The sequence below is a fragment of the Corynebacterium sp. 13CS0277 genome (assembly GCF_002994655.1).
In the GTDB taxonomy this organism is placed as follows: domain Bacteria; phylum Actinomycetota; class Actinomycetes; order Mycobacteriales; family Mycobacteriaceae; genus Corynebacterium.
Genome location: NZ_PPDL01000012.1, coordinates 57,672 through 98,768, shown reverse-complemented (window position 1 = coordinate 98,768; position 41,097 = coordinate 57,672). Strand labels below are relative to the sequence as shown.

The window sequence follows — 41,097 nt, the reverse complement described above, 5'->3', positions numbered from 1 at the left end:
CGACTTCTAGCTTCGGTGAGCTTGTGCCCGTTGGGTGGGCAGTGCGCTTACCGGAGCTACACACCACGCTAATGGGGTATTCTTAGCAATTACACGACGGGGGCGAGAAGCTGGCCCACAAGCTTCCGCGCGACCGCGCGGATGCGGTCTGAGTGCGCGAGGTAGTCCGCCATGATGTGCTCGCGGTCAACGTCGTCGTTGTCGGCGAGGAAGTCGTGGACGATGCGGGGTGTGACCTCAGGGTGGAATTGTACGCCCGTGATCCGCCCGCGGCGCAGTACCTGCGGGTAGTCAGGGGTGGTGCCAGGTACCCCGCTTGGTGTCCACGCGCCGTCGGGGGCGGGCCCGCTGACGGCGGTCACGGTGAACCCGGGTGGGATGACGCTCACCGCGTCACCGTGATCCTCGAAGACGACGAGCGTGTCAGTACCAGTGGCAGAGTCGGAAGTGTCCTGGGTGTCCTGGGTGTTCTCGTCGGTATGTGCGGTGTCGACCTCGAGGCTGCCGCGCAGCATCCGCACCCCGTATTCGGGCCCCGCGCTGGCCGGGCAGGCGACCGCGCCCCCGAGGGTGGCGGCGATGAGCTGCATCCCGAGGCACACGCCCACAAGGGGCACGTCGTGGGTGGCGCAGGCACGGATGATGTCTTTCGTTGCGGGGATCCAGGGCCAGCGTTCCTCCGAGTAGGCGTTCTCCCTCCCGCCGAGGACGACGACCGCGAGCCGCTCCCCGGCACCGGGGGCGGTGATGGTGCGGCCCAGGTCCTCTAGTGCGGCGATACCACCCGCCTCCCAGGCGGCGATGACCCGGGTGGTGGCACCGGCGGCGTGGGCCTCATCGGCGAGAGTACCGGGCGGGATATCTGCTTCGTGTTGGATGAAGACAAGCTCGCGCATGCCCGCCATCCTACGGCCGACCGCACCGCACTCGCCCTGCGGTGGGGTGGTGTGAAGTGATGGCGTGCGGTGGTGCTACCCCTGCTCCGGGGGTGGTTTTGGGGCGTGTGAGTATGGCTTGCCCTGTGCGGTAGGGTGGGGGCGTGACTGATAACGCTAGCGCTAACCACCAGCCCGTTCTGGTCGTCGACTTCGGCGCCCAGTACGCGCAGCTGATTGCCCGCCGCGTCCGCGAGGCAAAAATGTATTCCGAGGTCATCCCCCACACCATGACGGTGGAGGAGATTCGGGCGAAGAACCCGGCGGCCCTGGTGCTGTCGGGCGGCCCGTCGTCCGTGTACGCGGATGGGGCCCCGAAGCTGGACCCGGCGGTCCTGGAGCTTGGCGTGCCGGTCTTCGGTATTTGCTACGGCTTCCAGGCGATGACGCACGCTCTCGGCGGTGAGGTCGCGAACACGGGTAACCGCGAGTACGGCCGCACCGACATGCATGTTGATGGTGGTGTGCTGCACCGCGACCTGGAGGACACGCACACGGTGTGGATGTCCCACGGTGATGCGGTGCACCGCGCCCCCGAGGGCTTTATTGTGACCGCTCATTCGGAGGGCGCCCCGGTGGCGGCGTTCGAGTGCCAGGACAAGCGTATGGCGGGCGTGCAGTACCACCCGGAGGTGCTGCACTCGCCGCACGGCCAGGAGGTGCTGGTCCGTTTCCTTACGGAGATCGCCGGCCTGGAGCAGAATTGGACCCCGGCGAACATTGCCGAGGAGCTCATCGCCGCGGTGCGGGAGCAGGTCGGCCCCGAGGGGCGCGCGATCTGTGGCCTGTCGGGTGGCGTGGATTCCGCGGTGGCGGCCGCTCTCGTGCAGCGCGCCATCGGCGACCGTTTGACCTGTGTGTTCGTGGACCATGGTCTGCTGCGTGCCGGGGAGCGGGAGCAGGTGCAGAACGACTTCGTGGCGGCGACCGGCGCGAAGCTCGTCACCGTGGACGAGCGGGAGGCGTTCCTCGCGAAGCTGGCCGGCGTGACTGAGCCGGAGGCGAAGCGCAAGGCGATCGGTGCGGAGTTCATTCGTTCCTTCGAGCGCGCCGTCGCCGGCGTGCTGGAGGACGCCCCGGAAGGCGCGAGCGTGGACTTCCTCGTCCAGGGCACCCTGTACCCGGATGTAGTGGAGTCCGGCGGCGGTAGCGGTACCGCCAACATTAAGTCCCACCACAATGTCGGCGGCCTGCCCGACGACGTCGAGTTCGAGCTCGTGGAGCCGCTGCGCCTGCTGTTCAAGGACGAGGTGCGTGCCGTGGGCCGGGAGCTGGGCCTGCCGGAGGAGATCGTCAACCGCCAGCCGTTCCCGGGCCCGGGCCTGGGTATCCGCATCATCGGTGAGGTCACTGAGGAGCGCCTGGAGACCCTGCGTGCTGCGGATCTGATTGCCCGCACGGAGCTCACCGCCGCTGGTCTCGACGAGGAGATCTGGCAGTGCCCCGTCGTGCTGTTGGCGGACGTGCGGTCCGTGGGCGTGCAGGGTGATGGCCGTACCTACGGCCACCCGATTGTGCTGCGCCCGGTGTCCAGTGAGGACGCGATGACTGCGGACTGGACGCGGATTCCTTACGACGTGCTGGAGAAGATCTCCACCCGCATTACCAACGAGGTGCCGGATGTGAACCGCGTGGTGCTGGACTGCACCTCGAAGCCGCCGGGAACCATCGAGTGGGAGTAACCCTCCTCGGGGCGTAAGCCCCGTGGATGTCCTCCCCGCCCCACGCAGCCCCGCCAGGATGACAAATCTCCGTGGCGGGTGCGTGGGGGATACGACCACGTGCGCCCCGCACACACCGAGACTGAGTGTGTACGGGGCGCACGTGGTTTTTTGGCTCTTCACGCTTCGGGCGGGGTGGCCGCGCGCCGCGTGGCCGCCGTGCTAGGTGCGGCTGCCCGTGGCGGTGGGCTCTGCGGTGGCTGCCGTGGAGCTGTTCGGCGGGGTGGTGGTGGAGGTGGTGGCGCTGATCGGGCGGCCGTGAGCGTCCACGGTGACGGTCACCGTGACGGTCTCTTTCGCGTCAGCGGGTGCGAGGTCCTGCGGCAGCGGCTGCAGGCGGGTGAATTCCTCCCGGGTGGAGTCGGTGGCGACCATGGTGTCGAACTCCAACTGGCCGGCAGTGAAATCGATCCGCACGGTCAGCGGCGCGCCGCTAGCTTCGGCGTTGAAGAAGCGGTCCTCGCACTGCACTCGACGTGCGGTGCCGGTGGCGCCGGCGGTGGTGTCGGTACCCGTCCCGGCAGCTGCGGCGTCCTCGCCGTTCGCGGCGTCGCCCTGCTCCGCATCAGCGGTGCCAGTGGGCTGCGGGGCGCAGGTGATGATGGTGGGCACGTCCGCCGGGACGACGATCGTCAGCAGGCCGCTGCGCATCGTGATCGGCAGGGTGGTCGCGTGGTCGAGGGGCTCCAGGTCCGCCATGTTGACCTCCAGGGTGCCGGCATCGAAGGTGATGCCCTGTCCCAGGCGCGCCCCGTTGAGGCTGTCGAGGTCGATGGTGTGGTTGCCGGTGGTGATCATCGGATCCCAGCGCAGGCTGCCGTCACCGGTCTGCGGGGCGGCGTAGCTGCTCACCCGGTTGGCGACGCTGGGGTCCGGGTGCTGTTCCAACCAGAGGGCGGCGGCGATGCTGCCGACCGCCAGCAGGGCGACAGTGAGGGCAGTGATGAGCGCCTGCTTGAAGCGCGCGTAGCACACCCAGGTGATAGCCCCGCCGGCCAGCGTCACTCCAATGCCGACGACGAGTGCCACGGACCAGCTGGCGAGATCGTGCCCGGAGACGTCGCGGAGTCCGCCGGCGACGATGAGGGTGGCGATGACTGCCACCCCGAGGGCGACGAGGAAGCTGAACCAGCCGAACACTTTGAGGATGAGGGCGGCCCCGTTGCGGGGCTCGACCTCGGCGAACCATTCTCCGTTTGCCTCCTGCGGGGCGGTCAGCTGCGGGAAGCTGTATTCGGCGGTCTCCTCCATCGTGGGCTGGGCGGTAGTACCAGCCGCAGCACCCGCCACCGTAGCGTCAGCACCCGCCGCAGCGTCAGCACCAGCGGCCATGCCGGCAGCGCCGGCCGTGCGGTCACCGGCGTTCGCAGCGGTCGCAGCGGTCGCCGTGCCGGCACCGGTGCCGGTGGCGTGCTGCGCGTCCCACAGTGTGGGCGGGAACAGGGCCTGCATCGTGACCGGCACCGCCGGGTGCAGCAGGTAGAGAATCCACCAGGCGCACAGCAGGAGCAGCAGCCCACCGAAGGAGCCGAACATCAGCACACTGCCGGAGGCGACGGTGAACGCGCCGCCGAAGAGCATCCACAGGCCCGTGATGATGCTGAGCAGGATGCCTGTGGACTTGTCGGTGGCTTCCGCCTCCGTCTGCGGGGTGCGGGTGAGCATCTCGAAGGGGCTGTGGTTCGTGCCCCAGCGCGGCATGATGAGCCACGCCAGCAGGTAGCCGAGGATGCCCGTGCCGGAGAACGCCACGATGGCGAAGAGGATGCGGATGAGGGTGGGGTCGATGTAGTAGCGCACACCGATGCCTTCACACACGCCGGCGATCTTGGTGCCGGTGTGGGGGCTGCGGGGGATGCGGCGGGGCAGGGTGCGCCACTTGTGTGTCAGTGAGGGCACGCTGGCGGGCAGTGCCCGCAGGGTCGCCGTCGTCGGCACCGGCGGGATGGTGCCCCCGGTGGCGTCTGCGGCCGCGCTGTCGGAAAGCTCGGCCTCAGGGGTTGTGCCCGTGGTGGACGCTGTGGTCGTTGCGTCAGCATCCGCAGGCTGTGCGTCCGCCGCGTGCGGCTCTGGGGAGGGATGGGCCGGGGATTCCGCGCCCGCAGCATCAGTCGGGCGGGGCGTGCCGGAGGGGTCAGTGGTGCTCATGGTTCCTAGTGTGCGCGCCCGGGGTGCGGGTGCACATCGGGGTTTGCCCTGATTGTTGAAAAATCAGGGTGAATCTCGGGGTGCTGTGGCTGGCTTCCATCCGGCGGTGCGGGGCAGGATGGGGCCATGACTGTTTCACGCCCCGCGGAGGACACCCCCGCCCGCCCCGCGCCTGCGGCACCTGCGGCCCGCCCGGCTGCGGACCTGCACTCCGGCGCGCCCGGCGCTGCCCCTGGGGGCGTGTACGCCCAGGCCTACGCCCACTACCTGCCGGCCGGCGGGGACTATCCCCTCGTGTCGGCACCAGGGGCGCCGGTGCACCCCTATCCGCGCTTCGTGCGCCCCCGGGGCGGCCGGGCGGTGGCTGGCGTGGCCGCAGGGCTGAGCGCCCAGTTCCGGTTGAATGTGGCGCTGGTGCGGGTGGCGTTCCTGCTGCTGTCAGTGCTGGGTGGCATCGGCGTCGCGATCTACGCGCTGCTGTGGGTGGCGACCCCGTCGGCGGCCGGCCAGGCCCCGGAGTACCCGTTCCCCTCAGTGGGCGGCAGCAGCAGAGGGGCGGCAGCACCGCCCGGCGATCTGGCGGCGGGGGCGACGCACCGCTCCCGCGGCTGGGCGCTCGTGGCGTTCCTCGCGGGCCTGCTCAGCGTGATGACGTTGTCGTCGGCGTCGGGTTTGGTGGCCAGCATGTTTTTCCCCTTCCTCGTGGTGGGGGTGGGTGCGATGCTGGCGTGGCAGTCCTACGACCGGGGCCTGGCGGCGGGCAATAAGAAAACCTCGGCGCTGTTCATGTCGGGCGGCGCGATGCTCGTCGTCATTGGCATCATCATCGTGGTCGTCAACTGGGAGCACCAGCAGGCGCTGGTGTCGTCGATCCTGGCGGTGGTCATCACCTTGATGGGCGTCATTGGTTTGGGCCTGCCGTTGTGGCTGCGGCTGTGGGATAGCCTCCTGCAGGAGCGGCTGGTGCGCGCCCAGGAGAAGCAGCGCGCGGAGATCGCCGCCCGCCTGCACGATTCGGTGCTGCAGACCTTGGCGTTGATTCAACAGCGGGCGCAGGATCCGGCGGCGGTGGCGCGGTTGGCGCGCGGCCAGGAGCGGCAGCTGCGGGCCTGGCTGTTTGATGCCCCCGCGCAGGCGGATAGTTTGTTCGTGTCCTTGGCGGATGCGGCCGGCGACGTGGAGGACCTCTATGGCATCCGGGTGACGGTGGTGACGGTGGGGGATGACGTGCCCCCGCAACCCCTCGTGGAGGCACTCACGGGGGCGACCCGGGAAAGCTTGGTCAATGTGGCCAAGCATGCGGGTGTGGACTCGGCGGACCTGTATGTGGAGAACTTCGACGGGCAGGTGGACATTTTCATCCGCGACCGGGGTCGCGGTTTCGATCCGGAGGCGGTGCCGGCGGACCGGCAGGGGGTGGCGAGTTCTATTCGGGCCCGCGTGGAGGCTGCGGGCGGCACGACGCGGATTACCTCCAGCCCGGGGCGCGGCACCGAGATCGCACTGTCCTGCCCGCTGCCGCAGGCCACCGGCGACTCCGCCCCGGCCGTGGGCTAGAGCGCAGGACACGCCGCCGCCCGGGCCCCGGGTGCACCTTCTGTGCGGGTGTGTTGCCTGCCCCGGGGTGGACAGGCGGTGGCATGATCGGACGCATGACCCGTGTGATGATTGTTGACGACCACTCCATGTTCCGTGCGGGGGTGCGTGCGGAGCTGGGGAAATTCGCCGACCAGATTGAGGTGGTCGCTGAGGCGGGCACCGTCGCGGAGGCGGTCGCCGGTATTGCTGCGGCGCGCCCTGAGGTGGTGCTGCTCGACGTGCACATGCCCGATGGGGGTGGGCTGCAGGTGCTCACGCAGGCGCTCGCGGACCCGGAGATCGCCGCCCGCACGCGCTTCCTCGCGCTGAGCGTGTCCGATGCCGCCCAGGATGTCATCGCCATCATTCGCGCCGGGGCGCGTGGTTATGTGACGAAGACGATCGCGAGTGAGGAGCTCGTGGATGCGGTGCGGCGCGTCGCCGAGGGGGATGCGGTGTTCTCCCCGCGGTTGGCGGGGTTTGTGCTTGATGCGTTTTCCCGCCCGGATGCGAGCGTGCCGCAGGCCGCCCCCGCCGACACTCCCGCCGCGGAGACAGAGGGTGGGGCGTCGCCGGACGTGTTGACTCGTCGGGAGCGGGAGGTGCTGCGGCTGTTGGCGCGGGGGTACACCTACAAGGAGATCGCTGCCGAGTTGTTTATTTCGATCAAGACGGTGGAGACGCACGCGTCCAACATTTTGCGGAAGACGCAGACGTCGAACCGCTATGCCTTGAGCCGCTGGGCGGCGGATCACCACCTGGATTAGTGCCACCTTGATGAGCGGGGGCGCGTGGCAGCCGCGGCTGCTGCGCGCGGGAGGACGCACACGACAGACGCGCGAACGCGCGTGACGCACGTGAGGGCGCCTGCGGTCGAGGTGCTTGCGCGATGGTCGGGAGGATCGCGGGTGGGGGAGGAACCCCGGGGTGACCGCGGGAGCGCGGGGATGGGGGTGCCGTCAGTGGTGCCGTCGGCGGTGCAGGAGTCCCGGCACGCAGTGATGTGTGGCTGGTGTGGCGTGTGGGGCGAAAAGGGGGTGTGGGCTGCACTCTTGCTCGGGGTGGGGGAAGGGGTTAGTATCGGCAGGTGAGTTAAGGAACGTGTGTTCGAGCGCGTTCGATGGGCGTTCCCGGGTTGGAGGCTAGGGTGTCGAACGTGATTGCGTTGGAGAAAAAAGCTGCCCTTGCTCGCCTGCAAGCCCAGGTGCGCAGCGCCGGTGGCGACCTGTTGCGTGCGAGCGCGCTGCCTGGCGGGCTGGACGCTCCGGTTTCTGCAGCTGACGCGCTGTGTGGGGGCGGCGATGGGTCTCGCCCCGGCGGCTTGACCGTCATCGCCGGTGGCGATGGTGGGGCTGCGAGTGACCCGTCCGTCGGTGGAGCTGGCGTTTCTGCTGGCTCGAACATCGTGCGAGACGGCGGCGGTTCCCGCAATGGGGACAGTGGCCTATCGAACACCCCTGGAGGGGATTCTGTTCGACTCCCCGCGCCGCCTGCCGCGGAGGCCGTGCTGCCGGTGGCGGGCCGCCTGGGGGAGCTGCTGCCCGGGGGCGGTTTTCCGCGCCGTGCGATCAGCGAGGTGGATCCGTGCTGCGGGATCATCGCCGACCTTGTGGCGGGCGCGACGGCTGCGGGGCAGTTCGTCGCCATCGTCGGCTGGCCGGATCTCCTGCTGGCCGAGGTGGCCGACCGGGGGGATCTCTCCCGGGTGGTGGTCGTCCCCGACCCGGGGGCGGACCCCCTCCACGCGATTGGGGTGCTCGCCGAGGGCGTCGACCTGGTGGTGTTCCACAGTGCCCGGGACTGGCAGATCAGCCCCACCCGCGTCCGCCCGCTGCTGGCCCGGCTGCGGGGCGGTACCGCCGCCGTGCTGATGAGTGGCGCGCACGCGCCCTCCCCGGCGCTGCGACTGCGGGCCCGCACCGCGGGCGTGGCGGGCCTGCGGCAGGGGGCCGGTCGTATCCGGGGCCTCGACGTGGAGGTGCAGGTCGTGACGAAGAACCGGCCGGCCGTCCGCGAGGTGCTTCGCCTCGGCGCGGGCACCCCGGCCACAGCAGTAGCGCGCACGCAGTCGCGCGAGCCCACGGGGCTGGCCAGCGTGCCCGCACCCGTGGCCGCCACGGCGGGGTAGCCCGGAGCAGGCCCTGGGCGCGGGCGCGGCGCACCCAGGGCAACGAGATGACAACACGACACACAGGAGAAGGAGGAGAAAAGACGATGGCGGTCGTGTGCCTGTGGTTTCCTGATTGGCCGGCGCACGCGGCCCGGCTCGTCATCGATGACGCAGAGGCAGTCGCCGCCGTCGGCGCGCCGCGAGGACTCGTCCAGGTTATCGACGAGTTCACGCCCGTCGCCATCATCGCCAACCATGAGGTGATGGTGCTCAGCCAGGCGGCCCGCCAGGCCGGGGTGCGGCGCGGCATGCGGGAACGCCATGCGAAAAGCGTCTGCCCGGAGTTGGTGCTGTGCGCCTGCGATGAGCACCGGGATGCCCGCATCTTCGAACCCGTCATTGCCGGCCTGGATGAGGTGGTAGCCGGCGTGGAGGTGGTGCGCCCCGGGCTTGTCGTCATGGCGTGGGATCCGGTGGTGAAGTTCTATGGCGGCACCACCGCCGCCATGGAGCAGCTGCTCACCGCGGCCAGCATGGCCGGGGTGGATACGTGCATCGGGGTGGCGGACGAGGTGCCGACGGCGATTCTGGCGGCGCGGCGCAGTGTGGTGGTGCCCCCGGGGCGCAGCCGGGAGTTCCTGGCCACGGTGCCCCTGTCGGCGCTTGTCGCCGAGGAGTCCTTCGGCGCGGACGTGGAGACCGTGCGCACGCTGCTCGACAGTGGGGTGACCACGCTTGGGGAGTTGGCGGATCTACCGCCGCGCTCCGTGACGACGCGCTTCGGTGCCGCGGGCAGCCGCCTCGTGGAGATCGCGACCGCCCGCGATGAGCGCACCGTCGCCCCAGCGTTGCCCGTCCCGGAGCGGGTGGTGCGCGTCATCCCCGCCGAGCCGTTTTCCCGTGTCGACGAGGCGGCCTTCTGCGCCCGCAGCGTGGGCCGGAAGTTGGCGGCCGCGCTCGCGCAGCGGGGCGTGGTGTGCCAGCGCTTGGCCATCGCCGTGGAGTTCAGTGATCCTTCCTCCGGGGAGGTGCAGTGGCTGCGCCGCACCTGGCACACCCGCATGGCGGTGGATGAGCGCATGATTGCCGAGCGCGTCCGCTGGCAGCTCAGCGGCTGGCTGACTGGCGGCGGCCGGGGCCTGGTGACCGCCGTGGAAGTCGATCCCATCGAGTGCGTGGTCGCCCCCGATGGGGTGTTGTGGGATGCGGGGCGCGCGAAGGAGGAACACCTCCGCGAGGTTGCCGTCCGCTTGCAGGCCCAGCTGGGTGCGGGCGCTGTGCTGCAGCCCAGTGTGCAGGGCGGCCACAGCCCCGTCGATCGGCTGGAGCTGGTGCCCTTCGGCGACGGGCTGCGTGCCCCGGAGGAGGACACGCGCCAGTGGCCGGGCCGGCTGCCCGGGCCGCACCCCGCGAAGCGGGGCGGTGGGCCTTCCCATCCGGGTGCCCCGGTGCGATTACTCGCCGCCGATGGTGCGGGCATTGTCGTGACCCGCGAGGTGGTGTTGAGCCATCGTCCGGCCCGGCTGGTGTGGGGCCAGCAAAGCTTCACTGTGACGGGCTGGTCTGCGGTGTGGCCAGTCGCGGACGCGTGGTGGGATCGGAGCCGCTTAGCTGCGCGGCAGCCGGTGGCAGACATGCAGGCAGCAGCGTCAGGAGACGCGGCATCCACCCCTGCCGCGCCACGCAGTTACGTCGTGGAGCATGCCGCCGATGCGGGGTCCATCGGCACCCCCGCCCTGCCGGGGGCTCTGGGGGCTGCGGCCCACAGTGTGGCGATGGGGGAGGCGGTGGGGGAGAGGTGCGCGCGCATGCAGCTGGCTGCGGAGGACTCCCGCGGTCAGTGCCATGCCTGGTTGTTGGTGTGGTGGCGCGGCGGTTGGCACGTCGAGGCTACGTACGACTGAGTGTGAGGACGTGCGACCCACGTGCCGGTGCCGCCGGGGTGGGGTGCGCTCCCGGGTGGGGTGTGTGCCCGGCTAGTTGGCGCTGGCGTCCTGGGTGATGTCGATGACGAGGCGGGTGGGGTTGTTCAGCACCTGCACCGAGTAGGGGCGCTGTTGCCCGCTCAGGCCGATGATGAATTGGGTGCGGCCTTCGAAGGTGCCGCCGGTGGTGACCTGCTGGACGATGGGGCCGTCGGCGGTCACGGTGTCGAGCCGGGGGTCGTCGATGCCGGCCTCGAAGGGGTAGGTGGTGCCGTCGATGCCGACGTCGAGGAAGGAGTCGCCCTCGGTCGGCAGCGGCAGCCCGGAGGCCTGCTGCGCGGGGGCGGCGGTGTAGTCGATGAACCAGCCGGGGGTGCCCTGCCCGGAGAAGTCGAACACGACACGATCGAAGCCTTGGTGGCTGCCCACCCGCACGCCGGTGACGACGAGATAATTGGGGGCGGTGGGGCGCAGCGTTTTCATGTCGATGTTGGCGTCCCCCAGCGGGGTAATCCCGCTGTCCGTCGACGGGCGTGTCGTGGCCTCAGAGGCGGTGGCTGACAGCGGCCCCGACTGTGCGAGGGCCTTCGGCGCGGTGGAGGTGGTGGCGACGGTGTCGTTGCTTGCGGCGCAGGCCGCCACCCCTGCGAGCAAACCCCCGATCGCCAGGGCGGTGCCGGCGGCTTTCCAGGCGCTGCCGCGGCTCGCGGCCCCGACGGTGGCCCCCGTGGTGGCGGAGGTGGTGCGGGTGCTGCGGCTGGTGGGGTCTGCGTCGCGTGTCATGCTTACCAACCTAGTTGCATGTGTGACTGGTGGGGGCACTGTGATCACGCGATCCGCTGATTGGTTGTCACATTGTTATGCAATGTTCGAAGCGGGCCGCACAATCGAACGGTCAGTCGCGTCGGCGTGTGAATGGCATGCCGCAGGAGCTGGACGTCAAGCATCACGCCATCACGAGTGCGCACCATCGCAAACATCGGGTGGCGCGCACGTGGGCTGGCTAGACTGGTCGCATGTCTGCTCCGAGCTTGTCCTCCGCCGCCCCGACCTCCCCGCGCTGTTCGACGCAGCTGCTGGAGGATCTTCCCGGCACGGCGAAAACCGGCACGGTGTACGTCGTCCTCGAGTACCACTACGGCTGGGGCCACGACGTGCTTGACGACGACGTGTTCGGCCCGGAGCTCGCGGCCGCGATGCGGGGCCACCTGAAGAAGTACGGTGCGAGCCTGCAGCTCGTGCGCAAGCCGGGCCGCGCCGGCCAGGATCGCCCGCAACGCACCCTGTATGTGGTGCACACCGGCAACGGGGTGACGGCCCCGTGGGCGCGCCGCCTGGAGGTCACCGGCCCCAGTGACGTGCTGGAGATTGACTTGGCGACCCCGGAATCCGTCGGCGGGGAGCCGGTGGAGCACCCCCTGTTGCTCGTGTGTACGCACGGCAAGCGGGACATGTGCTGTGCGCTGCGCGGCCGCCCGTTGGCCGCGAGCCTGCAGGCGACGTTCCCGGGCGATGAGGTGTGGGAGTCCTCCCACACCAAGGGGCACCGTTTTGCCCCGAGCGTCATCCTGTTGCCGTGGGGCTACTCCTTTGGCCGCCTGGATGCGGCCGCCGCGAAAGCGATGCTGCAGCAGGCGGCCCGCGGCCGGATGGTGGTCGACGGCAACCGCGGCCGCGGTTGTTTCGATGCGCCCGGCCAGGTCGCGGAGCTGGCCGTCGCGGCCGCGCTGTTGGATGCGGGCGAGGACCTGGCGATGGGTGCGTTGCACGTGACGGAGGAGTCCAGCGCTGACGAGGAGCTGCAGGCCCGCCTCGTGGCGGACCTCGTTGCCGCCTCCCCGGAGGGGTATGACGAGGCCCGGCTGCTCGCGCGCACCGTCATCCACCCGGATGGCCGCGTGTGGGAGGTGCTGCTGGCCCAGGATTCCTCTGCGCCTGTGATGGCCAGCTGTGGTGCGGCCGCGAAGCCGCAGACAACCTACCGGGCGGTGTTCCTCCGCGCGGCGGAGTAGGGGCGATATCGGCCGCGGGCGGCCCGGCCCCGCCCCGGCTCATCGTGGGGCCGGATGTCGTGGTGCGGGGCGCGTGTGCTGGGGGCGTGCGTGGGGTCTGGAGTCCTTCCCGTGATGGCTGTCTTGACCGCCTCGCAAAGCATGCGCCTGGTGCGATCTGAGGGGGTTGCTTGCGGCTGTGTGTGGGGTGTCTGCGGGGTGCGAGTGGGGCTGTTGTTTGGGGCTGAGGGCATCTCGGAAGCGTTGCGGGAAGGTCTCGATTCTGTAACGTTTCGCGCCCGCAGGTGCCTCGTGTGGGGGTGAGTGGATGAACCCTTTTGGGGGTGATGGACTGAACGCAGCAAGGCTTAAGGAAATATTTAACTTGGCCTTATATGCAGGCGTTTCGCGCGCTCAATGATGTGACCTATGACGTCCTGACCAGCAGCGATGGTGTGTGTTGTTGTTCACAAGGATGGCTTAATTTTGCTTAAGGTACTAGCCTCTTGGGGGCCGGTGTGGTCCATATGGTCCGCCTCAGCACGTGTGAAGCCTGCAGGAATGTTCCCGAGAAGTGGGTGCCTGAGAATTGTTCAGTGTGCCGACGTTTTTCTGACAGTTCTGCTTCGACTTCACTGTGTGGTCGTCGTGTCAACATCTGCGCCACCAGCCGTGGTTCCCCCTCGTGGATTCGCAGCCCCGAGGGTCCCTCTCCTGGTGCGTGACTGACTGTGTGACGACGCGGCCGAAGGGTGTTCTCCGCGCGGTGTTCGCATCACCGCCCGCCGAGGACATCCCTTCCCCGGGGAGCATGTCGCTCCTGGCCGTGTGGCTGACACCGTGGCACCACACCGGCTCCCCGCTCCCCTCCGTGCGGCATATCGCAGTGCCTGACCCGGGGGTGCGCGGGGAGACTTCCCGTGGCTTGGGGTCCCCCGTGTTCTTTGTTCACGCGTGGGGGCTCACGCAGCCTGCCGTGCTTTTTTCTTTCACTTCGACGGTTTCACGCATCATGACTCTTCACCGAACCAGACCAACTTCTGGTCACCCCATCTCCGGTCACTCGCCTGGCGGCAGTGACGATCACGGCGCCGCCACGACTGCGGCGACGTCCTCCCTGCGGGCCACCTACCGCCACCCCGCCACCGGCTGGGCTGCCGTGTGGCTGGGAGTACTCGTCGCCTGTGGGCTGTGGCGACTGACCACCACCGCAAGCCTGTCCCCGGGGTGGGCGCAGGCCACCGGCGGCATGGCTGCCGCCGCCACAGTCTTCGCCCTGCTGTGGGTGACGGCCCGCGCGCCGCGCCCCCAGCACGATCAGACGCAGTCGACGCGCTCGCCGCGCCCCTGGGCGCGGGTCGCCGCGAACCTGGCACCGACTGTGCTGCTCATGTCGGTGTTCCCGCTCATCGCCAGCACGTTCGCCGTCACCACCATTGGGGTCGGCCCGCAGGCCACGCCGACGCTGCTCGTGGTGCTGGCGGTCAGTGTGTCCGTCCCGTGGGCGTGCGGCATCGTCGCCGCCCCCTTCTACCCGGCGTTGGCGCAGGTCTCCCGCAGCAACCCCGAGGTGTTCGCCGCCGCGTTCTTCCGCACCTGGCCGGTGCTCGCAGTGTGGGCGCTGGTGCCGGTGGCGGTGTTCACCACCGCCGCCACCCTCCTGCAGGGCTGGGGCGCGGAAGCGGCCCTGTTCTTCGCGCTGGGCCTGGGGTCGAATGTGCTGCTCGCGCAGGCGCTGGTGGCGATCCAGGAGCTGCGCTTCGCCGGCACCCAGGTCGCCGCCTGGGCGGGCTACGCCGCGGCCCTCTACGCCGCCCCGCAGCTGTGGTGGCTGGCCCCACTGGCCGGCGCGGTCGTGTGCGTGCTGCGCCTGCGCGGCCAGGTATCCAACCTCTCCCGCCCGGAGCCCGTCGACCGGGCCCTGGTGCTCAGCGCGATGCGGGACGGCGCATGGTCGTCCTCGGTGCTGTGGATCGACAAGTTCCTGCTCATCGCCATCTTCGGCGTGGGCGTCGACGTGTACACCGTCTACGTGGCGCTCATCCCCATGGTGGTGGCGCAGTCGCTGTACTTCGGCCGCCTCTACGACAGCTTCAACGCCTACCAGCAGCGCCTGCAGCGCCTCGTGGCCACGACCCCGGCCGCGGGCCTGCCCGCCCGCCTGGGGGCGATGTGCCGCCGCATCGAGTACGTGGTGCTGGGGCCGGTGGCCCTGGCGGTGGTGTGCGCCATCGCCATCGTGGGCCTGGGGCCCAGCCTCGGACTGGGGCTCACGGGCGCGTTGGCGTTCGTGGTGCTGGCCCCCGTCGGGTTCCTTGCGGTGAGCCTCTCGGCATTCCAGCTCACTCAGCTGGGCGGCGCCCGGCAGGCGCGCCTCATCTACGCCGCCCACGTGGCCGCCACGGTGGTTGCGTGCGTGTTCCTGCCGTTCGCGGCGGCGTACCTGGTCCTCATCGTCGTCGATGGGGTGCTGGCGACGTGGACGCTGTCGCTCATCCGTCGGCGGGTGCGTGCCGCCGCGTTCGACATGTTCTGGAAGGAGGCGGTGGCATGGTAATCCGCACCGTCATGGGGAAGTCCTGGCGCGCCCGCCGCGCCCGGGCCGTGGATACGAAAACCCGCGAGACCACAGGAATGTTCACCACCGGGGCCACCCGCACCGCGCCCGCCGCGGCCGACGACACCACCCCGCAGGGTGCACCTGACGCCGCCGCAGTCGCCGCGGGCGACACCGCCCAGGAGGCGGCGCTCGCGGACGCCCCCGCACCTGCTGTCGCGGCGGCGGAGCTCAGTGCCGCGGCCGCGGCGAAGCAGGCACGCGCCACTGCGGCCCGCGTCGCCGAGGAGGGGGCGCAGCCGCCTGCCGGTGGGGCGGCGTACATCCGCCTGCCGGGGGACACCACGCCCCTGGTCAGCGTGGATGTCGCCATCGTCATGGAGTCCACCTACCCGTTCCTCAAGGGCGGGGTCAGCGCCGTGGTGCACGACATCGTCACTCACAACCCGGGGTTGAGCTTCGGCATCATCCACATCGCCTGGGATTCGGACGCGCCCTCGGAGGACTTGTACGACATGCCGCCGAACGTGCGCTGGGTGGACGTGCAGTACCTCTCCCTGGAGGAAAACCGCGCCGAGTTCATCGAGGCGGTCACCAACCCGCCCGCCGGCGTGGAGCACGTCACCGCGGCCGAACTCGTCGCCGCGCTGAAGGCCTGCGGTGAGGGCAACCCGGAGCCCCTGTGGACGATCTACCACGAGGCCGCCAACCCCTTGAGCGCCCACAAGACGGTGTGGCCGGTGCTCGCGACCCGCGAGTTCATGGACACCACGCTGAGTTTCGCGGCGGACGCGCAGGCGAACTCCCGCATCGGCGCCGACGCCGTCGGCGTGGAGGAAGCCGCGACGAGCTTCGACGACGACGTCACCGTGGGCGAATTGTTCTGGGCGGTGCGCGACCTGTTCTCCTTGGCGTACTCCCTGTGCCACCGCACCTACCCCACGGCGAGTGTGTACCACGCCCACACCACCGGCTACGCCAGCTTCGTCTCCGCGGCGGCCGCGCAGCAGAACCGCGGGTCCTTCCTCCTCACGGAGCACAACCTCTACGTCCGCGACACCGTCAACACCCTCATCGATCGCCGCATGGACCTGCCGGTGACGCTGCGCAGCCCGGAGGAGCTGGCGCGCACCACCATTGAGCGGCTGTGGATCAAGTGGTGGACCGACATGGGGGCGTTCCTGTACCCCTCGGCCGACCACATCACCTACCTGTACCCGGCCGCCATTGAGGAAGCCAAGGCCCTGGGCGGGGACCCCTCCAAGTCGGAGGTGCTGCCCAACGGCATGGTGTGGGAGGACTTCGCCTTCGGCCGCACCCGCCGGGAGTCCGTCGTCGAAGAGATCGCCGCCGGCCGCCACACGACCTGGCGTTTCGCCTGCATCGCCCGGGTGGTTCCCATCAAGGGCATCCTGGAGCTCATCAACGTCGCCCAGGAGCTGAAAAACCGCGGCATCACCAACTTCACCATCGATGTGCTGGGGCCGAAGGATCACGTGCCCGACTACTACGAGAAGTGCGTGGAGCACGTGAAGAAACTCCACCTGGAGGACACGGTGTTCCTGCGGGGCACGGTGAAAGTGCGGGAAGTCTTGCACGAGTACGACGGCCTGGTGCTGGCGTCCTTCAACGAGGGGCAACCGGTGGTGGTGCTGGAGTCGATGGCGTGCGGCCTGCCGGTCGTCGGCACCGACGTCGGCGGCATGGACCAGGTGGTGCGCGATCCTCTCTACGACGAGGACGGCACCGCGGTCGACAGCTGCGGGGTGCTCGTCACCCCGGGCGACATCACGGGCCTGGCGGACGGCCTGCAGGCACTCATGGACGATCCGGAGACCTACGTGCGCTGGCACCGCAACGCGCTGACCCGGCTGAAGTCGACGTTCCTCATGCCGACGGTGATGCGCCGCTACGACGCCATCTACCGCCGTTTGGGCGCCGGCACCCAGCACTCGGGCGGCGCGCCCACGCCCGCAGGCACCGCCGACCTGGGCCGCGGCGCCGACGACATCACCGGCGCAGCCCCCGCCGCCCCCACCCCGGCGGCCACCGCACAGCCTGCCGCGGCGAAGGGCGCGGGCGCTGGGGGCGCTGCAACCACCCCGGCAGGTGGGGGCGCTGCCACCACCCCGACAGGTGGGGGCGCACCCACCTCCCCGGAGGAGGAAGCCAACGCCGACGTGCTCGCCAAACACTCCGGGGTGGTGCGCGCCCTGCTCGGGGCCCGCACCCCCAGCACACCTCGCTCATGCGGCGCCTCGTCGGCGGCGGCTACCACCACCCCGGCACGCCCGCCGATGGCGGCGATGCCCGCGACACCGGGGCCGCCCCATGATGGGCAGCGGCGCGCAGGACGCGACCCTCGTCGACACCCGCAGCGGCGGCGGCACCCGCCGCCGCTTCCCCCGCCTGGCATGGATGCGCTACGGGGACCCCATCACCCCCAGCCAGCTGCGCAGCGCCCGCGGAAAATTCCGCGCCGCCATCCTCCAGCCCTGGGAAGTGGAGGCCGCCACCCAACTGAAACAAGCCGACCCCGACTGCGTGGTCCTGGCCTACCAGTGCGCCTCCTCCGTGCGGGACTACGAACCGGGCCCGGTGTACTCCAGCATGCTCAACCCCCAACTGGCGGAAGAGCTCGGCACCTTCGCCACCCGCGGCGGCCGCCGCGTGGAGTGGGACGGCTACCCCGGCCACTACCAGCAGGACGTCACCAACCCCGTGTACCGGGCGGCCGCCAGCACCGGCGCCCTGGCGCGGGTCATGGGCACCTCCTTCGACGGCATCTACGCCGACAACGATGTGTTCGACGACTACTACCAGCTGCAGCTGCCACTGGACCAGATCGCCGACGCCGGCGACCTGCGCCACGGGCTCACGGAACTCCTCCACGACCTTGGGCCCCGGCTGGCTGCACAAAGAAAAATCCTCGTGCCGAACATCGCCGAATCCCGCCGCCTGCGCGGCCGCTGGGAAGAACACTCCCACTACGGTGGCGGGGTGGAAGAATGCTGGCTCGCCTGGGGCACCAACCCGGACGAAAGGCTCGGGCCGGAGGACATCAAAGCCCAAGCCCGCCAACTGCGGGCCCCCGGCCTGTCCATCATGCGCACCCCCGGTACCGGGGATGCGGAAGACCCCTACGTGCAGCTCGCATTGGCGGCGGCGTGGGTGTTCGCCCCGTCCAGCGATGTGGCGGTCACCGCCACCGCCCACGACGGCTACTCCGTGATCCCCACCCACCCGGCCGCGGACATTGACCTCGGGCCGGCGCGGGGGCCGCTGCGGCACAGCGGCAACGGAGTGTTCACCCGCCGCCTGCAGCACGGCTACGCCGCCATCAACGTCGGCACGGAGCAAGCCTCCGTCGGCCCCCGGGATGCGCGCCGAGTGCTGGCCCCCTTCACCGGCTACCTGTGGGGCGCGCCCTGCTGGTAGAGCACACGCACCCACCCAACGAGGCCACAAAGGCCCCTTGGGTGGGGTGCGTGGTGATTTTTCCGGCGCCGCTGAGAGCACCAGTGGTCGTCAGGATCCTTTACGCGGGTGCGGCGGTGGAGGTGGGGGCCGTGGTCGGGGCCTGCTGAAACTCCTCCGGCACCGGTGCGGTGGAGCCGGTGGCGATGAGATACCAGCCGATGCCCATCATGACCGCCAGCATTCCGGTGAGAACTGCCCGGGCAACACGGGTGGCCCGCAAGGGGGAGTTCTCCCTGGCCTGCCAGATGCTCACCCCCGCCAGGAGGGCGGGGCCGAGTGCGGCGTAGTAGAAGCCGAGGAAGAACACCACGATGCTGGCTGCCGCCAAGGCCCACAGCAACACGTCGAGCGGCGTCTGGCGGGCCCGCGGGGCAGGCGCCCCGGCGGTGGCCCCGGTGGCTTCTGCTGCGGGGGTGGTGTGTGTCGCGTCGGTCGGGTGCTGGGCGCGGCGCTTGCTTCGGCGGCTCATGGTGGCGGCGGGTCTTTCTGAGGTGTCAGGCGTAGATGCAGTGCGGGCAGCGTGTGCTGTGCGCACAGCGGCGTGGGGTCGGGGTCTTGGCTGTTGATGGTACAAGTACACCCCACCGGTGCCGGGGCACGGGTGGGGTGAACAAGGAGAAGGCAGGGCACTCGCCCGGGTGTGGCGTGTGCCGGCCGGGCGTGGTGCCGTTAGCGGCGCAGGATCTTCTTCGACAGCCAGTTGCCGAACAGCTGGGCAATCTGCACGATGACGATGATGACCGCGGTGGCCACCCAGGTGACGTTCCAGTCGAAGGCCTGGTAGCCGTAGGTGATCGCAAAGTTGCCGAGGCCGCCGCCGCCGACGTAGCCGGCCATCGCCGACATGTCGACCACCGCAATGAACGCGAAGGTGTAGCCCAGCACCAGCGGGCCCAGGGTCTCCGGGATGATGACGGTGCGGATGATCTGCCACGGGGAGGCACCCATCGCGCGGGCCGCCTCAATGACACCGGGGTCGAGGGAGACGAGGTTTTGCTCCACGATGCGGGAAATACCGAAGGAGGCGGCGACGATCATGACGAACATGGCGGCGTTCGTGCCGATCGTGGTGCCCACCACCCCGCGAGTGACCGGGCCTAGGGCCGCCAGCAAAATAATGAAGGGGATGGGGCGCACCAGGTTCACGATGATGTTGAGCCCGGTGTAGACCACCTTGTTGCGCAGGATGCCCTGGTCGCGGGTGGTGTACAGCAGCATGCCGAGCGCCAGGCCGATGATGCCGGCGATGATCATCGTGCCGACCACCATGTACAGGGTGGTGGCGATCGCCTCCGTCAGCTTCGGGGTGAGCCGATCCCAGTTGGCGGCGAGGATTGTCGTCGTGGTCATCGGAGGATCTCCTCGCAGTCGGTGGTGGTCTGCAGCTGCTCGTAGAAGCGCTGCACTGCCTCAGGGTTACCGGTCAAACGGACCGTGACTTTGCCAAACGAGTGGCGCTGCAGGGTGGTGATACCGCCGTGCACAATCGCAATGCGGGCCCCGCCTTCCCGGGCGGCGGCCGCCGCGGCGAAGAAGCCCGATTCTTCCGTGAGGTTGACGGTGAACAGGCGGCCATCCTTCGCCAGGAGATCATCGGCCTCCACCACGTCGGGGGTGTTGCGCAGGCTGGTGGCCACGAAGCGGGCGGCGACGTCCGTCTGCGGGTTGGAGAACACCTCGAAGACGCTGCCGTGCTCGACGATGCGGCCGTTTTCCATCACGGCCACCGTGTCGGCGATGGCGCGCACCACATCCATCTCGTGGGTGATGACCACGATCGTGATGCCGAGTTCCTTGTTGACTTTGCGCAGCAGCTTGAGCACGTCCTGGGTGGTATCCGGGTCCAGGGCGCTGGTCGCCTCGTCGGCCAGCAGCAGGCTCGGGTTGGTGGCCAGGGCGCGGGCGATGCCGACGCGCTGCTTCTGCCCGCCGGAGAGCTGCTCCGGGTAGTTGTTGCCCTTGTCGCCGAGGCCGACGAACTCCAACAGTTCCTGCACGCGACGCTCACGCTCCGCTTTCGGCACGCCCGCGAGCTGCAGGGGGTAGGCCACGTTGCCGGCCGCCGTGCGGGAGCTCAACAGGTTGAACTGCTGGAAGATCATGCCGATGCCGCGGCGCAGGGAGCGCAGCTGCTTTTCCGGCATGCCGACAACGTTGCGTCCGTCGACGAGCAGCTCCCCGGAGGTCGGGGTGTCGAGGCCGTTGATCATGCGCACCAGCGTGGATTTGCCGGCGCCGGAGTAGCCGATGATGCCGATGACTTCACCGGGCTCCACCGTGAGCGACACGTCTGTGAGTGCCTCGGTGCGGTGCTTGCCGTTGGTGAAGACTTTGCCAAGGTTGCGGAACTCCACGCGGGTGCCGCGGGGGGCATCCGGGGTGTGGGGGGAAGCGGTGCTAGTCACGGGAGTTGACTCGTTCCAATCAGGAAAAACACAGGAAAAACAATCGAAGTGGCGGGGCGTGCCTGCTCAGGGAGCGCCCGGGGATACGGGCCTGTTGAGCGCACGCGCCCCACGCAGCTGACACGGGATACCGCAAGAGGACCAAGCAGGAGGACCAAGCAGTGGGTGCGCGGGGCGGGGCGAGAAAAAACAACAAAGGGGGATTGTGTCACGCAGGCGTAGCCCGGGGCGAGACGACGGAGAAGAGATGGAGAGATAGAGATGGAGAGATACGTAAAGAAGAGAAGAAGAAGTGACGTGAGAAGAGAACGCTAGGGAAGAAGAGAAAGGGAAGAAAAGAAGGAAGAAGAGGGCACGAGTGCGCTCACGCGCCGCGCGGTGGCCCGGCGGTCTGCGGGCCGGGGAGGTGCGCGGCGCGTGGGGCGATTACTTGGCGTTGCGCTCGTTGTCTTCCAGCTTGCGCAGGATCTCCTTGAGTTCCTCCACGGGGCGGTCGACCGGCTTGGAGGTGCCGTTGGTGTCCTCCGCCTGGGCGTCCTTGACGTCCTGGGACTGGTAGACCTCGATGAACTTCTTCACGGCCGGGCTGTCCTCGTCGCCCTCCTTGACGGCGATGACGTTGATGTACGGCTCGGCGGCGGCGTTGTTGGGGTCGTCCTTGTAGGTGGCGGCAGCCGGGTCGATGCCGGCGCGGCCGAGGAAGTTGTTGTTGATGATGGCGGGCTTGCCCTCGCCGTAGGCGACGGTGGTCTGCTCCGCGGCGAGCGGGTTGACCTTGACCTTGGAGGCTGCTTCGTCAATGTCGGCCGGGGTGGGCGTCAGGGTGGTGGTGTCCTTGAGGGTGACAAGCCCGGCACCTTCGAGCACCTTGAGGGCACGGCCCTGGTTGGAGGGGTCGTTGGGAATCACGACGGTCTCGCCCTCGATGCCGTCGAGGGAATCGTGGCCCTTCCAGTACAGGGAGAGCGGCACAATGTAGGTGGACGCCACCGGTACCAGCTTGGCGTCCTCGCCCACGTTGTAGCCGGCGAGGAACTTCAGGTGCTGGAAGGCGTTCGCGTCGATCGTGCCCTCGGACAGGGCCTTGTTCGGGGTGGTGTAATCGGAGAACGGCACAACCTCCAGGTCGAGGCCGGCGGCCTTCGCGTTGTCCTCGATGGTGTCCCAAGCCTTGGAGCCAGCCTCGGTGGTGCCGACGCGCAGCGACAGCTTCTCGGAACCGTCAGCGTTGGTGCTGCCGGAATCGTTCGCGCAGGCGGCGAGGGAGAAAGAAAGGGCGCCAGCCAGGGCGAGGGAGGAAAGCTTACGAATGTTCATGGGTTTTAAGTTCTTTCAATGTGTGCAGTGAGGGCGCGTGGGGTGATGCTGGAAAGCGTGTGCCTGGCCCGGGGTGGGGGTTCCACCACAGTGAGAGAGTAGACAGAGCTTTCTAGTTCGGTTGGTGACTCTAGCACCGCCACCGCCAATCTGTACAGCTCTGTCTAAACCGCTTGGTTCATTTCCTGTCATTCATGCAGGAAGCACCACGTTTTTCTGGCGTCACAATTGCGGCCGCAAGGGCGTGTTGCGGGCTCAGGTGGGGGCGCATTGCGGGTCCACGGATCGTGTGCGGAGGAGTGTCTTGGGGGCGTGGTCGCGGGGTGCGAGTGTTGGGTTGGAATGTCGCTACTTTCGTCATGGCCCATGCGTGCCGAGGGGCGGGGCATATGGTGCTAGCTGGGCGAAGGTGAACGTTCGCCGCTGTATTCGATGCTTGCGCTAGGATGTTCGACATGGAGTTCGTGGGCACGCCGATCGGTGTGAATGGGCGCGGGTTGACCTGGGGAGAGATTAACAGCCTCCTCGAGGGGCGCCCGGTTCGCCCCTTGACGCCGGTGGGTACCGCTGAGGAGCAGCGAAAAAACGCCGCATCCAGTGGGGATTCTGCACCTGCAGGCGCTACCGGGGATGTAGGGGCGCGGGCTGGTGGCGTGGGCGCGCCGACGACGCCCTTTGCCGAGCTGCATGCGCGCAGTAGCTACAGCTTCCTCGAAGGGGCGTCCAGTCCGGAGGATTTTATCGAACAGGCGAAGCAGCTTGGTCTCGAGGCGATTGCCCTCATCGACAGGGACGGGTTCTATGGTGCCGCGCGCACCGCGGAAGCCGCCGCCGAGGCCGGGGTGCGCACCGTCTATGGGGTGGAGCTCAGCCTGGGGCAGGCGCGGGACGCCACCCTCACGCTGCTGTGCCGCGGAGTCGAAGGCTATCGCCGTCTGTCCCACATCGTCACCGACGCCCACATGGCCGGCGGTGAGAAAGGCGTGGTGCGGTATCCCTCGCTGCGCCGCATCGCGCAGGAGGCCGGTGGGCATCTCATCGCGGTGGCCACCGCCGACTGGGTCAGCCCGGTGGAAGAGACCATCTGGCGCGGCACCCGCGCGCAGGACAGCGATGCTGTGGATGCGGACTCCTCGGCACCGGCTGCGCCGCCGACGCTCGTCGACGTCTCCGTCGGTGAGGCCCTCTACGAGGGGCACCTGCCCGCGGCCGCTGCCGCGGCCGCCCCGGAGGTGGATGTGCCGGCGGCGGCCTGGGGCAGTGGGGTGGAAGCACTCGTGGACTGCTTCGGCGCCGAGCACGTAGTGGTGGAGCTTCCCGCACGGCTTGTGCCCAGCGATGCCGACGCGCAGGAGGATCTGCGCGCACTCGCCGAGCGCTGGGGCCTGCGCACCATCATCAGTGGCCAGCCGGCGGCGGCGACGCGTGAGGACCTGCGCTTGGCGGCGGCGAAAGCCGCGCTCGCGCAGAGGGAATCCATCGAGGTGGCCTACGGCGACATCCACCCCATGGGGGCGACCTGGTTGGTCGGCGGCGATACCCTGCTGGCGCGCTACCCTGACTGTGCGGACGCGATCGCGGGCACGGTGGAGTTGGCGCGCGACTGCGCCTTCGAGCTGCGCCTGTTGGCACCCAACCTGCCGCTGTTCGACACCCCCGAAGGCTTCGACGAGTACACCTGGCTCGAGCACCTCACCTACGAGCGCATGCAGGAGCGCTACGCCTCCCGCACCCAGGATGTGCAGGCTGCGGCGCGCGCCCAGATCGCGCACGAGCTCAGCGTCATCCGCACCCTCGACTTCCCGGGCTACTTCCTCATCGTGTGCGACCTGGTGGACTTCTGCCGGGAGCACAACATCCTCTGCCAGGGGCGGGGCAGTGCAGCGAACTCGGCAGTGTGCTTCTCCCTGGGGATCACCAATGTGGAGCCCATCTCGAACGGGCTGCTGTTTGAGCGATTCCTTTCTGCGGATCGTGACGGCCCACCCGACATCGACATCGATATTGAGTCCGGCCGGCGCGAAGAAGTCATCCAGTACATGTACCGACGCTATGGGCGCGACAACGCCGCCCAGGTCGCCAACGTCATGACGTACCGGTGGAAGGGGGCTGTGCGGGACGCGGCGCGGGCGCTCGGCTTCGACCAGGGTGCCTGCGATGCGTTCACCTCCGGCCGTGCGGAACCCCCGGAGCAGGTGCGGCAGTTGGCGGATGATTTCCTTGACCAGCCCCGCCACTTAGGCATTCACTCCGGCGGCATGGTGATCTGCGATCGCCCGATTGCCGATGTCGTGCCCTGCGAGTGGGCGCGGAAGAAGGACCGCTCGGTGGTGCAGTGGGATAAGGACGACTGCGCCTGGGGCGGGCTGGTGAAGTTCGACCTGTTGGGCCTCGGCATGCTGGAGGCGTTGCACCACACCCTTGACCTCATTGAGGAGCACCGGGGCATCACCATCAACCTGTGGGAGTTGGACTGCGCGGACCCGGCAGTCTACGAGATGCTGTCCCGCGCCGACGCGGTCGGCGTGTTCCAGGTGGAGTCTCGCGCGCAGATGGCGACGCTGCCGCGGCTGAAACCACGGGTGTTTTTCGATCTCGTCGTCGAGGTCGCGCTCATCCGCCCGGGCCCCATCCAAGGCGGCAGCGTGCACCCCTATATTCGCCGCCGCAACGGCCTGGAGCCGGTGACCTACGACCACCCCTGCCTGGAGCCGGCCTTAGAGAAAACCCTCGGCATCCCGCTGTTTCAGGAGCAGCTCATGCAGATCGCGAAGGACGCGGCAGGGTTTAGCGGCGCGGAAGCCGACAGCCTCCGCCGCGCGATGGGGTCGAAACGCTCGCCCGCCAAGATGGCCCGCCTGAAGTCCCGCTTCTACGAGGGCCTGCGGGAGGTCAACGGGATTGAGGGGCAGGTGGCGGACACCCTGTGGAACAAGATGGTGGCGTTCGCGGCCTACGGCTTCCCCGAATCCCACTCCCAGTCTTTTGCCTCGCTGGTGTACTACTCGGCCTGGCTGAAGCACTATTACCCGGCCGAATTCTGTGCCGGTCTGCTGCGCGCCCAGCCGATGGGGTTCTACTCCCCGCAGTCGTTGGTGGCAGATGCCCGCCGGCACGGGGTGACGATCCTGCCGGTGGATATCAACGCCTCCGGGGTGAGCGCCGACAGCCCGGGCGGCGCGCTGCGCTTGGGCTTCGATCTGGTCAAAGGCCTGGGCGCGGATGCTGCAGCAAGGATCGTCGCCGCCCGGGAGGAGGCGCCGATCGCCTCCCTGGGTGATGCGGCGCGCCGCGCGGAGCTCAGCGTGACCCACCTGGAGGCGCTCGCCCGGGCCGGAGCCTTCGACAGCCTGGGGCTGAGCCGCCGGCAAGCCCTCTGGGAGGCGGGCGTGGCCGCCACGGAAAAACCCAGCATGCTCCCCGGGCTTGACCCGATTGTGGCCCCCAGCCTGCCGGGTATGAACGCTTTCGAGCTGCTCGCCACGGACATCGCGACGACGGGGGTGACTCCGACGCAGCAGCCGATGGCGCTGTTGCGGCAGGGGCTCGACGCCCACGGCATCGTGCGCGCCGCTGATTTGGGGCGGGTGGCCGACGGTACTCGCGTCCGCATCGCCGGTGTGATCACGCACCGGCAGCGGCCGCAGACCGCCAGCGGCATGATCTTCTTCGGTATGGAGGACGAAACAGGGCTCATGAACGTCATGGTGACCCCGGGACTGTGGGAGCACTACAAGACGCTGGCGCGCACCGCGAAGGCGCTGATTATTCGCGGCATTGTGCAGAACGCCTCCGGGGCGATCACCATCAGCGCCGACAAGTTGGAGCCCCTGCCGGTGGCGGAGTTCCTCACGAGCGGCTCCCGGGACTTCCGCTAAGGGGGCCGCGGAGAAGAAGGCACCAGCACGGGCACCACCAACACCAGTGCCAGTACCAGCACCGGCACTGGTACCGGCACCGGTACTGCCCGCACGCGACGCAGCCCTGAGGGCTGAGTGTGTGACTAGGGTGGGGCGCATGACGATGCAGTTTTCGGACCCCGCCCCCGCACCCCAGCCAGGGGCGGATGCCGCGCCCAGGGAGCTCCACACCATGCACCCGGTGAGCCCTCAGCTCGCGACCGCGCGCTTCATCACGCGACTGTCGTGGATCGCGGTTCTCGGGGTGGTGGGTGTGGTGCTCATGTGGCTGTTCGGCTGGTTCGATCAGGGGTGGCAGGGCATGGGCACCGGGCGCACGGTGGGGGCTACTGCGTTCCTCGTCGGCGTCGTGGGGTTGTTCGCGTGGCAGGTGTGGCTGATTCCCCGTCAGGTCGCCAACCTCGCCTACTTTGAGGACACGGACGAGTTCCTCATCACCAAGGGGCGGCTGTGGCACACCTTCACGGTGGTGCCCTATGGCCGTATCCAGTTCGTGGATGTCACCGCCGGTCCCATTGCGCGCGCCTTCGGGTTGAAGACGGTGGAGCTGCACACCGCCTCGAGCACGAGTGATTCGACGATCCAGGGTTTGCCCGCCGAGGAGGCGGATGCCCTGCGGGATCGTCTGGCGGCCAAGGCCCGGGAGAGGATGAGCGGCCTGTGACGGCGCACAGTTCCCCCTCCGGGCATGGTTCGTCCCCCGCGCGCAGTTCCCACTCCGACTCGGCCCCGGAGTCTGTCACTGCTGCAGCAGCGGATGCTGCCACCGGCACCGCTGCCGCGCCTGCGGCGGAGTATCGCCGCGTGCACCGGCTGTCGCCGATCGTGCGGTTTTGGACCGTGATCGTCAGTCTGTTGTTGGTCGCGGTGGTGAATTTCCAGTCGATGGTGCTGGGGTCGATTCGTCGCGTCAATAGCGCCATTGGTGGTGATGGTGCGGCCGTGGTGCGGGAGATCCTCATCGGGTGTGGTGGGGTCGCCGTCATCACGGCGGTGGTGTGGGTGTTGTCGTCGGTGTGGTGGCGGGCGTACGGCTACCGGCTGGATGGTGAGGAGCTTGCCGTCCGGCATGGGGTGGTGGGCACGCACCTGCGGACGGCCCGCTATTCGCGCATTCAGGCGGTGGATGTGGTGGAGGACTTCTGGCCCCGCATGATGGGCTTGGCTGCCGTCCGCGTGGAGACCGCCGGCGGGCGGGATTCGGCCGTGAAGGTCGAGTATTTGCGCCGGGCGGATGCGGTGGCGTTGCGCGACGAGATCATGGGCATTGTGCACGGTGTGCAGCAGGCAGGCGGCGTCACCCAGGCCCCGGTGGGTGCATCGCCTGCGCCTGCGGTGCCGGACGCTTCTGGCTCGCCCGCAGTATCCGCGGCACCCGCAGTCCCCACAGCATCCGCAGTGCCTGCAGTGCCTGGGGCGGGCATGGCCGGTGGGGCTGGCGCGCCGGCGGTGTGGGGCAGTGACGATGCGCTCGTGGTGCCGGGTGGGGCGGGCGAGGTGCTGGTGCCGGAGGTGCCCCTCGTGCGGAGCCTGGGTGCTGCGGTGCTGCACTTGGGTGTGCTGCTGTCGGCGGCGGTGACGGTGGCCGTGCACCGCTTCGGCGCGGAGGCCACCACCCTGTTGCCGTTCGTGCTGGGTATTGTCACCTTTTTTGGTGGTGTGCTCAACGGCAGTTGGCGCTATCAGGCGGTGCGGCACGGCCGGGTGCTGACGGTGTCTTATGGGCTGTTTGATCGCCGCTCGCAGAACATTGCCCTGGATCGGATTCATGGGGTGGAGTTGCTGCAGCCGGTGTTGTGGCGCCCCTTCGGCTGGTGCCTCGTGCAGGTCAGTGTGGCGGGCTACGGCCATGATCGTGATGGCGGGTCGACGAAGATTCTGCCCGTGGGGTCCCTGGCGCAGGGCCGCGAGCTGCTGCTGGTGTTGTCGCCGCTCGTGGAGGAGGACGCACCGCTGGTGGAGTGGGCGCCGGCCATTCCGGCCGTCACACCCTTGGCGGACGCGGCCACGTCGCTGACGGACCCTGCCGCGGCGGACCCCACGGTGTCGCGGTGGCCGGGGCTGCGGCGATGGGTGTCGCCGCCGGTGGCGCGCTGGTGGTCGCCGTTGGATGCGCGGGTGCGGGCGGTCATGCTGCTGCCCGGCCGGGCGGTGCTGCTGCGGCGGGGGTTTTTCTCCCGCCGGGTCAGTGTCGTGGCGCCGGCGCATATCCAGGAACTCACCTGGGAGGCGGGGCCGGTGGATCGGATGCTGGGGTTGGCGTCGGTGCGTTTCGATCTGGTGGGTGGGCCGGTGCGGATGTCGGCGTTCAATCTGTCTGTGGCCGATGCGGGGGAGTTATTGGCGATGCTGCGGGCGCGGACACTGCCGCCACCTGCGGGAAGCAGGGTGTGAGAAAGAAAAAGTTCAACGAGTTGAAAAAACCCTTGCGGGCACGCTGAACTTTGTCCTAGGGTGGAGTCAGTTTCCGCATTCCGGTGCCCCTGATTGATGTTCACGGATCTGTTCATCCAGGGCACTGGTGGCGGCTGCGCCCCTCACCCCTTGTGCGCCCCGTGGCATGACTTGTGCCCCGCGACCATGTCAATCCGAACTGGAAACTCATGAACATTTCACTTCTCACCCCCACTGCCCACGCCACCACCGGTGGCCGCCGCCCTGCCCGCGCGGTGGGTGTCCTCGCCGCCAGCCTCGCGCTGCTCGGACTCACTGCCTGCAGCACGACTGAGGACGCCGCCGCACCTGCAGCGAAGGACTCGGAAGCGGCCGTCCGCGTGGTGGCCACCACCACCCAGATCTGTGACTACGTCACCCAGATCATCTCCGGCGCGGAGACCGCCCCCGCTGAGGGTGGTGCGACCCCGCTGCGGCTGCACAAGACGGCCGCCGACGGCACCACCAGCGACAGCGGTGCGAGCGCTGCCGATGCGAGCGTCGTCGACCTCACCTGCGTGCTGGCGCCGAACGCCTCCGCGCACGACCACGAGCTCACCCGCGCCCAGATGAAAGCCTTCAGCGACGCGGACCTGCTGCTCGTCAACGGTGTGGACTTGGAGCACTTCCTCGACGCCGGCATTGAAGCCTCCGGCTTCCACGGCACCCTCGGGGTGACGACCGGTGTGCTGGGCGCGGCCGACAAGGACGACCTCGAGGGGGAGAAGACCAAGGAAGCCTCCCTGCCGTACACCGTCGACCGGGGGACGAAGACCATTGACGTCGCCCCCTGGCCCTTCCCCCCGGAGGACGGCGAAACCCAGGCAGAGTTCCGCTTCGACCCGCACGTGTGGACCTCCCCGAAGAACGCCGCCATCCAGGTGAGCAACATCGGTGGCTTCCTCGGCACCGCCGACCCGGACCACAAGGCCGCCTACACCGCGGCTGCCGGCGCCTATGCCGCTCAGCTGGATTCCCTGGCCACCTGGGCGCAGGCCGCCTTCGATTCGGTGCCCGTGGAACACCGGGTGCTGTTTACCTCCCACGACGCGTTCGGCTACCTGTCGAAGGACTTCGGCGTGAAGTTCATCGGTGCCGCCCTGTCGGACTTCAACTCCCAGCAGGACGCCACCGCGGAACACATCGCCGAGGCGGCGAAGACGGTGAAGGACTCCGGCGCGGTCGCCATCTTCGCGGAGAACTCCACCAACCCGAAGTCCCTGGAAGCCGTCGGCAAGAACGCTGACGTGCGGGTGATCTCCGGGGAGGATGCCCTCTACGGTGATTCCCTCGGCCCCGCCGGCACGGAAGGGGAGACCTACATCGGGTCGATCATCCACAACGTCCGCCAGCTGGTGACCGCCTGGGGTGGCACCCCGCCGGCGCTGCCCGCCGACCTGCAGGCCGCGGACCCCGCCAAGTAACCCACAGTCGCTCCCCCTGGCCCCGGCTCGTGCAGGCGAAAGCCCGCCGGTGTGGCCAACAGGAGTAGACCTGGAAGAACGGATGGCGCTCGCCTCCCCGCCCACCCGGCCACCGGGGCCGGGCGGGGCGGCGGTCGCTGCTCGTGTTCTTCTGCTGACGTGCCGTCCGCTGTGGTGCTGTGTGTGCGTGTGCGCCCGGCAGTACTCGTTCCTCGGCATCGTTCATCCTTTTCATCCCGCCTGTTTTTCCTAGTTTCCAGCCTGTTTTCCCAGTTGTTTCTCTGAGTGTTTCCCATGACCACCTTGTCTTCTTCCCCTCGCACCTCCGCCCCGCCCGCCGCGGCGAGCGCTGCGGCGCGGACCCCTGCCCCGCCTGCCGCACCCGATGAGGCTGCCGCGCTGGAGTTTGTGCACGCGGATTTCCGCTACCCGGGCGCGGCCGCGCCGAGCCTGCGGGGCGTGACGGGCAGCGTGCGCCCCGGCGAAGGCCTGGCACTCATCGGGCCGAACGGTGCCGGGAAGACCACGCTGCTGCGGGGCATTTTGGGCCAGTGCCGGATCACGGGCACCGCCCGGGTGCTGGGCGCTGCCCCGGGGCACGCGCCCCGGGGGGCCATTGGCTACGTGCCGCAGTTGGCGGACGTGGATGCGGGCTTCCCGGTGACGGTGCGGGACGTCGTCGCGATGGGGCTCGTCGCGGAGCGTCGCCCGTGGCGGCGGCTTACCGCGGAGCAGAACGCCCGCATCGACGAGGCGTTGGCCCACGTGGACTTGGCGCACCGGGCGCAGGTGCGTTTCGGCCGCCTGTCCGGCGGGCAGCGGCAGCGCGTACTGCTGGCGCGCGCCCTGGTGGCCCGGCCGCGGCTGGTGCTGCTCGATGAGCCGTTCAACGGCCTGGATCATCCGAACCGGCAGGCGCTGGTGCGGCTGGTGCAGGACATGAAAGCCCACGGGGTGGCGGTGGTGGCCTCCACGCACGACGTGTCGCTCGCGGAGGAGACCGCCGACCAGGTGGCGTTGCTCGCGGGCCGGCAGGTGGCCTTCGGCCCCCTGGAGGAGGCACTCACCCCGGCGAATATCTCCGAGGCCTATGCGGGCCGCGCGCAGGATGATGTGGTGACGGTGCGGGGGGCTGGCGCATGAGCCCCGTGTGGCGGGCGGCCGGCCCCGGTGTTTGGGCACAGGTCGTCGACTGGTTTTCCGACGCCGTGGAGCACCTGCGGATCCTGCTGGCAGGTGTGCCGGGCCTGGGGTTGGTGACGGAGGCGCCGTTTATGTTCCGCCCGTTCCTCATGCTCGTGCTTCTGGGCGTGGTCTCCGGGCTGGTGGGCGTGGTGGTCAACCTGCGTCGCATGGAGTTCGACGCAGAGGCCGCCGTGCACTCCATTTTCCCCGGGGTGGTTGCCGGCGCCCTCTACGGCGGCATTGATGCCATCGTGCCGACGGCGTCCGCCGTGGCCGTGGTTGTGGCGGTCGCGCTCGTGGTGGTGCACCGCCTGGCGTTGCGCCACGGCACCGGCCACGATGAGGCCGGCACCGCCGTGGTGCTGACAAGCTTCTTCGCGCTCGGGGTGGTGCTGTTGCTCCGCAAGGGGGACATGTCCGGCCAGCTGGAGGCGCTGATGTTTGGCCGCCTGCTGCACATCAGTGATGCGCGGCTGCTGCAGTCGGTGCTGGTGTGCTGCGCGGCGCTCGTGGTGCTGGCGTGGACGTGGCGGGCCCAGATTTTTGCCGCCTTCGATGAGCAGGGGGCGGCGGCCGCCGGTCTGCGGGTGGTGCTCATCGATCTCGTGGCGACCGCCTGCGTGGCGGCCGTCGTCGTGGCGGCCTCCACCGCGGTGGGCATCGTGCTCGTCGTCGGCTATCTCGTCATCCCGGGCGCGACTGCCCGGCTTGTCTCCCGGAGTGTGGCCATGATGACGGCCGTGAGCATCATCACCGGCCTGGTGGGCGGCTACCTCGGCATGCTGGTGCTGGGGCTTCCCAGCAGCCGGCCGGTGTCCCCGCAGGCCGCTGTCGCGCTGTCGATGTGCGGGGTGTTCGCCGTCGTGTGGCTGGCCACCAGCCTGTGGCGGCACCTGCCGCACCGGCAGGCCCCCACCGCCACTGGCGCGACCACGGGCGGGAGCCCCGCCCCGCAGGGTGTGGCCCCGCAGGGTGTGGCCCTCCAGCCCCAGGGCGGTGCGGCATGATGACGCTCGCACTGCAGGAAGGCCTGGCCGGGGTGCTGGGCCGCCCGCTGCTCATCCTCGTGCTGCTCGGGGCGCTGGCCGGACTCGTCGGGGTCCTCGCGGTGACACACCAGCGGGTGTTCTACGCGGAGTCCATCACCCACGGCACCTTCCCCGGGGCGGTACTTGGGGTGGTGCTGGGCGCGCAGCTGGGCCTCGGGCAGGACGGCCTGGCGGTGGCCCTCATGGTGGGGGCGGCGGCGATGTGCCTGCCGTTGGCGTGGCTCATGCACCGCCTGGCCCGCACCCCCGGGGTCACCCCGCAGGCCGCCGCCGGCATCGTCCTGACCTTCGGGTTCGCCCTCGGATACTTCCTCAACACCTGGTTCGCGCCGCTGCCGCTGAAGATTGAATCCTTCCTCACGGGCTCCGTGTTGACGGTGACCCGCACCGACGTCCTCGCGGCGGCGGTGGTGCTGGCCCTGGTGGTCATCATGGTGGTGGCCCTGTGGCGGCCGTTGTTCTTCCTCGCGTTCGACCCCCAGGGCTTTGCCGCGGTGGGCCTGCGCGCCGGGGTGTTGCACGCGGTGGTGCTGTTCAGCATCACCGCCACCCTGGTGGTGGTGATCCCGGCCGTGGGCACGATCCTGGCGATCGCGCTGGTCGCCGCCCCCGCCGCCGGCCTGGTGCCCCTGGTGCACCGCCCGCAGCAGCTGCTCCTCGCGGCGCCGCTGGCGGGGATCGCGATCGGGGTGGTGGGGTTGCTGTTGGCGGTGTGGTGGAACTTCAGCGCCGGCGGCACCATCGCACTCGTGGCGGGGGTGTTCTATGTGGCCTGCCGGGTGCTCGCCAGTCGGCAGCACCGCACCCACACCGGCGATGACACTTGCGAGCATTCCCCCGCGGACGCCTGCGACCCCGCCCCGGCTCCGGCCGCAGCCTAAGCATCCGCCGCACCCACCGGAAGGCTGACCGGCGCTGTGCCGGTGCGGCACCGTACGCGGCCCGCGGGCCAGGGGACCCCGTCGCGGTGCGGCTGCGTGGGGTGGGGGTGGGTGCAGGTGGTCCGTTACAGTGGTGAGCCATGGATATCCAGTCGCTGCCGGGCAAGACCCAGGACTACCTGAAGACCGTCTGGTTCATTACGGAACGCAGCGGTGAGGCCGCCTCCCTGTCGGCGATCGCGCAGGACATGGGGCAGAAAGCATCGACGGCCTCGGAGGCGATGAAACGGCTGGTGGATCGGGGGCTGGTGCACCACGAACGCTACCTGGGGGTCACCCTCACCCCGGAGGGGCAGCGTTTGGCGTTGGCGATGGTGCGCCGCCACCGCCTGGTGGAGATGTTCCTCTGCGAGACTCTGGGCTATACCTGGGATGAGGTTCACGACGAAGCCGAGGTGCTCGAGCACGCCATCACCGACACCTTGCTCGATCGGATTGATGAGCACCTGGGCCACCCGACGCGCGACCCGCATGGGGATCCGATTCCGGCGGCCGACGGCACGATGGATGATGTCGGCACCGAGGACTTGAGCACCGTCGCCGTCGGGGAGACCGCCATCATCGACCGCATCCTCGATCGGGATGCGGATTTGTTGCGCTATCTTGCGGCCCACGGCGTTACCCCGGGCGCGCAGATCACCGTCACCGATGCCCCCTACCCGGGGATGCGTGTGGTGCAGGCCGAGGGGTTCGACCCGGCCCCCATCGCGGATGCCGCCCTGGAGGCGATCAACATCCGCGCCACCACCCCCCAGGGGTAACGTCCCCGCGAGCTGGTGCACGCTGCGCGAAGGACGGGACCTGGAAAGGGTGGGTCCTTGGGAAGGGCGGGTCCTTGCGCTAGTGGGCCCCGGGGAAGCCCTGCTGCCGCCACGCCTCGAAGGTGGCGATGGCCGCCGCGTTCGACAGGTTCAGGCTCCTATTGCCGGGCACCATCGGCAGCCGCACTAACTCCGTGACCCGCGGGTGGTGCAGGGCGGCATCGTCCAGCCCGGTGGGTTCCGTTCCAAACAGCAACACATCCCCCGGTTCGTAGGCGATGTCGGTGTAGAGGGTGCGGGCGTGGGCGGTGAACGCGAACACCCGCCGCCCCGGCAGCGCCGCCAGCGCGGCGTGCAAGTCAGCGTGGACGCTGACGTGGGCCAAGTCGTGGTAGTCCAGGCCCGCCCTTTTGAGGTTTTTGTCCTCCAGGTTGAAACCCAATGGCCCCGCCAGGTGCAGGTGGGCGCCGGTGTTGGCGCACATGCGGATCGCGTTGCCGGTGTTCGGCGGGATGCAGGGTTGGTCGAAGAGCACGTGGGCGAAAGGCTCACCTCCAGCCGGATCCGCAGGCCGGTCGGCCGTGGGTGCGCCGGTGGGGGAGTGCTCGGGCGGGGTGGGGGTGTTGGTGGTGTTGGCGGTGTGCGTCACAATGCCTTCCAGCTTAAAGCCTGCACGCTGAACAAGCGTGCACCCCAGTGCGCCCCGCCCCGGGGTGGCCCGGGGGCGGGTGCGGGTGTGCTCATGGGTGCGGTGTTGGTGGGAGGTGTTTCGTACAATGAGGCCTTGTGACTGCACTGAAACTTGATGGACAGCTCTACCGCGACGAAATCTTCGCCGACCTGCACGACCGCGTGAAGAAGCTCGCCGCGCAGGGGATCACCCCGGGCCTGGCGACGGTCCTCGTCGGCGACGACCCGGCCTCCCACTCCTATGTGAAGATGAAGCACCGCGACTGTGAGCAGATCGGGGTCACCAGCATTCGCCGGGACCTGCCGGCGGATGTCACCCAGGAGGAGCTGCACCGCGTCATTGACGAGCTCAACGCCGATGAGGCGTGCACCGGCTACATTGTGCAGCTGCCGCTGCCGAAGCACCTGGACGAAAACGCCGTCCTGGAGCGCATCGACCCGGCGAAGGATGCGGATGGCCTGCACCCGGTGAACCTGGGCAAGCTGGTGTTGGGTGAGGACGCGCCCCTGCCCTGTACCCCGAATGGGGCGATTCATTTGCTGCGCCGTTTCGATGTGCCGATCGATGGCGCGCATGTGGTTGTCATTGGTCGTGGTGTGACGGTGGGCCGGCCCATCGGGCTCATGCTGACCCGCCGCCAGGACAACGCCACCGTCACCCTGTGCCACACCGGCACCCGGGATTTGAAGGCGATGACCCGCCAGGCGGACATCATTGTGGCGGCCGCCGGCCAGCCGCACATGCTCACCGCCGACATGGTGGCCCCCGGGGCTGCGGTGCTGGATGTGGGTGTGTCCCGCCGCGACGGCAAGCTGCTGGGCGACGTGCACCCCGATGTGTGGGAGGTCGCGGGCGCGGTGTCGCCGAACCCGGGTGGTGTGGGCCCGTTGACCCGCGCCTTCCTCGTGCGCAATGTGGTGGAGCGCGCCGAGAAGCTTGCCGCTGATCGTGCCTCCTAGGCCCCGCCTGCCCCGCCCGCCGCGGTCAGGCTCCCACGGCCCACAGGGCCCCGGCACCACACCAACGGCCGCACCCGTGGCCGCGCCGACAGGGTCCCCCACAGAGGGGCCCGCAGTGGGGCCCGCGGTGCGGATGGACGCGCAGGCACTGCAGGAGAAGATGCTGCGCAACCCGCACGACGCACGGTTGAAGCCCTCGGCGGTGCCGGCGTGGGCCCAGTATGCGGGCATCGTGCTGCTGGGGATCGGGTTCGCAGCGTCGTCGGTGTGGGCGCTCACCGACCACTGGCGGCGCGCCACCTTTGCCCTGGGGGTGACGATGCTGTGGCTGACGTGCCTGCGCCTGTCCTGTGATTCCCGCATCCTGGGGGTGTTGGCAGTGCGGTCCCGCAAGTTTGATTGCACCTTCACCACCACCTTGGGTGGCTTGTTGGTGTTTTTCGCGCTGAGCGTGGATTCCCTCGGCAGCGGCTAGCTGCCCTTCCCCGCGGGTGGCACCCGCTTCACCCCGGGCCCCGGGCACCCCGGGGCCTATCGTCAGTTTCGGGGCCTGCCCCCAGGATCCTCTCCTGACTACCCCAGGTGCCGCTCCCACCTGCCTACGGCACCGTGCCTGCCTGCCTGCCCACGGTGCCGCTCGTTGACGAGGTAGTGCCTGGCAGCGTCGTGCAGTTAGTCGAGTGCGGCAGGGTTGTCGAGGTAGGTGACGAAGCGGCGCGCAATGTGGTCGAGCTGTCTGCTCTCGGTGAGGAAGGCGTCGTGCCCGACGGGGGAGACGATCTTCGCCATGCCGATGAGGTGCGGCACGTTGCGGGAGAGGTGCTCCTGCTGGTGGTAGGGGTAGAGGATGTCCGTGTCCACGCCGACGATCATGGTGGGCACCGGGGTGCGCGCCAGCGCCTTGTTGAGGCCGCCCCGCCCGCGGCCGATGTTGTGCCGGTTGAGGGCCTCGGTGAGGATGACGTAGGAGCCGGCGTCGAAACGCTCGACGAGTTTCTCTGCCTGGTAGTCCAGGTAGGAGTTCACCGCGAAGCGCTGCTGCGGGTCGATGTGGGCGCCCAGGGGATTTTCGCCGGCTTGGGCGTCGGCGCCGAAGCGTTCGTCGAGTTCCAGCTCCCCGCGGTAGGTGAGGTGGGCGATGCGGCGGGCGTTCGCGAGGCCCGCGGCGGGGATGTCGCCGGTGGTGTAGTAGTCGCCGCCGTGCCAGCCGGGGTCTTGGGTAATCGCCCCGATTTGTGCTTGCTGGATGCCGATCTGCCACGCGGAGGCCCGCGCGGACACCGCCATGACGAGTGCCGCGGTGAGGAAGTCGGGGTAGAGCAAACTCCATTCGAGGGTGCGGGCCCCGCCGAGGGAACCACCGACGACGGCGAGGAGCTGCGGCACGCCGAGGGCGTCGAGGAGTGCTTTTTCGGCGTGCACGAGGTCCCGGATCGACAGTGCGGGGAAGCGGGACCCCCAGGGTTCGCCGTCGGGGTGCGGGGAGGAGGGGCCGGTGGTGCCGCTGCAGCCGCCGAGGACGTTGGCGCAGAGCACGCAGAAACGCTCGGTGTCGAAGGCGCGGCCGGGGCCGATGAGGTCCGCCCACCAGGTGGCGGCATCCGAGTCGCCCGTCAGGGCGTGCTCAATGAGGATGATGTTGCTGGCGCCCGAGGCATCAATGCGGGGAGTGCCCCAGTATTGGAAGACGAGGGAGGCGTCCTCGACGAGGCCGCCGGCTTCCGTGGGGAAGTCGCCAATGCTGACCCGGATGCGTTCCCCAGGGCTGCCGGGGAACGACAGGGTGCCTGCGTCTGCGGGGGCGGGGTCGGCGGGTGCGGGATTCGGGGTGGCGGGGCTGGTCATGGGCATTCACGTCCTTGGGGCGCGGGTGGGGGAAGAAGAGACGGGGAAGAAGAGGAAAGAAGACAACAGGCGAACAGTGGCCACCACTATAACCGGACAGCTCTGTCTATTCCACCGCTTGTCCGCCCCTGAACCCCACCCCCGAGGGTGTGCTGTCCACGCGAGTATCGAGTGCGTGCGCGCGAGTATCGAGTGCAACGTGTGTGCGTGCCTGAGCTCCCGTGTGGCCGTGCGCGCATGTTCCACGGCTGCCCCTGCGTGCGGGCGCGCCCCACACCCCCGCATTCCCGCACCCCGCGCCCGCGCACCGGCGCGTGTGTCCCCATCTGCGCCCAGGCTCCCGATGATGTTTCCGGGCGCCTGGCGCGGCTTAGCTGCGGGTGTTGTTGTCCTCGTCGAGCGCGTGGCGCGCGGGGGAGTAGTCCTCCAGTTCCACCAGGGGGTCGGCGCTTGCCGGTTCCACGGCGTCTGCCTGTGGGGGGCGGGTGTGGCCGAGCCGGTTCCACACTGGGTTGAGGCCGGGCAGGAACCACACAATGACCAGGGCGATGAGTGCGCTGGCCAGGCCCCAGGGGTGGGAGTCTGCCGGCGGCACCCACAGGTAGCTCACCGCCGGCAGGGCTGCGATGAGCACCCACGCGCAGGCAAACGCCACCCGGTGGGTGAGCCCCAGGCGGTGGTTCTCCGCCCAGCCGGCCTGGGGGAAACGGGCCCGGGCTTCCGCGCGCACCCGCCGCAGCGGGGATTGGGACGCCGCGAGGCTCGCCACCACTGCGAGCACCGCGCCTGCCAGCACGAGCACCAGGTTCGACATCGCCACCCCTGCGGCGAGGACTGCGACCGCAGCCCCCATCCCGAGGCGCTCCGCGGGGCGGGCGGCCAGCGGGGTACCAGGGTCGATATCCGGGTAGAGGAACTCGAAGGCCGCAGCATGCCCCGCCCCGTGGGGTGCGGCGGCGGGCTGGGTGGCGTGCGCGCTGGGGTCCATGGGCGTGCCGTGGGGTGAGAGTTCGGGCGGCGGGGTGGTAGACATGGGGCGGTGGAATGATCCTCTAAAAGTTGGAAAGTCCGCTCACCCGGGCTCAAAGTCCGAGGTCGGCGGCTGGAAACCTGCATGAGAGACTAGCTTTCTGCGGCAGATGTAGTCTACTGTGAAGTGGTTGTTAAGGCTAGGCTAAAGCATCCGTGTGGGCTGTGCCTGCCGCGCGAGCGGCACGTGGATGTACACGTGCATCCTCCCCGAGGATCGCCCCAAGCACCCCGGCGCCACACCCCTGGGCCACGCCCTTGTCGAGGGCTTGTGCGCGCCCCCAGGGGCGGCGCATGCCCCACCATCACCCCATGACCCCAGCGTGAAGAAGAACCCTATGATTCGTGCCACTTCCCTCCAGGGCCGTGCCGCAGCACTCGCTGCGGCCGCACTCGCGGCGGCTGCCGCTGGCCTGGTCGGTCCTGCCGGCTGGTATCCGCACGCGCAGGCGGGCACCTGTGGGGAGTTCACCTGGTCGATTCGGGACAGCTTGCGTTCCTACCTTGAGGGCCCCATCGCCCACGGTGGGTGGGAGTCGACCGGGGTGACGGACACGGGCCAGACGTTTGTCTTCGATGTGAACCAGGTTGACACCGTGTCCTCCCAGGAGGGGACGCTGCGGATGCCGGGGGAGATCCGCCTCTTCGGGCACGACGGGGTGCTGGATACCCGGCTGAGTGACTGGCAGCTGCACATCAACGGCAGCACGGCAGAAATCCTCGTCGACTTCGATGCCGCCACCGTCGACCCCGGTTCCCTGCAGGCCACGGGCCGCACCCAGGGTGACGATGTGCCGTTCGTCCAGGTGCAGCTGAATGAGCCCGCAAACTTCGACAGCGGCCGGGTGAACCTGGCGGGGCGCACCACCATTACTGCGGAGGGCGCGGCGATGATGTCGAACTTCTACAGTGCCGGCATGGAGTTTGCCGACACCTCCGGCAGCGTGAGCCCCTCCTGTGCCGGCGGCACGAGCGGCGATGCCGGCACGCGGACTACGGGTGGTTCGACCGGTGGTGGCACCACCGGAGGCTCCCGGGCACAGGAACTGCGGATCTATGACACGGATTCCGCGGAGCTGCGCACCATGAAGGAACTCAACAATGTGTTGTTCGTGCTGGGGCAGAACTACCAGTCCGGCACGGAGTCCATCACGAATGCCGAAAAGCTCGTCGATCGCATCCGCGGCGGCAGCGGCACGACCCCAAGTGGCAGCAACGCTGGTGGCAACGCCGGCGCCACCGGTACCGCGGGTGGCCGCACCCCCAGCGGGGTAACCATCATGAATGATGCGTCCGCGGCGGCCGCAGGGGATCGCACCCCGGCCGTGCCGAGCCTGCCGCAGACGACCACCGGTGCACCTGCCGCCGGTGCTGCGGGTGTCGCGGGCCAGGCTCCCACTGGGGCTGCCTCGGGCGAGGCCCCGGGGGCTGCCGAGTGTGCCGCCGGTGATGCGAAGGCCGTGACAGCCACCGCACTGCGCTGGGGTATCAAGTCCTCCTTCCTCACCTACATCTCCGGGTCCATCGCCAAGGGCGCGTGGGCGCTGTCGAACACCACCTACGACCAGGGTCAGTTCACCTTCAGCGGTTCCCGCGGATCGGTGAACACGGCGGCGAAGTCCGGCACCATCGGCTACGCCGGTGGCGTGCGCTTCAGCGGCCATGGCGGCAAACTCGACCTGATGATCGCCAACCCCGAGATCGTGTTCCAGGGCTCCCGGGGCACCCTGCAGGCCACGGTCGTGAGCTCTGACATGTCGGGCACCCGCACCGACTTTGGCCGGGTCGCCCTGGCGGATCTCACTTTCTCCTCCCTCGACGTCAGCGACACTCAGGTCACCGGCACCACCAGCGCCGTCACCCTCACCGCAGCGGGCGCGCAGGCCTTTGCCGGGTTCTACGAGGCCGGCACTGCGTTGGCGCCCCTGTCGTTTACTGCCTCCCTCGGCGGGGCGGGTGATTGCGCCACCGCCGCCGGCACGAGCGCCTCGGGCGCCGCGGTTGCCGGTGTGGCCACCGGCACGCCCGAGCAGATCAAAGCCCAAGCAGCCCAGGCCGCAGGTGCGTCCGATGTCCCGGCAGAGGAGATCGCCGCCCCGGAGCTGCAGGACGAGGACAAGCCCTCGAGCTTCCGCATGAAAAGCTCCGCCCAGGCGGCCCCCGGCACCACCCAGGCACTCGACCCGGTGACCGCCGGCCTGTTGGTCGCAGCCGCATTCCTCGTCGGCGGCGGCGCGGTGAGCAGCTTCGCCCTCCGCAACCCCGCCTAAGCAGGGCGCGCAGGTCCCGCGCGGAGCCCGCAGGCTTCCCCTGCGACACGGGCCACCGGCGCGGTGCGTACGCCGGATGTTGCGGTCGCCTGTGTGGTGGCAGTACTCCTCCGGTGCGTCCGCGCGTGCGCGGGGTGGTCCTCCCACACTTCTTTTCCTTTTCTCTTCGTCTCTTCTTCTTTCTTGATGTTTCTTCTGTGTTCTTGTGTTTCTTACTGCATGAAAGTAGGCCGTTGACGTGTCTTCGCGAACTGTTGTGAATCCGGGTCTGCGCGCCGGGCGCGCGTGGAGTCTCCGCGCCGCGGCCGCCGTGGCAGGAGTGGCGCTGGCCGCCAGCACCCTGGTGGCGTGCGGGAGTTCCGCCACGCCCGAGTCGGCGGATCAGCAGATCCGGGAGCAGATTGCCGCCGCAGGTGCGGCGGG

Annotated in this window: 30 protein-coding genes and 1 pseudogene (1 of these 31 cut by a window edge); 21 read left to right on the top strand and 10 right to left on the bottom strand. The window is 69.2% G+C overall.

Features of this window, described 5'->3' with window-relative positions; genetic code table 11:
• Positions 1-89: 89 nt before the first annotated feature.
• Entirely contained in the window at positions 90-896 is an 807-nt protein-coding gene (locus tag C1Y63_RS06740) for a type 1 glutamine amidotransferase (RefSeq protein ID WP_158256108.1), read from the bottom strand.
• A gap of 143 nt (positions 897-1,039) precedes the next feature.
• Here C1Y63_RS06740 and guaA point away from each other — a divergent pair, with 143 nt between their 5' ends.
• Positions 1,040-2,617, top strand: coding sequence for a glutamine-hydrolyzing GMP synthase (gene guaA, locus C1Y63_RS06735; RefSeq protein ID WP_106015701.1), 1,578 nt, complete (start codon positions 1,040-1,042; stop codon positions 2,615-2,617).
• A 201-nt stretch (positions 2,618-2,818) separates the two neighbouring features.
• Here the strand turns inward: guaA and C1Y63_RS13230 are convergent, their stop codons facing one another.
• Positions 2,819-4,804 carry a PspC domain-containing protein gene (locus C1Y63_RS13230; protein WP_199189073.1) on the bottom strand — a complete coding sequence of 662 codons (1,986 nt, stop codon included), beginning with the start codon at positions 4,802-4,804 and terminating at the stop codon, positions 2,819-2,821.
• A 126-nt stretch (positions 4,805-4,930) separates the two neighbouring features.
• Here C1Y63_RS13230 and C1Y63_RS06725 point away from each other — a divergent pair, with 126 nt between their 5' ends.
• From C1Y63_RS06725 to C1Y63_RS06710, 4 genes are all read left to right on the top strand, one after another.
• Positions 4,931-6,361, top strand: coding sequence for an ATP-binding protein (locus tag C1Y63_RS06725; RefSeq protein ID WP_106015700.1), 1,431 nt, complete (start codon positions 4,931-4,933; stop codon positions 6,359-6,361).
• Positions 6,362-6,456: 95 nt separating this feature from the next.
• On the top strand, positions 6,457-7,149 hold the full coding sequence (locus C1Y63_RS06720; RefSeq protein WP_106015710.1) for a response regulator transcription factor: 693 nt from the start codon (positions 6,457-6,459) through the stop codon (positions 7,147-7,149).
• 380 nt (positions 7,150-7,529) lie between these two features.
• Complete coding sequence (locus C1Y63_RS06715; RefSeq protein ID WP_106015699.1) at positions 7,530-8,510, top strand: hypothetical protein; 981 nt, start codon at positions 7,530-7,532, stop codon at positions 8,508-8,510.
• Between the two features lie 47 nt (positions 8,511-8,557).
• Positions 8,558-10,396, top strand: coding sequence for a DNA polymerase Y family protein (locus C1Y63_RS06710; protein WP_106015698.1), 1,839 nt, complete (start codon positions 8,558-8,560; stop codon positions 10,394-10,396).
• 72 nt (positions 10,397-10,468) lie between these two features.
• Here C1Y63_RS06710 and C1Y63_RS13035 read toward each other — a convergent pair whose 3' ends face one another.
• Positions 10,469-11,200 (bottom strand): hypothetical protein, encoded by a 732-nt coding sequence (locus tag C1Y63_RS13035; RefSeq protein ID WP_233195618.1) that lies wholly within the window; start codon positions 11,198-11,200, stop codon positions 10,469-10,471.
• A 233-nt stretch (positions 11,201-11,433) separates the two neighbouring features.
• Between C1Y63_RS13035 and C1Y63_RS06700 the strand changes: the two genes are divergently transcribed.
• From C1Y63_RS06700 to C1Y63_RS13025, 4 genes and pseudogenes are all read left to right on the top strand, one after another.
• Positions 11,434-12,429 (top strand): sucrase ferredoxin, encoded by a 996-nt coding sequence (locus tag C1Y63_RS06700; protein WP_106015697.1) that lies wholly within the window; start codon positions 11,434-11,436, stop codon positions 12,427-12,429.
• 991 nt (positions 12,430-13,420) lie between these two features.
• On the top strand, positions 13,421-14,965 hold the full coding sequence (locus tag C1Y63_RS06695) for a hypothetical protein (protein ID WP_146128888.1): 1,545 nt from the start codon (positions 13,421-13,423) through the stop codon (positions 14,963-14,965).
• A pseudogene (pelF, locus tag C1Y63_RS13030) lies at positions 14,959-16,878 on the top strand (GT4 family glycosyltransferase PelF); the annotation flags it as partial. The gene C1Y63_RS06695 and the pseudogene pelF, both read left to right, overlap by 7 nt.
• A 418-nt stretch (positions 16,879-17,296) precedes the next feature.
• Entirely contained in the window at positions 17,297-18,403 is a 1,107-nt protein-coding gene (locus C1Y63_RS13025; protein WP_106015694.1) for a putative glycoside hydrolase, read from the top strand.
• A 100-nt stretch (positions 18,404-18,503) separates the two neighbouring features.
• On the opposite strand, the gene C1Y63_RS06675 is transcribed toward C1Y63_RS13025, so the two are convergent.
• The 4 genes from C1Y63_RS06675 to C1Y63_RS06660 all read right to left on the bottom strand — a co-directional run bounded on the left by C1Y63_RS06675 (position 18,504) and on the right by C1Y63_RS06660 (position 22,167).
• Complete coding sequence (locus C1Y63_RS06675) at positions 18,504-18,914, bottom strand: hypothetical protein (RefSeq protein ID WP_106015693.1); 411 nt, start codon at positions 18,912-18,914, stop codon at positions 18,504-18,506.
• 200 nt (positions 18,915-19,114) lie between these two features.
• Positions 19,115-19,795: a methionine ABC transporter permease gene (locus C1Y63_RS06670; RefSeq protein WP_106015692.1), complete on the bottom strand. Its 681-nt coding sequence runs from the start codon at positions 19,793-19,795 to the stop codon at positions 19,115-19,117.
• A complete protein-coding gene (locus tag C1Y63_RS06665; RefSeq protein ID WP_106015691.1) occupies positions 19,792-20,850 on the bottom strand; it encodes a methionine ABC transporter ATP-binding protein in 1,059 nt (352 codons plus the stop codon). The genes C1Y63_RS06670 and C1Y63_RS06665 overlap by 4 nt, the downstream gene beginning before the upstream one ends.
• 426 nt (positions 20,851-21,276) lie before the next feature.
• Entirely contained in the window at positions 21,277-22,167 is an 891-nt protein-coding gene (locus C1Y63_RS06660) for a MetQ/NlpA family ABC transporter substrate-binding protein (RefSeq protein ID WP_106015690.1), read from the bottom strand.
• Between the two features lie 455 nt (positions 22,168-22,622).
• Between C1Y63_RS06660 and C1Y63_RS06655 the strand changes: the two genes are divergently transcribed.
• The 8 genes from C1Y63_RS06655 (at position 22,623) to C1Y63_RS06620 (ending at position 33,880) form a co-directional block, all read left to right on the top strand.
• Entirely contained in the window at positions 22,623-26,045 is a 3,423-nt protein-coding gene (locus C1Y63_RS06655; protein ID WP_158256107.1) for an error-prone DNA polymerase, read from the top strand.
• 139 nt (positions 26,046-26,184) lie between these two features.
• Entirely contained in the window at positions 26,185-26,751 is a 567-nt protein-coding gene (locus tag C1Y63_RS06650) for a PH domain-containing protein (protein WP_369831030.1), read from the top strand.
• Positions 26,748-28,481: a PH domain-containing protein gene (locus tag C1Y63_RS06645; protein WP_106015688.1), complete on the top strand. Its 1,734-nt coding sequence runs from the start codon at positions 26,748-26,750 to the stop codon at positions 28,479-28,481. Before C1Y63_RS06650 ends, C1Y63_RS06645 begins: the two co-directional genes overlap by 4 nt.
• Positions 28,482-28,690: 209 nt before the next feature.
• Positions 28,691-29,944 carry a metal ABC transporter substrate-binding protein gene (locus C1Y63_RS06640; RefSeq protein ID WP_106015687.1) on the top strand — a complete coding sequence of 418 codons (1,254 nt, stop codon included), beginning with the start codon at positions 28,691-28,693 and terminating at the stop codon, positions 29,942-29,944.
• Between the two features lie 399 nt (positions 29,945-30,343).
• Positions 30,344-31,087 (top strand): metal ABC transporter ATP-binding protein, encoded by a 744-nt coding sequence (locus tag C1Y63_RS06635; RefSeq protein ID WP_369831031.1) that lies wholly within the window; start codon positions 30,344-30,346, stop codon positions 31,085-31,087.
• A 131-nt stretch (positions 31,088-31,218) separates the two neighbouring features.
• Positions 31,219-32,136 carry a metal ABC transporter permease gene (locus tag C1Y63_RS06630; RefSeq protein ID WP_233195622.1) on the top strand — a complete coding sequence of 306 codons (918 nt, stop codon included), beginning with the start codon at positions 31,219-31,221 and terminating at the stop codon, positions 32,134-32,136.
• On the top strand, positions 32,133-33,059 hold the full coding sequence (locus C1Y63_RS06625) for a metal ABC transporter permease (protein WP_233195616.1): 927 nt from the start codon (positions 32,133-32,135) through the stop codon (positions 33,057-33,059). The genes C1Y63_RS06630 and C1Y63_RS06625 overlap by 4 nt, the downstream gene beginning before the upstream one ends.
• A gap of 140 nt (positions 33,060-33,199) precedes the next feature.
• The gene (locus tag C1Y63_RS06620) at positions 33,200-33,880 is read left to right on the top strand and encodes a metal-dependent transcriptional regulator (protein ID WP_199189072.1); all 681 of its coding nucleotides are present in this window, start codon (positions 33,200-33,202) and stop codon (positions 33,878-33,880) included.
• 79 nt (positions 33,881-33,959) lie between these two features.
• Here C1Y63_RS06620 and C1Y63_RS06615 read toward each other — a convergent pair whose 3' ends face one another.
• Complete coding sequence (locus C1Y63_RS06615) at positions 33,960-34,415, bottom strand: tRNA (cytidine(34)-2'-O)-methyltransferase (protein ID WP_233195621.1); 456 nt, start codon at positions 34,413-34,415, stop codon at positions 33,960-33,962.
• 251 nt (positions 34,416-34,666) lie between these two features.
• On the opposite strand from C1Y63_RS06615, the gene C1Y63_RS06610 reads away from it, so the two are divergent.
• Positions 34,667-35,530 (top strand): bifunctional methylenetetrahydrofolate dehydrogenase/methenyltetrahydrofolate cyclohydrolase, encoded by an 864-nt coding sequence (locus tag C1Y63_RS06610; RefSeq protein WP_106015682.1) that lies wholly within the window; start codon positions 34,667-34,669, stop codon positions 35,528-35,530.
• Between the two features lie 133 nt (positions 35,531-35,663).
• On the top strand, positions 35,664-36,005 hold the full coding sequence (locus C1Y63_RS06605; protein ID WP_233195615.1) for a DUF3017 domain-containing protein: 342 nt from the start codon (positions 35,664-35,666) through the stop codon (positions 36,003-36,005).
• A gap of 197 nt (positions 36,006-36,202) precedes the next feature.
• On the opposite strand, the gene C1Y63_RS06600 is transcribed toward C1Y63_RS06605, so the two are convergent.
• Together C1Y63_RS06600 and C1Y63_RS06595 are read right to left on the bottom strand one after the other, a co-directional pair.
• On the bottom strand, positions 36,203-37,375 hold the full coding sequence (locus C1Y63_RS06600) for a homoserine O-acetyltransferase (protein WP_106015681.1): 1,173 nt from the start codon (positions 37,373-37,375) through the stop codon (positions 36,203-36,205).
• Between the two features lie 370 nt (positions 37,376-37,745).
• Complete coding sequence (locus tag C1Y63_RS06595) at positions 37,746-38,408, bottom strand: hypothetical protein (protein ID WP_106015680.1); 663 nt, start codon at positions 38,406-38,408, stop codon at positions 37,746-37,748.
• A 334-nt stretch (positions 38,409-38,742) separates the two neighbouring features.
• Between C1Y63_RS06595 and C1Y63_RS06590 the strand changes: the two genes are divergently transcribed.
• Together C1Y63_RS06590 and C1Y63_RS06585 are read left to right on the top strand one after the other, a co-directional pair.
• Positions 38,743-40,674, top strand: a complete 1,932-nt coding sequence (locus C1Y63_RS06590; RefSeq protein ID WP_158256106.1) for an HtaA domain-containing protein — start codon at positions 38,743-38,745, stop codon at positions 40,672-40,674.
• 238 nt (positions 40,675-40,912) lie between these two features.
• Positions 40,913-41,097, top strand: partial view of a hemin ABC transporter substrate-binding protein gene (locus C1Y63_RS06585; protein WP_369831029.1) — the beginning only. 949 nt of this gene lie beyond the right edge of the window; only the first 185 of its 1,134 coding nucleotides appear in the window; it begins with the start codon at positions 40,913-40,915; the stop codon falls past the right edge of the window.

What these genes read in the sequence shown, in the direction of transcription:
- C1Y63_RS06740 (WP_158256108.1), bottom strand. Translation starts at nt 896, where the DNA reads ATGCGCGAGCTTGTCTTCATCCAACACGAAGCAGATATCCCGCCCGGT.
- C1Y63_RS13230 (WP_199189073.1), bottom strand. Translation starts at nt 4,804, where the DNA reads ATGAGCACCACTGACCCCTCCGGCACGCCCCGCCCGACTGATGCTGCG.
- C1Y63_RS06725 (WP_106015700.1), top strand. Translation starts at nt 4,931, where the DNA reads ATGACTGTTTCACGCCCCGCGGAGGACACCCCCGCCCGCCCCGCGCCT.
- C1Y63_RS06720 (WP_106015710.1), top strand. Translation starts at nt 6,457, where the DNA reads ATGACCCGTGTGATGATTGTTGACGACCACTCCATGTTCCGTGCGGGG.
- C1Y63_RS06710 (WP_106015698.1), top strand. Translation starts at nt 8,558, where the DNA reads ATGACAACACGACACACAGGAGAAGGAGGAGAAAAGACGATGGCGGTC.
- C1Y63_RS13035 (WP_233195618.1), bottom strand. Translation starts at nt 11,200, where the DNA reads ATGACACGCGACGCAGACCCCACCAGCCGCAGCACCCGCACCACCTCC.
- C1Y63_RS06700 (WP_106015697.1), top strand. Translation starts at nt 11,434, where the DNA reads ATGTCTGCTCCGAGCTTGTCCTCCGCCGCCCCGACCTCCCCGCGCTGT.
- C1Y63_RS06695 (WP_146128888.1), top strand. Translation starts at nt 13,421, where the DNA reads ATGACTCTTCACCGAACCAGACCAACTTCTGGTCACCCCATCTCCGGT.
- C1Y63_RS13025 (WP_106015694.1), top strand. Translation starts at nt 17,297, where the DNA reads ATGATGGGCAGCGGCGCGCAGGACGCGACCCTCGTCGACACCCGCAGC.
- C1Y63_RS06675 (WP_106015693.1), bottom strand. Translation starts at nt 18,914, where the DNA reads ATGAGCCGCCGAAGCAAGCGCCGCGCCCAGCACCCGACCGACGCGACA.
- C1Y63_RS06670 (WP_106015692.1), bottom strand. Translation starts at nt 19,795, where the DNA reads ATGACCACGACGACAATCCTCGCCGCCAACTGGGATCGGCTCACCCCG.
- C1Y63_RS06660 (WP_106015690.1), bottom strand. Translation starts at nt 22,167, where the DNA reads ATGAACATTCGTAAGCTTTCCTCCCTCGCCCTGGCTGGCGCCCTTTCT.
- C1Y63_RS06655 (WP_158256107.1), top strand. Translation starts at nt 22,623, where the DNA reads ATGGAGTTCGTGGGCACGCCGATCGGTGTGAATGGGCGCGGGTTGACC.
- C1Y63_RS06650 (WP_369831030.1), top strand. Translation starts at nt 26,185, where the DNA reads ATGACGATGCAGTTTTCGGACCCCGCCCCCGCACCCCAGCCAGGGGCG.
- C1Y63_RS06640 (WP_106015687.1), top strand. Translation starts at nt 28,691, where the DNA reads ATGAACATTTCACTTCTCACCCCCACTGCCCACGCCACCACCGGTGGC.
- C1Y63_RS06630 (WP_233195622.1), top strand. Translation starts at nt 31,219, where the DNA reads ATGTTCCGCCCGTTCCTCATGCTCGTGCTTCTGGGCGTGGTCTCCGGG.
- C1Y63_RS06625 (WP_233195616.1), top strand. Translation starts at nt 32,133, where the DNA reads ATGATGACGCTCGCACTGCAGGAAGGCCTGGCCGGGGTGCTGGGCCGC.
- C1Y63_RS06620 (WP_199189072.1), top strand. Translation starts at nt 33,200, where the DNA reads ATGGATATCCAGTCGCTGCCGGGCAAGACCCAGGACTACCTGAAGACC.
- C1Y63_RS06605 (WP_233195615.1), top strand. Translation starts at nt 35,664, where the DNA reads ATGGACGCGCAGGCACTGCAGGAGAAGATGCTGCGCAACCCGCACGAC.
- C1Y63_RS06600 (WP_106015681.1), bottom strand. Translation starts at nt 37,375, where the DNA reads ATGACCAGCCCCGCCACCCCGAATCCCGCACCCGCCGACCCCGCCCCC.
- C1Y63_RS06595 (WP_106015680.1), bottom strand. Translation starts at nt 38,408, where the DNA reads ATGTCTACCACCCCGCCGCCCGAACTCTCACCCCACGGCACGCCCATG.
- C1Y63_RS06590 (WP_158256106.1), top strand. Translation starts at nt 38,743, where the DNA reads ATGATTCGTGCCACTTCCCTCCAGGGCCGTGCCGCAGCACTCGCTGCG.